The 55,004-nt window shown below is 67.8% G+C and carries 53 protein-coding genes and 1 pseudogene (1 of these 54 cut by a window edge); 16 read left to right on the plus strand and 38 right to left on the minus strand.

Features of this window, described 5'->3' with window-relative positions; all coding sequences use genetic code 11:
* Positions 1–1,491, minus strand: partial view of a trifunctional transcriptional regulator/proline dehydrogenase/L-glutamate gamma-semialdehyde dehydrogenase gene (putA, locus tag RTK35_RS27675; RefSeq protein WP_316909480.1) — the beginning only. Its footprint begins 2,484 nt before the window's first position; the window shows 1,491 of its 3,975 coding nt (coding positions 1–1,491); it begins with the start codon at positions 1,489–1,491; the stop codon falls past the left edge of the window.
* A 216-nt stretch (positions 1,492–1,707) separates the two neighbouring features.
* On the minus strand, positions 1,708–1,956 hold the full coding sequence (locus tag RTK35_RS27680; RefSeq protein ID WP_044412700.1) for a DUF3820 family protein: 249 nt from the start codon (positions 1,954–1,956) through the stop codon (positions 1,708–1,710).
* 147 nt (positions 1,957–2,103) lie between these two features.
* On the opposite strand from RTK35_RS27680, the gene RTK35_RS27685 reads away from it, so the two are divergent.
* On the plus strand, positions 2,104–2,982 hold the full coding sequence (locus tag RTK35_RS27685; RefSeq protein ID WP_044412698.1) for a DMT family transporter: 879 nt from the start codon (positions 2,104–2,106) through the stop codon (positions 2,980–2,982).
* Here the strand turns inward: RTK35_RS27685 and RTK35_RS27690 are convergent.
* A complete protein-coding gene (locus RTK35_RS27690) occupies positions 2,957–3,313 on the minus strand; it encodes a hypothetical protein (protein WP_044412697.1) in 357 nt (118 codons plus the stop codon). The genes RTK35_RS27685 and RTK35_RS27690 overlap by 26 nt on opposite strands.
* Positions 3,314–3,621: 308 nt before the next feature.
* On the opposite strand from RTK35_RS27690, the gene RTK35_RS27695 reads away from it, so the two are divergent.
* Positions 3,622–4,308, plus strand: coding sequence for an endonuclease (locus RTK35_RS27695; protein WP_074969356.1), 687 nt, complete (start codon positions 3,622–3,624; stop codon positions 4,306–4,308).
* A 183-nt stretch (positions 4,309–4,491) separates the two neighbouring features.
* A complete protein-coding gene (locus tag RTK35_RS27700) occupies positions 4,492–6,627 on the plus strand; it encodes a TonB-dependent siderophore receptor (protein ID WP_316909481.1) in 2,136 nt (711 codons plus the stop codon).
* Between the two features lie 45 nt (positions 6,628–6,672).
* Here RTK35_RS27700 and RTK35_RS27705 read toward each other — a convergent pair whose 3' ends face one another.
* Positions 6,673–7,065, minus strand: coding sequence for a GFA family protein (locus RTK35_RS27705; RefSeq protein WP_282887773.1), 393 nt, complete (start codon positions 7,063–7,065; stop codon positions 6,673–6,675).
* A 159-nt stretch (positions 7,066–7,224) separates the two neighbouring features.
* On the opposite strand from RTK35_RS27705, the gene RTK35_RS27710 reads away from it, so the two are divergent.
* The 4 genes from RTK35_RS27710 (at position 7,225) to RTK35_RS27725 (ending at position 10,949) form a co-directional block, all read left to right on the plus strand.
* A complete protein-coding gene (locus tag RTK35_RS27710; RefSeq protein ID WP_316909482.1) occupies positions 7,225–7,716 on the plus strand; it encodes a GNAT family N-acetyltransferase in 492 nt (163 codons plus the stop codon).
* A gap of 169 nt (positions 7,717–7,885) precedes the next feature.
* Positions 7,886–8,251, plus strand: a complete 366-nt coding sequence (locus tag RTK35_RS27715; protein ID WP_044412685.1) for a c-type cytochrome — start codon at positions 7,886–7,888, stop codon at positions 8,249–8,251.
* 76 nt (positions 8,252–8,327) lie between these two features.
* Positions 8,328–9,659 (plus strand): D-arabinono-1,4-lactone oxidase, encoded by a 1,332-nt coding sequence (locus tag RTK35_RS27720; RefSeq protein ID WP_316909533.1) that lies wholly within the window; start codon positions 8,328–8,330, stop codon positions 9,657–9,659.
* 81 nt (positions 9,660–9,740) lie between these two features.
* Positions 9,741–10,949, plus strand: coding sequence for a DSD1 family PLP-dependent enzyme (locus RTK35_RS27725; protein WP_308724765.1), 1,209 nt, complete (start codon positions 9,741–9,743; stop codon positions 10,947–10,949).
* Between the two features lie 119 nt (positions 10,950–11,068).
* Here the strand turns inward: RTK35_RS27725 and RTK35_RS27730 are convergent, their stop codons facing one another.
* Positions 11,069–12,013 carry a transporter gene (locus tag RTK35_RS27730; RefSeq protein ID WP_316909483.1) on the minus strand — a complete coding sequence of 315 codons (945 nt, stop codon included), beginning with the start codon at positions 12,011–12,013 and terminating at the stop codon, positions 11,069–11,071.
* A 243-nt stretch (positions 12,014–12,256) separates the two neighbouring features.
* Here RTK35_RS27730 and RTK35_RS27735 point away from each other — a divergent pair, with 243 nt between their 5' ends.
* Positions 12,257–13,297 (plus strand): AraC family transcriptional regulator, encoded by a 1,041-nt coding sequence (locus RTK35_RS27735; protein ID WP_316909484.1) that lies wholly within the window; start codon positions 12,257–12,259, stop codon positions 13,295–13,297.
* Between the two features lie 18 nt (positions 13,298–13,315).
* Here the strand turns inward: RTK35_RS27735 and RTK35_RS27740 are convergent, their stop codons facing one another.
* The 18 genes and pseudogenes from RTK35_RS27740 to ribBA all read right to left on the minus strand — a co-directional run bounded on the left by RTK35_RS27740 (position 13,316) and on the right by ribBA (position 34,446).
* Positions 13,316–13,816 (minus strand): DUF3916 domain-containing protein, encoded by a 501-nt coding sequence (locus RTK35_RS27740; RefSeq protein ID WP_316909485.1) that lies wholly within the window; start codon positions 13,814–13,816, stop codon positions 13,316–13,318.
* A complete protein-coding gene (locus RTK35_RS27745; protein WP_316909486.1) occupies positions 13,804–16,110 on the minus strand; it encodes an ATP-dependent DNA helicase in 2,307 nt (768 codons plus the stop codon). Before RTK35_RS27745 ends, RTK35_RS27740 begins: the two co-directional genes overlap by 13 nt.
* Positions 16,107–17,765: a VRR-NUC domain-containing protein gene (locus tag RTK35_RS27750; RefSeq protein WP_316909487.1), complete on the minus strand. Its 1,659-nt coding sequence runs from the start codon at positions 17,763–17,765 to the stop codon at positions 16,107–16,109. Before RTK35_RS27750 ends, RTK35_RS27745 begins: the two co-directional genes overlap by 4 nt.
* A 106-nt stretch (positions 17,766–17,871) precedes the next feature.
* A complete protein-coding gene (locus RTK35_RS27755) occupies positions 17,872–18,819 on the minus strand; it encodes a hypothetical protein (RefSeq protein ID WP_316909488.1) in 948 nt (315 codons plus the stop codon).
* A 91-nt stretch (positions 18,820–18,910) separates the two neighbouring features.
* Positions 18,911–20,233 (minus strand): sigma-54 dependent transcriptional regulator, encoded by a 1,323-nt coding sequence (locus tag RTK35_RS27760; RefSeq protein WP_316909489.1) that lies wholly within the window; start codon positions 20,231–20,233, stop codon positions 18,911–18,913.
* Positions 20,230–22,123, minus strand: a pseudogene (locus RTK35_RS27765) (ATP-binding protein). Before RTK35_RS27765 ends, RTK35_RS27760 begins: the two are co-directional and overlap by 4 nt.
* Before the next feature lie 60 nt (positions 22,124–22,183).
* Positions 22,184–23,857, minus strand: a complete 1,674-nt coding sequence (gene ggt, locus RTK35_RS27770; protein WP_316909491.1) for a gamma-glutamyltransferase — start codon at positions 23,855–23,857, stop codon at positions 22,184–22,186.
* Positions 23,858–23,922: 65 nt separating this feature from the next.
* Entirely contained in the window at positions 23,923–24,657 is a 735-nt protein-coding gene (locus RTK35_RS27775; protein ID WP_044412655.1) for an amino acid ABC transporter ATP-binding protein, read from the minus strand.
* A complete protein-coding gene (locus tag RTK35_RS27780; protein WP_164707494.1) occupies positions 24,654–25,322 on the minus strand; it encodes an amino acid ABC transporter permease in 669 nt (222 codons plus the stop codon). Before RTK35_RS27780 ends, RTK35_RS27775 begins: the two co-directional genes overlap by 4 nt.
* Positions 25,319–26,065 carry an amino acid ABC transporter permease gene (locus RTK35_RS27785; protein WP_069565661.1) on the minus strand — a complete coding sequence of 249 codons (747 nt, stop codon included), beginning with the start codon at positions 26,063–26,065 and terminating at the stop codon, positions 25,319–25,321. The genes RTK35_RS27780 and RTK35_RS27785 overlap by 4 nt, the downstream gene beginning before the upstream one ends.
* A 156-nt stretch (positions 26,066–26,221) precedes the next feature.
* Positions 26,222–27,130 carry a glutamate/aspartate ABC transporter substrate-binding protein gene (locus RTK35_RS27790; protein WP_074969385.1) on the minus strand — a complete coding sequence of 303 codons (909 nt, stop codon included), beginning with the start codon at positions 27,128–27,130 and terminating at the stop codon, positions 26,222–26,224.
* Between the two features lie 5 nt (positions 27,131–27,135).
* Positions 27,136–27,396, minus strand: a complete 261-nt coding sequence (locus tag RTK35_RS27795) for a hypothetical protein (protein ID WP_316909492.1) — start codon at positions 27,394–27,396, stop codon at positions 27,136–27,138.
* Positions 27,397–27,822: 426 nt separating this feature from the next.
* Complete coding sequence (locus RTK35_RS27800; RefSeq protein ID WP_316909493.1) at positions 27,823–28,845, minus strand: ABC transporter substrate-binding protein; 1,023 nt, start codon at positions 28,843–28,845, stop codon at positions 27,823–27,825.
* A gap of 280 nt (positions 28,846–29,125) precedes the next feature.
* Complete coding sequence (locus RTK35_RS27805; protein ID WP_316909494.1) at positions 29,126–30,277, minus strand: ABC transporter ATP-binding protein; 1,152 nt, start codon at positions 30,275–30,277, stop codon at positions 29,126–29,128.
* Between the two features lie 18 nt (positions 30,278–30,295).
* Complete coding sequence (locus RTK35_RS27810) at positions 30,296–31,108, minus strand: ABC transporter permease (RefSeq protein ID WP_316909495.1); 813 nt, start codon at positions 31,106–31,108, stop codon at positions 30,296–30,298.
* Between the two features lie 6 nt (positions 31,109–31,114).
* Complete coding sequence (locus RTK35_RS27815; RefSeq protein WP_410478716.1) at positions 31,115–32,053, minus strand: ABC transporter permease; 939 nt, start codon at positions 32,051–32,053, stop codon at positions 31,115–31,117.
* A complete protein-coding gene (locus RTK35_RS27820; RefSeq protein WP_044407977.1) occupies positions 32,038–33,063 on the minus strand; it encodes an ABC transporter substrate-binding protein in 1,026 nt (341 codons plus the stop codon). Before RTK35_RS27820 ends, RTK35_RS27815 begins: the two co-directional genes overlap by 16 nt.
* A gap of 273 nt (positions 33,064–33,336) precedes the next feature.
* A complete protein-coding gene (ribBA, locus tag RTK35_RS27825) occupies positions 33,337–34,446 on the minus strand; it encodes a bifunctional 3,4-dihydroxy-2-butanone-4-phosphate synthase/GTP cyclohydrolase II (RefSeq protein WP_160480983.1) in 1,110 nt (369 codons plus the stop codon).
* A 69-nt stretch (positions 34,447–34,515) separates the two neighbouring features.
* Between ribBA and RTK35_RS27830 the strand changes: the two genes are divergently transcribed.
* Positions 34,516–34,809, plus strand: coding sequence for a DUF1330 domain-containing protein (locus tag RTK35_RS27830; RefSeq protein WP_316909496.1), 294 nt, complete (start codon positions 34,516–34,518; stop codon positions 34,807–34,809).
* A gap of 54 nt (positions 34,810–34,863) precedes the next feature.
* Here the strand turns inward: RTK35_RS27830 and RTK35_RS27835 are convergent, their stop codons facing one another.
* From RTK35_RS27835 to RTK35_RS27895, 13 genes are all read right to left on the minus strand, one after another.
* A complete protein-coding gene (locus RTK35_RS27835) occupies positions 34,864–35,427 on the minus strand; it encodes an NUDIX hydrolase (protein ID WP_044407968.1) in 564 nt (187 codons plus the stop codon).
* Between the two features lie 2 nt (positions 35,428–35,429).
* On the minus strand, positions 35,430–36,182 hold the full coding sequence (locus RTK35_RS27840; RefSeq protein WP_044407964.1) for a GntR family transcriptional regulator: 753 nt from the start codon (positions 36,180–36,182) through the stop codon (positions 35,430–35,432).
* 65 nt (positions 36,183–36,247) lie between these two features.
* Entirely contained in the window at positions 36,248–36,652 is a 405-nt protein-coding gene (locus RTK35_RS27845) for a carboxymuconolactone decarboxylase family protein (protein ID WP_044407962.1), read from the minus strand.
* Between the two features lie 19 nt (positions 36,653–36,671).
* Entirely contained in the window at positions 36,672–38,123 is a 1,452-nt protein-coding gene (locus RTK35_RS27850) for an NAD-dependent succinate-semialdehyde dehydrogenase (protein WP_316909497.1), read from the minus strand.
* Between the two features lie 60 nt (positions 38,124–38,183).
* Entirely contained in the window at positions 38,184–38,669 is a 486-nt protein-coding gene (locus RTK35_RS27855) for a flavin reductase family protein (protein WP_074969399.1), read from the minus strand.
* A 10-nt stretch (positions 38,670–38,679) separates the two neighbouring features.
* Positions 38,680–40,161 (minus strand): aldehyde dehydrogenase, encoded by a 1,482-nt coding sequence (locus tag RTK35_RS27860; protein ID WP_074969401.1) that lies wholly within the window; start codon positions 40,159–40,161, stop codon positions 38,680–38,682.
* Positions 40,158–40,991, minus strand: a complete 834-nt coding sequence (locus tag RTK35_RS27865) for an alpha/beta fold hydrolase (protein ID WP_044407951.1) — start codon at positions 40,989–40,991, stop codon at positions 40,158–40,160. The genes RTK35_RS27860 and RTK35_RS27865 overlap by 4 nt, the downstream gene beginning before the upstream one ends.
* Before the next feature lie 26 nt (positions 40,992–41,017).
* On the minus strand, positions 41,018–41,617 hold the full coding sequence (locus RTK35_RS27870; RefSeq protein ID WP_044407947.1) for an amino acid synthesis family protein: 600 nt from the start codon (positions 41,615–41,617) through the stop codon (positions 41,018–41,020).
* A gap of 254 nt (positions 41,618–41,871) precedes the next feature.
* The gene (locus tag RTK35_RS27875) at positions 41,872–42,138 is read right to left on the minus strand and encodes a hypothetical protein (RefSeq protein ID WP_044407944.1); all 267 of its coding nucleotides are present in this window, start codon (positions 42,136–42,138) and stop codon (positions 41,872–41,874) included.
* Positions 42,135–44,957 (minus strand): DUF4132 domain-containing protein, encoded by a 2,823-nt coding sequence (locus tag RTK35_RS27880; protein ID WP_316909498.1) that lies wholly within the window; start codon positions 44,955–44,957, stop codon positions 42,135–42,137. The genes RTK35_RS27875 and RTK35_RS27880 overlap by 4 nt, the downstream gene beginning before the upstream one ends.
* A 25-nt stretch (positions 44,958–44,982) precedes the next feature.
* A complete protein-coding gene (locus tag RTK35_RS27885) occupies positions 44,983–45,426 on the minus strand; it encodes a hypothetical protein (protein WP_074969405.1) in 444 nt (147 codons plus the stop codon).
* 90 nt (positions 45,427–45,516) lie between these two features.
* Positions 45,517–46,311, minus strand: a complete 795-nt coding sequence (locus RTK35_RS27890) for a cytochrome c (protein ID WP_074969407.1) — start codon at positions 46,309–46,311, stop codon at positions 45,517–45,519.
* Positions 46,311–46,670 (minus strand): rhodanese-like domain-containing protein, encoded by a 360-nt coding sequence (locus RTK35_RS27895; RefSeq protein ID WP_044407931.1) that lies wholly within the window; start codon positions 46,668–46,670, stop codon positions 46,311–46,313. Before RTK35_RS27895 ends, RTK35_RS27890 begins: the two co-directional genes overlap by 1 nt.
* Before the next feature lie 661 nt (positions 46,671–47,331).
* Between RTK35_RS27895 and RTK35_RS27900 the strand changes: the two genes are divergently transcribed.
* The 4 genes from RTK35_RS27900 to RTK35_RS27915 all read left to right on the plus strand — a co-directional run bounded on the left by RTK35_RS27900 (position 47,332) and on the right by RTK35_RS27915 (position 51,947).
* The gene (locus tag RTK35_RS27900) at positions 47,332–48,537 is read left to right on the plus strand and encodes an acetyl-CoA C-acetyltransferase (RefSeq protein WP_074969409.1); all 1,206 of its coding nucleotides are present in this window, start codon (positions 47,332–47,334) and stop codon (positions 48,535–48,537) included.
* Between the two features lie 15 nt (positions 48,538–48,552).
* On the plus strand, positions 48,553–50,697 hold the full coding sequence (locus RTK35_RS27905; protein WP_316909499.1) for a 3-hydroxyacyl-CoA dehydrogenase NAD-binding domain-containing protein: 2,145 nt from the start codon (positions 48,553–48,555) through the stop codon (positions 50,695–50,697).
* 135 nt (positions 50,698–50,832) lie between these two features.
* A complete protein-coding gene (locus RTK35_RS27910) occupies positions 50,833–51,561 on the plus strand; it encodes a DUF599 domain-containing protein (RefSeq protein WP_044407922.1) in 729 nt (242 codons plus the stop codon).
* Positions 51,558–51,947 (plus strand): MAPEG family protein, encoded by a 390-nt coding sequence (locus tag RTK35_RS27915; RefSeq protein ID WP_044407919.1) that lies wholly within the window; start codon positions 51,558–51,560, stop codon positions 51,945–51,947. The genes RTK35_RS27910 and RTK35_RS27915 overlap by 4 nt, the downstream gene beginning before the upstream one ends.
* Positions 51,948–52,040: 93 nt before the next feature.
* On the opposite strand, the gene RTK35_RS27920 is transcribed toward RTK35_RS27915, so the two are convergent.
* Both RTK35_RS27920 and RTK35_RS27925 read right to left on the minus strand, forming a co-directional pair.
* The gene (locus RTK35_RS27920) at positions 52,041–52,259 is read right to left on the minus strand and encodes a hypothetical protein (protein WP_074969416.1); all 219 of its coding nucleotides are present in this window, start codon (positions 52,257–52,259) and stop codon (positions 52,041–52,043) included.
* A 67-nt stretch (positions 52,260–52,326) separates the two neighbouring features.
* Positions 52,327–52,551 carry a hypothetical protein gene (locus RTK35_RS27925; RefSeq protein WP_316909500.1) on the minus strand — a complete coding sequence of 75 codons (225 nt, stop codon included), beginning with the start codon at positions 52,549–52,551 and terminating at the stop codon, positions 52,327–52,329.
* Positions 52,552–52,690: 139 nt separating this feature from the next.
* Here RTK35_RS27925 and RTK35_RS27930 point away from each other — a divergent pair, with 139 nt between their 5' ends.
* The 3 genes from RTK35_RS27930 to RTK35_RS27940 are packed head-to-tail and all read left to right on the plus strand — an operon-like array spanning position 52,691 to position 54,885.
* Complete coding sequence (locus tag RTK35_RS27930) at positions 52,691–53,155, plus strand: PaaI family thioesterase (protein ID WP_044407910.1); 465 nt, start codon at positions 52,691–52,693, stop codon at positions 53,153–53,155.
* Positions 53,152–53,595, plus strand: coding sequence for a PaaI family thioesterase (locus tag RTK35_RS27935; protein ID WP_044407907.1), 444 nt, complete (start codon positions 53,152–53,154; stop codon positions 53,593–53,595). Before RTK35_RS27930 ends, RTK35_RS27935 begins: the two co-directional genes overlap by 4 nt.
* A 48-nt stretch (positions 53,596–53,643) precedes the next feature.
* On the plus strand, positions 53,644–54,885 hold the full coding sequence (locus RTK35_RS27940; protein WP_142010635.1) for an MFS transporter: 1,242 nt from the start codon (positions 53,644–53,646) through the stop codon (positions 54,883–54,885).
* Positions 54,886–55,004: the final 119 nt, after the last annotated feature.

A 55,004-nucleotide genomic window follows, 5' to 3' on the forward strand; every position in this document is an offset into this window, starting at 1 on the left:
GATGGCCGAGAGGGTGTGGGCGTTGTGGGTGGCGAACTGCGGGTAGATGGCGTCCGGCACGGCCAGCAGCTTGCGCGCGCAGGCCACGTAGGACACGTCGGTGTAGACCTTGCGGGTGTAGACCGGGAAGCCTTCCAGGCCGTCGACCTGGGCGCGCTTGATCTCGCTGTCCCAGTAGGCGCCCTTGACCAGGCGGATCATCAGGCGGTGGCGGCTGCGGCGGGCCAGGTCGATGACGTAGTCGATCACGTACGGGCAGCGCTTCTGGTACGCCTGGATGACGAAACCGATGCCGTTCCAGCCCTTCAGGCCCGGCTCGAAGCACATGCGCTCCAGCAGGTCGAGGGAGATTTCCAGGCGGTCGGCTTCCTCGGCGTCGATGTTCAGGCCGATGTCGTACTGCTTGGCCAGCAGGGTCAGGGCCAGCACGCGCGGGTACAGCTCATCCATCACGCGCTCGTACTGGGCGCGGCTGTAGCGCGGGTGCAGGGCGGAGAGCTTGATGGAGATGCCCGGGCCTTCGTAGATGCCGCGACCGTGGGAGGCCTTGCCGATGGAGTGGATGGCCTGCTCGTAGGAGGCGTAGTAGCGCTGGGCGTCCTCTTCGGTCAGCGCGGCTTCGCCGAGCATGTCGTAGGAGTAGCGGAAGCCCTTGGATTCGAACTTGTTGGCGTTGGCCAGGGCCTCGGCGATGGTTTCGCCGGTGACGAACTGCTCGCCCATCAGGCGCATGGCCATGTCCACGCCCTTGCGGATCAGCGGTTCGCCACTCTTGCCGATGATGCGGTTCAGCGAGCTGGAGAGGCCGGCCTCGTTGTGGGTGGACACCAGCTTGCCGGTGATCAGCAGGCCCCAGGAGGCGGCGTTGACGAACATCGACGGGCTTTGGCCCAGGTGCTGCTGCCAGTTGCCGTTGCTGATCTTGTCGCGGATCAGGGCGTCACGGGTGCCCTTGTCCGGGATGCGCAGCAGGGCTTCGGCCAGGCACATCAGCGCCACGCCTTCCTGGGAGGACAGGGAGAACTCCTGCAGCAGGCCCTGCACCAGGCCGGCACGGCCGCCGGCGCTCTTCTGGTTGCGCAGCTTCTCGGCGATGCCGTAGGCGAGCTTGTAGGTGGCTTCGGCCATCTCGGCGGGCAGGCGGGCCTGCTCCAGCAGCATGGGCACCACTTCTTCCTCGGGGCGGCGGTAGGCGGCGGTGATCGCGGCGCGCAGGACCGACTGCGGGAGGATGCTCTCGGCGAATTCGAGGAAGGGCTGGTAGACCGGGTCGAGGAGGGCCTCCACCGCTTCACTGTCGCCCTCGGCCAGGCGCGCGGCGATGCTTTGCAGCTCCGGCAGGGTGGTGCCGCTCTCGAGGGTCTCGAGGTAGCTGTAGATCGCTTGCTTGATCAGCCAGTGGGGCGTGCGGTCGATGCGGCGGGCGGCTTCCTTGAGACGCTCGCGGGTCGCCTCATCGAGTTTCACGCCAAGGGTAGTGGTGGTGGCCATTTCTTGTCCTCGTCAGCTGCCGTGGTCGGCACGGCGGATTGCGGCGCCAAGAGTAGCTGTGCCGAAGTCGGGGTGCAACCAGGTGCAACCTTGATATTTCGCTGTCTCCAGCAAGCCTGGGAAACCCCGCACCGCCTCAGTGCGCGTGGGGTTGCGCGATGCCTTGGGAGGTGCAACCGGTCGTCGGGAAAACGCGGCGAGGGGCGCGTTTCCATACTAGTCCGAGTTGGTTGCACCTGCCTGGGGTCGGCGCCGTTTCTGGCGCAGGGGCTCCAGCAGTGGCTTGAGGCCGTTGTGGTCGATCTCCTGCATCAGGGCCAGCAGGCGGCCGATCTCGCCCTTGGGGAAGCCCTCGCGGGCGAACCAGTTGAGGTAGTGGCCGGGCAGGTCGGCGATCAGGCGGCCCTTGTACTTGCCGTAGGGCATCTCGCGGGTCACCAGCAGCAGGAGGTCTTCGGGGTTCATCGGGCCGGGCGGGGTCTGGGAGGGGCGGCTAGGATAACCCCAGACCGGTCGTGCTGAGTTGAGGCCGGTCGCTCAAGCCGCTATTTTCTGAGCCGCCTCATCATTAGTCTGCTAAACATATCGGCCGCAGACTGCCCGGAACCCCGCATGAGCCCCAGTACCCCATCGCTGCGCCGCGAGGAGCCCTTGAAGGGCATCCTGCTGATCTGCGTGGCGATCTTCCTGTTCTCCAGCCACGACGCCATCTCCAAATACCTGTCGGCCTTCTACCCGATCATCATGGTGGTGTGGGTGCGCTACCTGGTGCACACGCTGCTGTTGGCGGGCTACCTGCTGCCACAGCAGGGCTTGCGGGTGCTGCGGGCGAAGCGCCCCGGGCTGCAGGTGGCGCGGGCGTTGTGCCTGATCGGGGTGAGCCTGCTGTTCACCACCGGGTTGCGCTACATCCCCCTGGCGGAGGCGACCTCGGTGATCTTCCTGGCGCCGCTGCTGGTCACGGCGTTGTCGGTGCCGCTGCTGAAGGAGCGCGTCACCCGCGGGCAGTGGGTAGCGGTCCTGCTGGGGCTGGGTGGGGTGCTGCTGATCGTGCGGCCCGGGGGCGCGCTGTTCACCCCGGCGGTGCTCCTGCCGGTTTCGGCGGCGGTGTGCTTCGCCTTCTACCAGTTGCTGACGCGCATCCTCTCGCGCTACGACAGCCCGGCCACCACCAACTTCATCACCGGCCTCACCAACACCCTGATCATGAGCACCCTGGTGCCGTTCTTCTGGAGCCTGCCCACCACCACCGGCCACGGCCTGCTGATGCTGGCCCTGGGCGCCTGCGGCATGGGCGGGCACATGCTGCTGACCCAGGCGTTCCGGTATGCCTCGCCGGCCTTGCTGGCACCGTTCAGCTACGGGCAGATCGTCTTCGCCGGGCTGCTCGGCTACCTGCTCTTCGACCACGCGCCGGATGCCATCGGCGTGGTCGGCATCGCCATCATCGTCGGCAGCGGCCTGTTCACGGCGTACGCCCAGCGGCGCTGAGCTCGTCGGCGGTGCGTGCCAGTGAGCGGCAGGCCTGGGCGTTCTCCACGTAGTCCTTCAGCCAGCGCAGCACCTCCACCGGCTCCCAGCGGGTCGGGTCGAACAGTGCATACACCAGCCCCTGATAGCCCACCACGTCCAGCGGCCGGTGGTAGCCCGCCCGCTGGAACAGCGCCTCGATCTCCGCCAGGCAGGTGTTGAAGTGCACCCGGGTGAAGGGCGTCTTGCCGTCGGTCACCAGCCCCTCCAGCAGCAGCTCGTCCACCGCCTCGCGTACCTCGGACACCGCCATGCGGTTGACCGTGTACTTCAACTGCATCACGTCGACCATCCCTGTTCTCCTCATCAGTGCAGGCACCGCGCCCCATGGCGGCTTCCAGCCGGCCGGCGTGGTGCAGGGTTGTCCGGACCGCCGGCAACGCGCAGCGGCAGCGGGTGTTTCCGGGAACGGATCATCCCAGGGATTTGTGACAGCGGTTTTGGCAAGGGCATGGGGGCTGAAGGCATCATCGGACGATTCTCATTGAATACTGTATGAATATACATATACTCGTTGAACTCATCCCCTGGCAACAAAACTCCGATGAAGAACCGCTGTCAGTGAGTGCCTCTCCACGCTGTACGGGAATCCCCTGATCCATGATCCGTTTCGTCCTGCTGCTCTCCCTCCTGCTGGCCGGTACCGCCCAGGCCACCGCGCCGCGCACCTTCCAAGAAGCCAAGAAAGCCGCCTGGAAGCTCTACGCTTCCCACCCTGTCGAGTTCTATTGCGGCTGCCGCTACAGCGGCAACAAGGTGGACCTCAAGAGCTGTGGCTACGTCCCGCGGACCAATGCCAAGCGCGCCAGCCGTATCGAGTGGGAGCACATCGTCCCGGCCTGGGTCATCGGCCACCAGCGCAAGTGCTGGCAGAACGGCGGCCGCGAGAACTGCGCCCGTCACGACGACGCCTACCGCCGGGCCGAAGCCGACCTGCACAACCTGGTGCCGAGCATCGGCGAGGTGAACGGCGACCGCAGCAACTACGGTTTCGGCTGGCTGCCCCAGGCGCCCAGCCAGTACGGCGCCTGCCCGATGGTGGTGGACTTCAAGGCGCGCAAGGCCATGCCGCGCCAGCAGATCCGCGGGATGATCGCGCGCACCTACTTCTACATGAGCGAACGCTACGGCCTGCGCCTGTCCAAACAGGACCGCCAGCTCTACACCGCCTGGAACAAGCAGTACCCGGTAGAAGCCTGGGAGCGGAACCGCAACCAGCGCGTGGCCTGCGTGATGGGGCACGGCAACCACTTCGTGGGGGCGGTGAATTTGAAGGCGTGCAAGTGAGGGCGCGCTGGTCTTTGTCAGCGAGCCACCCTTGAAGGGTTGGGCGGCTCGCTGGTAGCGCCCGGGCAAGAAGATTTTGTAGGACAATGTATTGTTTGCGAATGATAAAGCTTGTCATTTGTGATAGCTTGCGGCGCATTCCTACAACTACCTTCACCTCGTCTTGCAAGGAACCGCCTTTCGATGCGCCGTACCCTTCTGTCCCTCTGCCTGCTCCAGGCTGCCGCCCCCGCTTTCAGTGCCGAACCACCACTCTCCGCCGACGACACCGGTTCGCTGGAGCTCAATGCCCTGAACATCGATGCCCAGGCTGAAGCATGGGAGCGCGCGGATGGGCCGGTGAAGGGCTACAAGGCGACCCGGTCAGCCAGCGCCACGCGCACCGACACGACCCTGCACGAAACCCCGCAGTCGGTGACCGTGGTCCCCCGCGACGTGGTCGAGGACACCGGGGCAACGCGCCTGCAGGAGGCGCTGGACTACGCCGGTGGCGTCGGTCGCGCCAATAACTTCGGGGGCCAGGGGCTGACCACCTTTACCGTGCGCGGCTTCACCACCGGCGAGTTCTATCGCAATGGCTTCCCCATCAACCGGGGTTACCCGAATGCGCCGGACGCCAACACCATCGAACGTCTTGAAGTCTTGCGCGGGCCGGCGTCGAGCCTCTACGGCCGTGGCGATCCGGGCGGCACCTTCAACGTGGTGACCAAGCAGCCCCAGGCCGAGCGCAAGACCACGCTCGGCGCGCAGGTCACCGACCAGGGCCTGTACCGCAGCACCCTGGACACCACTGGCGCATTCGACGAGGAAGGCCGCGTGACCTACCGCCTGAACCTGCTGGGGGAGGGGGGCGACAGCTTCCGCGACAACGTCGAGAGCGAGCGCTACGACGTGGCGCCGGTGATCAGCTGGCAGGCCACCGACGACACGCGCATCACCCTCGAAGCCGACCTGATGCGCAACAACCATCCCCTCGACCGGGGCCTGACCCGCTACCCCAACCAGGCCGGTAACCCCTCTCGCGACACCAATGCCTGGGGCTCGCGTAGCGACAACCGGTTGCACAACGACAACGACATGCTGCAACTGCGCTTCGAGCACGCCCTCAACGCCGACTGGACCCTCGCTGGCGGCGTGCAGGACCTCAACGGCACCCTGCAGGGCAACGCCATCGAAGCCAACGGGCTGCAGGCTGACGGGCGCACCCTGGGGCGCAACTTCAACTACCGCAAGCTGGACTGGAGCGACCGCGACTACCAGCTCAACCTCACTGGCCACTTCGACACCTTCGGCCTGGCCCACACCCTGCTGACTGGCGTGGAATACGAGGACTACCACTACAGGTCCATTATCCGCCGCTCCGGCGGTTCGACCGGCGACTACACCGTGGACATCTTCAACCCCGCCACCGGCCAGGCACGTCCGGCACTGACCCGCGTGACCACCCACGACAAGGAAAACCTCACCACCTGGGCGGCGTTCGTCCAGGATCAGGTCGCGCTCACCGAACGCTTCAAGGTGCTGGCGGGCGTACGTGTGGAGCGCTACGAGCACGATTACGACAACCGTCTGCCCGGCAGCCGCGACTGGAGCACGGCGGACACCGCCACCACCCCGCGCCTGGGGGTGATCTACGACCTCACCGATAGCCTGGCGCTGTATGCCAATGCGTCGAAATCCTTCAAGCCCAACACCGGTGCGAGCCGCCAGGGCGATGGCTTCAATCCTGAGGAAGGCAAGGCCTACGAGGTGGGCCTGAAGTGGGAGTCGCCGGACCAGCAGTTCAGCGTCGACGCGGCCGTCTACCACATCGTCAAGCAGAACGTGCTCACCCTCGATCCCCTGGATTCCGCCTTCAGTGTTGCCGCCGGCGAAGTACGCAGCCGTGGCTTCGACCTCAACATCGCCGGCAACCTCACCCCTGAGTGGCGTATGACCGGCGGCTACGCCTTTGTCGATGCCGAGGTGACCCGCGACAACAGCCTGAAGAAGGGTACCCGCCTGGCCAATATCCCGCGCAACAGCTTCAGCCTGCTCAACGTCTACGAGTTCCAGGACGGCGCCGCCAAGGGCCTGGGCCTGGGTGCCGGCGTGCGCTACGTGGACGACCGCGCCGGGCAGACCTCCTCCAGCACCTATGCGATGAAGGGCTATACCGTCGTCGACCTGCTCAGCTTCTACCAACTGACGCCGCAGGTACGTCTGAACCTGGACGTGAAGAACCTGCTCAACGAGGAGTATGAGGAGGGCGCCTTCAACCTCTATGCCTACCCCGGCGCGCCGCGCACCGTACAGGCCGGCATCGCCTACACCTTCTAGCCGCTGCCGTACGCCAGCCGTGCGGAGATGTGGTGGTGCGCGCCGTCAGTCCTCGTAGCGGCTGGTCGGGTCGCGATCCCGGGAGTAGTGCCTGGCCAGTGGGAAGGCCGGTAGCCAGGACTCGCGTCGGATCACCCAGCTCTCGTAGGTCGGCACCAACTGGTTGGGCGCGTCCAACGCCCCCAGGTTGACCTCCACCTCATCGCCCGAACGGTTGAACACCGATGACCCGCACCGTGGGCAGAAATGCCGGCCTGCGTAGGCGTGGGCGGTCCCTTCGAGGGTCACCGCCGCCTCGGGGAAGATCGCCGAGGCATGGAACAGCCCTCCGTGATGCTTGCGGCAGTCCAGGCAATGGCACAGCCCGACCCGGTACGGCCGACCCTCCGCCACCAGGCGCAGGTCGCCACACAGGCAGCCTCCGGTGAATCGTTCCATCTCCTACCCTCCTGTTTCATCAGTCCACCTGGGTTCGCCCCGTCCTTGTCCCCGGCAGGTTCCTCCCGTCGGGTGTATGGCCTTTCCCACCTCGATCTGTGCCTATCCCATGGCACGCGATGCTCCTAGGATCGGCGCTCAACCAGGGAGGATAGGGCGATGGAAGAGGGTGTCGAGGCAATCGATTTCGGTGGGCTGCAGGTGCGGCAGCTGGTACTGCACGACCTGGAGCTGATCTGCAGGCACCGCGAGGCAATGTTCCTTGAAGCCGGAGGTGATCCGGCTGCGCTGCGGGTGATGACCGAGCACTTCCGCCCCTGGCTGCGGGTGCGCCTGGAGGACGGCCGCTATTACGGCTTCATGGTGATGGACGAGGGCAGTCCGGCGGCCGGCATCGGCCTGATGAGCATCGACTGGCCACCGCACCCGGCTCACCCGACCCAGGACCAGCGCGGCTACGTGCTCAACGTGTACGTCGAGCCGGCCTACCGGCGTCGGGGGCTGGCGACGGCGCTGATGAAGCTGGCGGAAGCCGAGTTCGCCCGGCGCGGCCTGGGCTTCGCCGTGCTGCACGCCACCGAGGTCGGCCGCCCGGTGTACCAGGCCCTCGGCTGGGCAGCCACCCGCGAGATGACCAAGACTCTCGGCTGAGGCGCCGCCCCACCCTGTGGTTTCCGGCGCGGTCATCGCGCTGTCCTGCCAAGCCCCCTCGCTGTCCGCCAATGCCCTCAGCGCCCGGAGGCGCCTGGCGTAACGTGGCGCGCTACCCACCACAACAAGCGCCGTGCCCCGCCGGGGCGCGGTAGAAGAGGGGAGTGCGATGCCGAAACCCGCGAACCTGCTGATTCCCGCCCTGCTGGCCCTGGCCGGGCTGCTCGGCGGCTGTGGCGAGGAGGCCAAGCCGGCCGCGCCGCAGAACGCCGCTACCCTGGCGCCGGCCGACCCGGCCCTGGCCAAGGTCTACGACACCAGCTGCAAGCTGTGCCACGCCAACCCCGCCTCCGGGGCGCCGCAGAGCGGTGACGCCGCCGCCTGGGCGCCGCGTGTCGCTCAGGGCACCGACAGCCTGCTGGACCACAGCATCAATGGCTTCAAGGGCATGCCGCCGATGGGCATGTGCATGCAGTGCTCGGAAGAACAGTTCCTCGCGCTGATTTCCTTCATGTCCGGTCAGCACCTCGAATAAGGCGTCCTCCATGGCTATGAACCTCACCCGACGCCAGCTGCTGCAGCGGGCCGGCGTCACCGGCGCCTTCACCGCGCTGGCCTGCACCCCGGCGCTGGCGGAACTGGCCCGTGCGCCCCGGCTGATCCCCTGGCGCAACTGGTCCGGCGGGCAGAGCTGCCTGCCCCAGGCACGCCTCGCCCCGCAGAGCCTGGACGAGCTGGTCCAGCTCATCCGCCAGGCCGAAGGCAAGGTCCGCCCGGTGGGCTCGGCCCACTCCTTCAGCGCCCTGGTGCCCACTGACGGCACCCTGGTGTCGCTGGCCTACTTCAACGGCCTGCTCGCCCACGACCCGGCCACCCTGCAGGCGGAGTTCGCCGCCGGCACGCCGATGTCCCTCATGGGGCCGGCGCTGCAGGCGGTTGGCCAGGCGTTGCCGAACATGGCCGACATCGACTACCAGACCCTGGCCGGGGCAATCGCCACCTCTACCCACGGCACCGGCGTCGGCTTCGGCTCCTATTCCTCACAGGTCACCGGCCTGCAACTGGTGACCGCCAGCGGCGAGGTGCTGGACTGCGACGCCCAGCGCCACCCCGAGGTGTTCAACGCCGCGCGGGTGTCCCTGGGTGCCCTGGGCGTGGCGACGCGGGTGCGCCTGCAGAACCGCGAGGCCTATCGCCTGCGCGAGAGGCAGTGGATCGCCAGCACCGAGGAACTGCTGGAGGACGTGGGCAACCTCACCCGCGACAACCAGCACTGGGAGATGCTGGTGATCACCCATTCCGACTACGCGCTGTCCGTCGCCCTCAACGAGACCACCGACCCGGCGACGCCGCCGCTGGACCCGGAGGAGGAGGGTGGCAACGGCTTCGTGAAGATCATCGAGAACCTCGACAAGTACGGCAGCGACTTCCCCGCCGCGCGCCGCGCGCTGCTCAACAGCCTGCGCCACATCGCCAGCTTCGACGACCGGGTCGGCGACTCCCACGAGATCTACGCCAACGTGCGCAACGTGCGCTTCAACGAGATGGAGTACTCGGTGCCCGCCGAGCATGGCCCGGCCTGCCTGCGGGAGATCCTCGCGCTGATCCGCGACAAGGACCTGCGCACCTGGTTCCCCATCGAGTACCGCTACGTGAAGGCCGACGACATCCCCCTGAGCATGTTCGAGGGCCGCGACAGCTGCTCCATCTCCGTGCACCAGCACTACAGCATGGACCACCACAACTTCTTCGCCGCCGTCGAACCGATCTTCTGGAAGTACGCCGGCCGGCCGCATTGGGGCAAGCTGCACACGCTCAACGCGCGCACCCTGCAGGCGCTCTACCCGCGCTGGAAGGAATTCACCGAGGTGCGCCAGGCGCTGGACCCGAGCGGCAAGTTCCTCAATGCGCACCTGTCCTCAATCCTCGGCGTGGCCGGATAACAAGGAGAAGCCATGAACCGTCGCAAATTCCTCGTCGGCACGGCCGGTGCCGGCGTACTACTCGCCGGTGTCGGCGCCTGGCTGCGGCCGGCCGACAAGGGCGCCCCGTACAGCGATTACTTCGCCCGCCTGAACCGCGAGCTGAAGGCCCAGGGGCCGATGCACCCGGTGATGCTGATCGACCTCGACCGGCTGGACCACAACATCGACGTGGTGATGCAGTCGGTGCGCCGTGCCGGCAAGTCGCTTCGACTGGTGGAGAAGTCCCTGCCGTCGCCACAACTGCTGGACTACATCGCCAAGCGTGCCGGCACCCAGCGGCTGATGTCGTTCCACCAGCCCTTCCTCAACCACGACGCCGAACGCTTCCCCGAGTCGGACATCCTGCTCGGCAAGCCCCTGCCGGTGCGTGCGGCGCAGCTGTTCTACGAGGCCCATCGCGGTCCGTTCGACCCGGCCCGGCAGCTGCAGTGGCTGCTCGACACCCCCGAGCGACTGGCGCAGTACCTGGCGCTGGCCAAGGCCCTGAACATCCGCATGCGCATCAACATCGAACTGGACGTGGGGCTGCACCGGGGCGGCGTGCAGGACACGGCCGGCCTCGGGCGGATGCTCGAGCTGGTCGGCGCCAACCCGCAGCACCTGGAGTTCGCCGGCTTCATGGGCTACGACCCCTTCGTCGGCATGGGCGTGCCCGGCATCCTCGGCTCGCCCGAGGCGCTCTTCGCCAAGGTGATGACGCTGTACGACGGCTTCGTCGACTACGCCCGCACCCGGCACCCCACGCTGTGGCGCCCGGACCTGACCCTGAACACCGCCGGCAGCCCCAGCTACCGCATGCACGAGCGCGAGCGCACCAGCAGCGAGGTCTCGGTGGGCTCGGCACTGCTCAAGCCCACCCACTACGACCTGCCCTCCCTGGAGGAGCACCAGCCGGCGGCCTACATCGCCACCCCGGTGCTCAAGAGTACCGGCGCGGTGCGCATCCCGGCGCTGGACGGCAAGTCGGCGCTGTTCTCCTGGTGGGACCCGAACCAGCGCGAGACCTTCTTCATCTACGGCGGCAACTGGATGGCCGAGCCGGAGTCGCCCAAGGGCCTGCAGTTCAACGGCCTCTACGGGCGCAGCTCCAACCAGGAAATGATCAACGGCTCCCATGCTGTCGGCCTGTCCGTGGATGACCAGGTGTTCCTGCGGCCGACCCAGTCCGAATCCATCCTCCTGCAGTTCGGCGACCTGCTGGCGGTGCGTGACGGGCGCATCGTCGAGCAGTGGCCGGTGTACAGCTGAGCGCGGGGTCAGCCACCCCTGGGTGAAGCGCTTTGCGAGCAGCGCTCGCTCCTGCGGTCGGCGCCAACTGACTGAGAGAACCCCAGGCCATTGCCTGGGGTTCTGCGTTCCGGGAAGGTTCAGAGGCTGAACGGCAGATTCAGTTTGGCCCAGAGCATCTCGCCTTCCGGGCGGTTCTCCACGGCGAACTCCTTGGCCCAGCGCATCTCCACGCTGGCGTACTTGAGGAAGGTCAGGTGCACCGCCGGGCCGATGGCGAAGACCTGCCCGCGCACGCCGTCGTCCACGTCCTCGCCCATGAATGTCACCGTACGGCCGAACTGCTTGTCGTCGGTGGTCTGCTTCACGTAGTAGCCGTTCAGGCCCAGGCGCAGGTTGTCGGTCACCCGGTAGCTGGTGGAGTAGTCGAAGTGGAACAGCTGGCCGGACTGGTAGTCGGTGTCCGGGTTCTCCTTGTTGAAGCTGTAGGTGGCCTTGACCGACAGCTCGGTGCGCTCGCTGGGCTGCCAGGTGGCCGAGAGCAGCGGCTTGTAGGTGACGAAGTTGTTGCCGGTGTTGGCCGGCCGCGCGGCGTCGTAGCTGCCGGTGGGCAGGGTGATCTCCAGGGCGGCGCCCAGGGTCAGGTCCTTGCCCATGTCCCAGAGAATCAGCGGCGCGATGGTGGTGTCGCCCTGGGCTTCGCGGCGGCTCTCTTGGCCGAACAGCGCCACCTGCTGGCGCATGTACGGCTGCGCCACGTAGCCACCGACCCGGCCGCCCAGCAGCCGCAGCGGGCTGAGGTAGTCCAGGCGCGGGATGATCGCGTCGGAGGTGATCTTCACCTCCGGCACCTTGCCGCCCAGGGAGCTGATGTCCAGCTTCTTCGACTCGTAGTGGTTGTAGTAGAGGTTGAAGGCGAACATGTGGTCCGGAAGGCTGTTCACGTCCAGCGGCAGGACGAAGAAGCCATCGGTGCCGGGGCCGATGTTGTCGACACCGTTCTCGGTGGCCTTGGCGGCCAGTGGCAGGGCGATGGCGAGGGCGGCTGCAGGGGGAAGCAGCCAGGTGGCACGGTTCGGGTTCATGGGGGTGCTCATTGTTATTGTGTGTGGACGCCGCCGGAGGGCCCCTCGGGCGGCGCCATAGGAATAAGCGCTGGCGGCCTGGCGGAGCAGGGCATTGCCGGACAGGCAGGGGGCATTGAAGGCCAGGCTGCAATACGCTGTTACAACCCCTCTTGGGTCGATACCGAACGCGTTATGATGGCCACCCTGCGCGCCTGGCCCCACAACAAGAACCCTCAGGCGCCGGCTTCGGATGTGCCTGCCATGACCCTCACGCCCCTCGACGCCCAGTACGACCTGGCCCAGGTTTCACCCTTCCTGCTGCAGACCCTGGCAGAGGTGGTGAGCGACCGGGGCATCAGCAGCGAACGCCTGTGCCGTGGCCTGGGCTTCACCCCCGATGACCTCCAGGACCCGGCCCAGCGCATCTCCTACCGCCAGGCGGCGACCCTGATCCAGCGCGCCCTCGCGGCCTTCCCGGAAGGGGGGCTGGGGCTGTGGGTGGGGCACCGCAACGTGCTCGGTACTCTCGGCCTGCTCGGCCACGTGCTGTCGCTGTGCAAGACCCTGCGCGACGCCTTCGAGGTGGGCCTGCGCTTCCAGCACACCGCTGGCAGCATGGCCGTCTACAGCCTGCACGAGGGGGCCGCCGAGAGCTTCGTGGAGGTGGCATGCCAACTGCCCTTTGCCGATGTGCAGGTGTTCGCGGTGGAAGAGTTCTTCGCCAGCCTGATGGTCTACAACCGCGCCCTGGCCAGCGCCGAGTTCCAGCCCCTGCGCTTCGAGTTCACCCATGGCGCGCCGCCCTACGTCGAGCAGTACCAGCGTCTGTTGGGGCCGAACCTGCACTTCGGTTGCCTGCACAACCGCATGGTGTTCGCCAGCCACTGGCTGGACAGGACGCTGCCCGGCCACCAGCCGGTGGCCCTGCGCCAGGCCCTGCAATTGCTGGAGCTGGAAAGCGCCCAGGTGCAGCAGAAGGCCAGCCTCCTGCAGACCGTGGAGCGCGCCATCGCCCGCGACCTGCCCCAGGGCAGCCCCATCGACGCCGTGGCCCACGGGCTGAACATGAGCAGCCGGACCCTGCGCCGGCGCCTGAGTGAGCACGGCATCACCTTCGAAACCCTGCTGGAACAGGTGCGCCGGGCGCGGGCCATGAGCCTGTTGAGCAACCCGGATATGTCCATCGAGCGCATCGCCGAAGCGCTGGGCTACAGCGACGTGCGCGGCTTTCGCCGGGCCTTCAAGCGCTGGACCGGGCAGAGCCCCTCGGCCAGCCGTGACGAGGCGATGGCCGCGCCGTGAGGCGGCCCCGCCGCTCCGCTAGGCGGGCTCGCCGAGGCACCACCAGTGCACGGCTTCTTCGTCATCGGGTTGGGTCACGTCCTGCCCGTGTTCGATGAAGCCTTCGGGCAGCACCAGGGCCAGCCGATCACTGAGGCGCTGCGGCGCCAGGGCGTTGGCCTGCCCGAGGAAACCCAGGTAGTAGTCGCGGTCGTAGAACACCGTCACCTCGCTCTGGTGCAGCCAGGGCCAGACCAGAATGCAGGCGACCCGGCAGTAGCCCTGGCTGCGGTCCGCCGCGCGCGACAGGTGGGCAGCCGCTTCCAGCAACTGCTGGGCGCAGAAGGCCTGGTGCTCGATGTGCGCCTGCGGGCCCTGGACCAGGGCACCCGGCACCGGGATCTTCCAGTGCTGGTAGTGCTCCATGTCCGGACTGCGAGGGTGCATTTGGCCGCTGAAGCCTGCGGCCCAGCGCTCCAGGGCGCGGAGGCGGCGGGGAATGCCGCGCAGTTTCTTGTTGCCCGTGGTCAGCCGTCGCAAGCCGATCCCTCCCGTTGTCCCGCGTCCGTGGCGTCGTGCAGCTCCACCCGCCACCAGCTGGGTAGCAGCCGGCGGATCTCGGGTTGGGCGAAGCGCTCGTCCATCAGGTGCACCACGCCCCGATCACCCTGGGTGCGGATCACCCGGCCGGCGGCCTGCACCACTTTCTGCAGACCCGGGTAGAGGTAGGTGTAGTCGTAGCCGGCCTGGAAGATTGCGCTCATGCGCTGCTTCAACTGCTCGTTCACCGGGTTCACCTGGGGCAGGCCGAGGGTGGCGATGAAGGCGCCGATGAGGCGTTCGCCGGGCAGGTCGATGCCTTCGCCGAAGGCCCCGCCGAGCACGGCGAAGCCGATGCCGCGCCCGCCCTCGGTGAAGCGTTCGAGAAAGGCCAGGCGCTCGGCCTCGCCCATGCTCCGCGACTGGCTCCAGGCCGGGATGAAGGGGTGGCGCTCGGCGAACAGCGTGGCCACCTGTTCCAGGTACTGGTAGCTGCTGAAGAACGCCAGGTAATGGCCGGGACGCTGGTAGAACTGATCGGCCATCAGTTCGACGATGGGCTCCAGGGATTGCGCCCGGTGCTGGTAGCGGGTGGAGAGGCGCTGGGCCACCCGCACCTGCAGCTGCTCGGCGGTGAAGGGGGATTGCACCTCCAGCCACGGCGTGTTGCCTGGCACCCCCAGCAGGTCGCTGTAGTAGCGGCGCGGGTTGAGGGTGGCGGAGAACAGCACGGTGGAGCGACTGGCTTCCAGGCGCGGGCCGATGAAGGGGGCCGGCACCAGGTTGCGCAGGCACAGGGTGGACTGGCGGTTGCGGCCGCTGCCGTAGGTGTTCAGGTCGAACAGCGAATGGGTGTCGAAGAGTTCGGCCATGCGGGTGAAGTGCAGGGCGTCGAAGTAGAACGTCATCAGCGCCGGGTCCAGCGGCGCGCCGGGTTGTTCCGCCAGGTGGTCGGTGATGGCGGTGACCGCGTTCTGCAGCGCGCTCAGCAGCTTCTGCGGGGGGGCGTCGTAGGCCTGGTAATCCGTCAACTGGGCCTTGTTCAGCTCGCTCCAGCTGCGCTGCACCCGCTCCAGGGGCTTCCTCAGCGGGCCGGGCACGCTGCGGACCAGGGCCTTCAGCGCGCCCTGGCGCAACTCGGCGCTGTACATGGCGCGGGCGCGCTCCACCAGGTTGTGGGCTTCGTCCACCAGCACGCCCACCTGCCACTGGTTGAGCTGGGCAAGGCCGAAGAGCAGGGCGCCGAGGTCGAAGTAGTAGTTGTAGTCCCCCACCACGACGTCGCTCCAGCGCGCCATCTCCTGGCCCAGGTAATAGGGACAGACGTTGTGGGCCAGGGCCACCTCGCGCAGGACGGCGCGGTCCAGCCAGCGCCGTTCCGCAGCCGCCTCGCGGGCAGCCGGCAGGCGGTCGTAGAAGCCCCGTGCCAGGGGGCAGGCGTCGCCGTGGCAGGCGCTGCCGGGGTGTTCGCAGGCTTTGTCGCGGGCGGTCAGCTCCAGCACCCGCACGGGCAACGTGTCCACGCTGTCGCGCAGGGTCGCCAGGCTGTGCAGGGCCAGTTGCCGGCCGGGGGTCTTGGCGGCGAGGAAGAACAGGCGCTCCAGGCGCCCGCCGCCCAGGGCCTTGAGCTGCGGAAACAGGGTGGCCAGGGTCTTGCCGATGCCGGTGGGGGCCTGGGCCATCAGGCAGCAACCGGTGCTGGCGGCCTTGTACACCGCCTCGGCCAGTTCCCGCTGGCCGAGGCGGAAGCTGGCATGGGGAAAGCGCAGGGCCTGCAGGGCATCGTCGCGCCGGGCCTGGTGGGCCAGCTCCTGTTCGGCCCAGGCGAGGAAGGCCTGGCACTGGGTCTCGAAGAAGGCCCGCAGTTCGGCGGCGCTGGCGCGGGTGGTGAAGGTGGTTTCCTTCTGGCTGGCGACATCGAGGTAGACCAGGGCCAGCTCCACCTCGTCCAGTCCGCGTTCGGCGCACAGCAGCCAGCCGTAGACGCGCACCTGGGCCCAGTGCAGGTGACGGTGGTTGTCGGGCTGGCGGGCCAGGTCGCCGCGGTGGGTCTTCACTTCTTCCAGGCGGTTGCCTGCCGGGTCGTAGCCGTCGGCGCGGCCGCGCACCTGCAGCGGGCCGAACGCGCCGGCCAGGGGCACTTCGCGCTGGTAGCCGTTGCCCCGCCGGGCCGCCACCAGGGCGTGGCCGGCGATGCCTTCCTGGGCTGTGGGGGAGGGGGTGAAGCGCAGGTCGAGGTCGCCGCGCTTGGCGGTGAACTCGCACAGGGCCCGCACCGCCACGCGGTAGCTCATGCCGGGAGGGCCTCGGTGTCGGCCCATTGCACGTAGCACACGCTCACCGGCATGCCGTGCTCGGCGCAGAAGTCCAGCCAGCGCAGCTGGTTGTCCTGCAGGCGGTCGCCGGGGCCCTTCACTTCGATCATCTGGTAGCGCCCCTGGCCGGGCCAGAAGCGGATCAGGTCCGGCAACCCGGCACGGTTGGCTTTGATGTTCTGCAGCAGGCGGCGGAACCAGTGCTTCAGGTGGTCGGCCGGCAGGCAATGCAGGGCCTGCTCCAGCAGGGGCTCGTCCAGCATGCCCCAGTAGACGAAGGGCGATTGCAGGCCGTACTTGGTGCGGTAGGTGTGGCGCATGGCGTCGCGCCAGCTGCCGTCGTCCAGCCGGGCCAGGCAGGCGGCGAAGCGCTCGGCGCGCCGGGCATGGAAGTCCGGGGCCAGCAGGTCGGCCGGGCCGGCATGGAAGGGGTGGAAGAAGGCCCCGGGCAGCGGGTGGAAGATGGCCTCCCAGCACAGCAGGCCGAACAGCGAGTTGATCAGCGTGTTCTCGACGTAGTGCACTGGCCCGTCGTCGTCGCTGAGGTGGGCCAGCACGCTGTGCTCCACCGAGACGAACGGCTCGGGGCGCGGCAGGTGCAGGTCCAGCCGCTCCACCGGTGCCGGCTTGCGGGCGCCGGCGCGGGGCAGGCCGAGCTTGCGCTGCAGGCGCGGGAGGATGCGCGCCAGGTGTTGGCGCTCTTCCTCGTCGCCGGGGGCGTCGGCCAGGGCCAGGGCGAGCGTATGGGCCTGCTCGAAGGCTTCCAGGCGCTCCAGTACCCGCAGCTGGCGGATGCGTGCGCCGGGCCAGGGGCAGTCGCGGTAGACGGCCAGGGCCAGGTCCAGCTCGCCAAGGCGTTCGCAGTGCTGGCCGAGCTGGAACAGCAGCCGCGCGCGCCGGCCTTGCAGCCAGGGGTTGTCGTTGGCCGGGGGGATGTCCGCCAGCAGCGTGGTCGGGCAGGCGTCGCCGGCTTCCAGCCGCTCGCGGCACTGGTGCAGGCGCAGGTACAGGTCCACGTCGTCGCGGTGGCGGAAGCCGCGGGCATCGGCTTCCAGCGCCACCTGCTCGTACTGGTGGATGCCCAGGTCGGCGAGCACGAACTCGGACCAGTCCTGGGTCAGGTTGCCGAAGAACATCAGCCGCAGCCGGTCGCACAGGGGCATCAGGCGCAGCGCGTAGACGCGGTCGTCCAGCGTCGGGCACCAGGCATCGAAGGGGCGCGGTTCGGGGTACAGGGGCTGCAGCCGCGCCAGTTGCTCGGCCTTGCGTGCGTCACCCCGGCCCAGCTCGGCGCCGAAGCAGGCGGCGATCTCCGGTTTGCGCAGCAGGGCGAACAGCTGTTCCAGGTCCAGCGCGGGCGCTGCATCCACCCAGCCCAGCGCCAGCAGCGGGCGCACCGCTTCGCGGGTGGGGCCGATCTCGGCGTACACCAGCTTGCTCTCGCGGAAGCGCTCGCCCTTGCGCATCACCATGCGCACCAGCAGCGCCTGGGCTTCGCGCGGCAGCCCGGCGAAGGCGGCGAGGAAGGCGCGTTCCTCGTCCAGCAGCAGGTCGTCGTAGCGCGAGCCGATCCAGTCGAGCACGGTGCGGAAGTTGTTCAGGTAATAGAACGGGTCGTCGAGGGCGCTGGGCATGGCGGAACAGGGTGGGCGAATGGCTGGCTATTTATACAGCTATCCGCGCCGGCGCCCAACCGGATTTCGATCAGTGGGGTGGCCCGTGCCGCCACCCCGCCATGCCTCAGTAGAAGACCACCGAAGCCAGCCGATCCAGCGAGTCGCCCAGCTTGTAGCTGAAGGGGCGGCCAAGGGCGCCGGCCAGGTGCTCGCATTTCACCGCCAGGTCGGTGTGGGAATAGAAATCCACCTTGGCGTTCTCGTGATTGACGGTGCCGACGGGGCCGATGATGAACTCGAACTGCTTCAGGCCGCGTTTGTTGCGGAAGGGGGTCGAGCGGTCGGTAATGGCCGAGGTGACCTGCACCTTCTGCTGGCTCACCAGGGCCTGCAGGTCCGGGTCGGCGAAACGCACCTCCACCGGGATCTCGTCGTAGGAGTAAGCGCTGGCGAGGTCCTTCACCATCAGGGTGCGGTAGGGGCCTTCCTCTTCCGGCACCTTCATGCCGATGAAGGGCAGGGCGGGTTCGAACTGCGCGGTGACGTTGCACATCACCTCGCTCTGCATGTTCAGCGAGCCCTTCAGGGCTGCGTTGACCAGGTCGGTCATGCCGAACGCCACGCTGAGGGACACCGCGTCGAGGGTGAAGTGGGCGTCGTACTCGCGGGGTAGTTCGAGGGCTTTTTCCCGTGCGCGGGGAAGGCTCGGGGGCATGTCGTCGGGGTGCAGGGTCAGGTGCATGTCCAGCGGTGCTTGGCGGGCATCGACGATGGCCATGAGGGCGGCCTGCAGGGCGGTCTTCTGGGCCGGTTCCAGGCCGCCAAAGATCGGTTCGCTGAGCACCAGCTCCGTGCCCAGGCTGTTCTTGATGCGTGGGGTGATGCGGGTCGGGTCGATGCCTTGTGCCTGCATCAGCGCCTCCAGCTGCTCGCGGTAGACCGGCAGGAGTTCGTCGCCGAACGGGGCCTTGCGCACCGAGCGCTCGAAGGTGAGGGTGGCGAAATCACTGTCGCAGCCACCCAGCAGGAGCGTGGTGGCGAGCAGGGGCAGGGCGAGTATCCGTGTGGTCATCGTGCGTCCTTGTCTGACGAGGGGCGGCATTGGACCACAAAACGGTTCGGCCCTGCCGCCATCGGGTTCACACCCGACCCGCCCGGCGGATTCAGAGGCCGTACTTCTTGACCTTGTCGAACAGGGTGGTCTTGGCCATGCCGAGGCTGAGGGCGGCCTGGCTGATGTTGCCGGCGTGGCGCTCCAGGGCCTGGCCGATGAGGTTGCGCTCGAAGACTTCCACCGCTTCGGCGAAGGACGGGGCATTGCCGTCGGGCGCCTGGCCGCTCTTCTTCAGCGCGGGCAGGCCGAGGGCGTAGCGCTCGGCGACGTTGCGCAGCTCGCGCACGTTGCCCGGCCAGTCGTGGGCCATGAGGCTGGAGGCGGTGGCGTTGTCCAGGGGCGGGGCGGGGCGGTCGAAGCGCAGGGAAGCGAGCTGCAGGAAGTGCTCGAAGAGAATGAGGATGTCTTCGCGCCGTTCGCGCAGCGGCGGCAGCTCCAGGGTCACCACGTTGAGTCGGTAGTAGAGGTCGCTGCGGAAGCTGCCGGCCTTGCCGGCTGCGTCCAGGTCGCTCTTGGTGGCGGCGATCACCCGGCAGTCCACCGCAATCGGCTGGTTCGAGCCCAGGCGCTCCAGGCTCTGCTCTTGCAGCACACGGAGGAACTTGATCTGCAGGTTGATGGGCATGCTCTCGATCTCGTCGAGGAACAGGGTGCCCTGGTTGGCGTGCTCGATCTTGCCGATGCGGCGCTTGCCGGCGCCGGTGAAGGCGTGGGCCTCGTGGCCGAAGATCTCGCTGTCGAACAGGTTTTCCGGCAGGCCGCCGCAGTTGAGGGCGACGAACTCGTGGTCGCGGCGGCGGCTGTAGTCGTGCAGGCAGCGGGCGACCAGCTCCTTGCCGGTGCCGGTCTCGCCTTCGATCAGCACGTTGGCGGCGGTGTCGGCGACGTTGGCGATCAGTTCGCGCAGTGCCTGGATCGCCGGGGAGCGGCCGATGATGCGCTGCTCCAGGGACTGGCGCCCGGCCAGTTGGCGGCGCAGGGCGCTGACCTCGCGGTCGAGGCTGCGTTTCTCCAGGGCGCGGCGGGCGACCTCCACCAGGCGTTCGGGGGAGAAGGGCTTCTCCATGAAGTCGTAGGCGCCGTCGCGCATGGCGTTGACCGCCATGCTGATGTCGCCGTGGCCGGTGATCAGCACCACCGGCAGGCTGCGGTCGCGGGCCTTGAGGCGGCTGAGCAGCTCCAGACCGTCGATGCCCGGCAGGCGGATGTCGGTGATGACGATGCCGGCGAAGTCGGCGCCGACCTGGGCCAGCGCGTCCTCGGCACTGCCGACGCCGATGCAGGGGATGTCCTCGAGGATCAGCGCCTGCTGGCAGCCCAGCAGCACGTGGGGGTCGTCTTCGACGATGAGGACGGTGAGGGGCTCGGTCATGTCGGGGTCCTCGGCGCGGGCTCGCGGTGAGCGGCGTAGGGCAGGAGCAGTTCGAAGGCGGTGCCGCCGGCTTCCGGGTGGCGCACGCCGAGGCTGCCGCCGGCGGCGGTGGCCAGGCTGGCGGAGAGGGTCAGCCCCAGGCCCAGGCCGTGCTCGCCGGGCTTGGTGGTGAAGAAGGGCTCGAACAGGTGCACGCGGGCGTCGGGGGCGATGCCGGGGCCGTTGTCGCGCACTTCCAGGCGGTAGCGGCCCTGTTCGTCGCGGCCTTCCAGCCAGATCTGGCCGTCGCCGTGGCCGGCGAGGGCGTCCAGGGCGTTGGCGATGAGGTTGACCAGGATTTGCTCCAGGCGCGTCTGGTCGATGGCCAGTTCGGCTTCGGCGCAGGCGCGGTACAGGGTGATGGGGCTCTTCTCCAGGCGGGTGTGGAGGATGAACAGGGCGGCGTCCACGGCCTTGCCGAGGGAGGCCTGGCCATGGTCGTCGGCGCGGCGGGCGAAGGCGCGCAGGCTGGCGGTGATGCGGCCCATGCGGTCCACCAGTTCGTTGATGGCGGTGAGGTTGGTGCTGGCCACGTCGAGGGCGCCCCGGGCGAGGAAGCGCACGGTGTTGCCGGAGAGGGTGCGCAGGGCGGCGAGGGGCTGGTTGAGTTCGTGGGCGATGCTGGTGGACATCTGCCCGATGACCGCCAGCTTGCCGGCCTGCACCAGGCCGTCCTGGGCCTTGCGCAGGTTTTCCTCGGTCTGCTTGCGCTCGCGGATCTCGTCCATCAGGCGCTGGTTGCTGGCGATGAGGTCCTGGGTGCGCTCGCCGATCTTGCGTTCCAGTTCGTTGTTGGCGGCCAGCAGGGCTTCGCGGGCGGCGAGGCGGGTGGCGAGGACCTTGCGCCGTTCGTTCCAGGCGATGCCGAGGAAGGCCAGCAGGGCCAGCCCGGCAGCGGCGAGCAGGCCGTGGATCACCGCTTCGCGGCGCAGGTCGGCCAGGGGCGAGAGCAGGGTGAAGTGCCAGCGGGTGTCGTTGAGCAGGCGCGCCTGCGAGAGGTAGGCGACGCTGCCGGTGCCTTCGCCGTTGGGGAAGCTGATGATCTCCAGGCCTTCGCCCAGGTCCTGGCGGGCGCTGGGCTGCCATTCGTCGAGGGCCGACCAGTGGTATTGCAGGCTGCGGGCCAGGCGTTCCCGGTCGTCGGCGGAAAGCGGGCGGACCGCCTTCATGCGCAGGGCCGGGTCGCTGGAGAGGATGATGATGCCGTTCTCGTCGCTGACGAAGGCGTGCAGGCGGGCCTTTTCCCAGCGCTCCTGCAGGGCCTCCAGCTTCACCTTGACCACGGCGACGCCGATGATCCGCTGCTGGTAGCGCAGGCCGTGGGCCAGGTAGTAGCCGGCTTCGCCGGTGGTGCTACCGATGCCGTAGAAGCGGCCCGGCAGGCCTTTCATGGCGTCCTGGTAGTAGGCGCGGAAGGCCAGGTCTTCTCCGAGGAAGCTGTCGGCATCGCGCCAGTTGCTGGTGGCCAGCACGCGGCCTTCGGTGTCGAGCAGGAAGGTGGCGCGGCTGCCGCTGCGGCGGTTGAGCCCTTCGAGGTAGTCGTTGACCAGGTTGCGCCGGTAGGGCGTGGGGTTGAGCAGCAGGTGGCTGACGCTGGACTCCAGCTCCAGCAGGCTGGGCAGGTAGGTGTAGCGGTTGATCTCGCTCTCCACGGCGCGGGCGTGGAGTTCCAGCTGGCGTTCGCCGTTGCTGGCCAGGGCGCGGATGCCGGCCTGTTCGCTGAGGTGATAGACCACCCAGCCGGCACCCAGCATGGCCAGGAGCAGCAGGAGGGTCAGCGAGAGGTGGCGGAGCAGGCGCGGCTTCACGGTGAGGGCGGGCGGGACGGCACGGAGGCTGGTGGTGGGGCATTGCATCATAGTCATCCGGGCCGTGCCAGCCCGCCGCCCGGTCGGCGGCGGGCCGCCTGGGTCAGTGTTTCACCACCCGGCCGACACCACGGCCGCGGGGGTCGGAAGCGGTTTCCAGGGTGCTGCCATCGACGCGGATGGCCTGGATGTCGCCCATGTTCCAGCCCTGGTCCTCCAGGGTGTAGCCCATGGCCTTGAGCTGCTCGGCCACCGGCCCGGTGAGCGGGGCGTGGGCGTCGTAGTAGATCGTGTCCTTGGGCAGCAGCTGGTGATGCACGCGCTGGGCGGCCACGGCCCTCTCCAGGGGCAGCTTGAAGTCGTAGACGTTGTTCAGCACCTGGAAGATCGAGGTGAAGATGCGCGAGCCGCCGGGGGTGCCGAGCACCAGGCTGACCTTGCCATCGCGGGTGACGATGCTCGGGCTCATGGAGGAGAGCATGCGCTTGCCGGGTTCGATGGCGTTGGCGTCGCTGCCGACCACGCCAAAGGCGTTGGCCACGCCGGGCTTGGCGCTGAAGTCGTCCATCTCGTCGTTGAGCAGGAAGCCGGCGCCCTTGACCACCACGCCGCTGCCGAAGTCCCAGTTGAGGGTGTAGGTGTTGCTGACGGCGTTGCCCTGGGCATCGACGATGGAGAAGTGGGTGGTCTGGTGCGGTTCCAGGCCGGGGCGGACCTTCTCGGTGGCGGAGATGGCGCCGGGGTTCACCTCGCGGGCGCGCTGGGCGATGTAGGCCGGGTCGGTCAGTTGCTGCACCGGCACCTTGGAGAAGTCCGGGTCGCCCAGGTAGTCCGCGCGGTCGGCGAACACGCGCTTCTCGATCTCGGCGAGCAGGTGGATGTAGCGCGCGGAGTTCAGCTCGACGCCCTTGAAGTCGGCGGCGCGGGCTTCCTTGATGCCGATCAGCTGGGCCAGGGCGATGCCGCCGGAGCTGGGCAGCGGGGCGGTGTAGAGGGTGTTGCCCTGCCAGTCGATGCGCATGGGTTCGCGCCACTTGGCACGGTAGCCGGCCAGGTCTTCGGCGCTGATCAGGCCGTTGTCCTGTTTCATCTGGGCGACCAGCAGCTGGGCGGTCTTGCCCTTGTAGAACTCGTCCGGACCGTTGGCGGCGATGCGTTCGAGGGTGCTGGCCAGCTCCGGCTGCTTGAAGGTCTGGCCGGGCTTGAGGGTGCCGAAGTAGTCGTTGAAGTTGGTCTTGCCGTTGAACAGGGCGAGGGCGTCCTCGCGGTACTGGTACTGCTGCTGGGCGACCTTGAAGCCGTTGCGGGCGTAGCCGATGGCGGGGGTGATCAGCTCGCTCCAGGGCTTGCTGCCGAAGCGCTGGTGGGCCTCCCACAGGCCCATCACGGTGCCGGGTACGCCGGCGGCACGGGCGCCGACCAGGCTGAGGTTCTCGATCACTTCGCCCTTGTCGTCCAGGTACATGGTCTTGCTGGCGGCCTTGGGGGCGATCTCGCGGTAGTCGAGGAAGTAGGGTTTGCCGTCCATGTACAGCGTCATGAAGCCGCCGCCGCCGATGTTGCCGGCCTCGGGGTAGGTGACGGCCAGGGTGAAGGCGGTGGCGACGGCGGCGTCCACGGCGTTGCCGCCGGCCTTGAGGACGTCGGCGGCGACCTGGGCGCCGTAGCTGTCCGGTGCGGCGACGGCGCCGCCTTCAAGGGGTGCGGCGAGGACGCTGCCGTGGGCGGCGGCCAGGAGCAGGCCGAGGGCGAGGGGGCTGAGGCGCTTCGAGTGCATGACGGGTTCCCTGTTGTTGTTGTGAAGAGGGGAAAGGCCCCCGGCAGGCCGGGGGCGGTGAGGCGTCAGTGTTGCAGGATCTTGGCGAGGAACTGCTGGGCGCGGTCGGAACGCTGGCTGACGTCGCCGAAGAACTCGTCCTTGGCGCAGTCTTCGACGATCTGCCCGCGGTCCATGAAGATGACCCGGTCGGCAACCTTGCGGGCGAAGCCCATCTCGTGGGTCACGCACATCATGGTCATGCCTTCCTGGGCCAGCTCGACCATCACGTCGAGCACTTCGTTGACCATCTCCGGGTCCAGCGCGGAGGTGGGTTCGTCGAACAGCATCACCACCGGGTCCATGGCCAGGGCGCGGGCGATGGCGACGCGCTGCTGCTGGCCGCCGGAGAGCTGGCCGGGGTGCTTGTGGGCGTGGGCCTTGAGGCCGACGCGGTCGAGCAGCTTGAGGCCCTTGTCCAGCGCTTCGGCCTTGCCCCGGCCGAGGACCTTGACCTGGGCAATGGTGAGGTTCTCGGTGATGGACAGGTGCGGGAACAGCTCGAAGTGCTGGAACACCATGCCGACGCGGGAGCGCAGCTTGGGCAGGTCGGTGTTCTTGTCGGCGATGGAGGTACCGTCGACGATGATGTCGCCCTTCTGGAAGGGTTCCAGGGCGTTGACGCACTTGATCAGGGTGGACTTGCCGGAGCCGGACGGGCCGCAGACCACGACCACTTCGCCCTTCTTCACCTCGGTGCTGCAGTCGGTCAGCACCTGGAAGTCCCCGTACCACTTGTTGACGTTCTTGATGGAAATCATACGGCTAACCTTTTCTGCAGGAGTTTGACCAGCTGGGAGGCGATGAAGCTGATGCTGAAGTAGACCAGGCCGGCGAAGATGAGGAACTCATGGGGCTGGCCGATGATGTCGCCACGGGAGCGGGCGGCATTGAGGAAGTCCATCAGGCCGACGGTGTACACCAGCGAGGTGTCCTGGAACAGGATGATGCTCTGCTGCAGCAGCAGCGGGGTCATCTTGCGGAAGGCCTGGGGCAGGATGATCAGGCGCATGCACTGGCCGTAGGTCATGCCCAGGGCCTGTGCCGCGCCCATCTGGCCCTTGGGGATGGCCTGGATGCCGGCACGGACGATCTCGCAGAAGTAGGCGGCCTCGAACATCATGAAGGCCACCAGGCACGAGGTGAACGCGCCGACCGGGGTGTCCTCGCCGGTGATCCAGCGCAGGATGAAGGGCACCGCGAAGTAGAACCAGGTGATCACCAGCAGCAGCGGGATCGAGCGGAAGTAGTTCACGTACAGCCCGGCGATCTTCGACAGCAGCGGGTTGTGGGACAGGCGCATCAGGGCCAGCAGGGTGCCCAGGGCGACGCCGCCCAGCACGCCCAGCACCATCAGCTGCAGGGTCATCAGCAGCCCGTCGGCGAGGCCGGGAAGGGCGGGGATGATCGCGGAGAAATCCATCATTTACCCCCTACGGCGATCAGGCCGGGCACGGCGACCTTCCGCTCCACCAGACGCATGAGCAGCATCAGGCTCATGTTCAGGGTGAAGTAGATGAGGGTGGCCAGGGTGAAGGCTTCGAACAGGTTGGCGGAGAACTCGGCGGTCTGCTTGGTCTGCGCCAGCAGCTCCATCAGGCCGATCAGCGAGGCCACCGAAGAGTTCTTGAAGATGTTGAGGAACTCGCTGGTCAGCGGCGGAATGATGATGCGGAAGGCCTGTGGCAGCAGCACGTAGCGGTAGATGGCCGGCAGGCCGAAACCCAGGGCACGGGCGGCGCCGAGCTGGCCCTTGGGCAGGGCCTGGATGCCGGTGCGCACCTGCTCGCAGACGCGGGCGGCGGTGAACAGGCCGAGGCACACGACCACGCTGAGGTAGGCGGAGGTGGCCGGGTTGAGGTCCTGCTTGAACCAGATTTCCAGCGGTTCGGGCAGAAGGTCCGGTACCAGGAAGTACCAGAGGAACAGCTGCACCAGCAGCGGTACGTTGCGGAAGATCTCCACGTAGGTGGTGGCAATGCCGGACACCAGGCGGTTCGGCACGGTGCGCATCACGCCGAGCAGCGAGCCCAGCAGCAAGGCGACGATCCAGGCCACCAGGGCGATGGCGATGGTCCAGCCCAGGCCGGTGACGAACCAGTCCAGGTAGATTTCATCGCCGATGCCGGTGGACTTGAAGAATACGCCCCAGTCCCAGTTGTAATTCATCAGGGTGGTCCCCTCAGGGTCTTTGTCGGTCTGCGGTTGACGGCAGCGGAAGGGGGCGCCCCCTGCCGCTGGCAGGGGGACGGGACGAAGGCGGCGTGGTACGCCCGTTCGCCCTCACGCCCGGCCCGCCTCCTTGTGGGAGGCGGGCGCAACAGGTCAGATTTCTTCGGCCGACTTGTCGGTGGGGGTGGCGATCAGCTTCTTCAGCTCGTCGCTCATGGGGAAGTTCAGGTTCAGGTTCTTCGGCGGGATGGGCTGGGTGAACCACTTGTCGTAGATGCCGTTGATCTCGCCGGAGGCGAAGACGTCGGCGATGGCCTTGTCGACCACCTTCTTGAAGGCTTCGTCGCCCTTGCGAACCATGCAGCCGTAGATCTCGTAGGACTGCGGCTGGCCGGTGACGACCCAGTCGTCGGGCTTCTTGGCCTTGGCCATCTCACCGTAGAGCAGGGCGTCGTCCATCATGAATGCGACGGCGCGGCCGGACTCGAGCATCAGGAAGGACTCGCCGTGGTCCTTGGCGGAGATGATGTTCATGCCCATCTGCTTCTCGGCATTCATGGACTTGAGCAGGCGCTCGGAGGTGGTGCCGGCGGTGGTCACCACGTTCTTGCCCTTGAGGTCGGCGAAGTCGTTGATGCCGGCGGTCTTCTTGGACAGCAGACGGGTGCCGACTTCGAAGATGCCGACGGAGAAGTCGACCTGCTTCTGGCGCTCGAGGTTGTTGGTGGTGGAGCCGCACTCGATGTCCACGGTGCCGTTCTGCACCAGCGGGATGCGGGTCTGGGAGGTGACCAGGTTGTAGCGGACCTTCAGGTCCGGCAGGGCCAGCTCCTTCTTCACGGCTTCGACGACCTTCAGTTGCAGGTCATGGGAGTAGCCGATGGGCTTGCCCGGCTCGGTGCCGAGGTAGGAGAACGGGATGGAGGCGTCACGGTGACCGAGGACGATGGTGCCGCTGTCCTTGATCTTCTTCAGGGTGCCGGTCAGTTCGTCGGCGATGGCGGGAGCGGAAATCAGGGTCGCAGCGATGGCGGCGGCCAGAACCTTGGGAAGGGTACGCATGTGTTTCAGTCCTCGACTTTGTTTGTTCTTATCGGCGCGATGCGGTTTTCGGCGCCGTCGGGGATCTGTAATGGCAGGATGCGTGCCATCTGTATGGTGTTGGGATTTGTTTGTAAGTAATTGAATTTATTGATTTTTATTTTGATGGCTGGTTGGGCTCGGAAGGGTTTTGTTCGGTGGTTCGGATATTGGAGGTAAAGGCGTTCGGTTATCCGAACGTAGAGGGTGGTGTTTTCAGGGCCACATTTCGAGAACAAGCTGATCATCGAGTTCTGCTGGTGTTTTCTGTTTCGCCCTCCCGGGCGAGTCCCTTTTCCAGTCGTTGAAAAGGAACCAAAAAACTCGCCCCTGCATCCGGCCCGACTGCGTCGGGTCCCCTCCCTCCATCGTCATTCCAGGGGCCCGCGCTGACGGGCCATCCCTGGCCCGGCAGCGCTCTCGCGACATCCATGTCGCTCAGCCCCCTACATGACGATTCCGCTCGGCCTCCTGAAGGGGCACTGGCCCCGCCCCGCCATTGGGAGTCAGGCAGCAGCGCAGCGTGCGCTCATGACGTGCTAATCGCAGGGAGGAGGGACTGCGGTAGCCAGGCACCTTCACCTTGTGGGAGGGCTGTATCAGAAGCCGGGGTTGCAGCTAGCGGAAGTGCGGCGCTCGCAGCCCGCCCTGACGGCGGGCTGCGGGGAGGGGGGTCAGTGAGCCTGCCAGGCGTTCCAGCGCTGGGCGATGGTTTCGCCGTGGTCGCGCCAGTATTTGAAGTTGAGGGTGATCTGGCCGTCGCGGTGGGCGCTGGGCAGGTCGGCGGCGAGGTCGGCGGGGATCTGCGGGAGGCTCTGCAGGTTCACCGGGGTGTAGCCGGTGGCGACGGCGAAGTCGGCCTGCGGCTTGATGCCGGTGGCGAAGCCGAGGAAGCGCTTGGCGGCGTCGAGGTGCTTGGCGCCACGGGGGATGACGAGGAAGTCCCCGGTCACCAGGTTCTGCTCCCAGCCGATGGCCACCGGTGAGCCGGAGCGCTTGAGGGCGGTGACGCGGCCGTTCCAGAACATGCCGAGGCTGGCCTGGCCGGAGCTGAGCAGCTTCTGCGATTCGTCGCCGTTACCCCACCAGACGATGTCCTGCTTGATGGTGTCGAGCTTCTTGAAGGCGCGGTCCAGGTCCAGCGGGTAGAGCTTGTCGGCGGGTACGCCGTCGGCCAGCAGGGCCATTTCCAGCACGCCGGGGCTCGGCCATTTGTAGAGGGCACGCTTGCCGGGGTAGGCCTGGGTATCGAAGAGGCTGGCCCAGCCCTGCGGGGCCTTGGCGTGGCGTTCGGTGTTGTAGCCGAGGATGAAGGAGAAGTAGAACGAGCCCACGCCGTAGATGGTGACGAAGCGCGGGTCGATGTTGCGCTGGGCGATCTGCTTGAGGTCCAGGGGTTCCAGCAGGCCTTCGCGGCCCAGGCGCAGGGCCTGGTCGGCCTCGACGTCGATCACGTCCCAGGTGACGTCGCCGGCCTTGATCATCTGCCGCAGCTTGTCGTAGTCGGTGGGGCCGGCCTGGTTCACGCGGATGCCGGTTTCCTGCTCGAAGGGCTTGGCCCAGGCGGCTTCCTGGGCGGCCTGGGTGGTGCCACCCCAGCTGGTGAAGGTGAGCGTCTGTTCGGCGCTGTGCGGGGTGAGGCCGGGGAGGGCGGCCAGGAGGAGGGAGAGCGCCAGTGCGGTGTTTTTCTTGTTCATGATCCTGTCCCAGGATGGGTTTCCATGGTCGACTCGCGGCGCCAGGGGCGCGGAGGCAAGGCTGGCCAGGATGAACCCGGGGCTGGATCTCTTCCGGGAGATCATGATGGCCGGCGCCACTATCGCACTCCGCGAAGGGCTCTAGAAGGGGCGCGGGAGCCTCTTTGTCCGACAATTGAAGCAGTTCGCGATTGGTGACGCCGAGCGCACTTTTCGCGCCGTTCCTGGCGGCCACGATGGGCCTGGAACGGACCGGGGCGGCCATGCCGCCCCGGTGTGTTCAGTGACTGCCAGCGGCCTTGTTCAGGTCGCTTTCGTTCCACTCGGTGTAGACGCAGGCATCGGCGGTGGCCCAGCGCACGCACACGGCATCGCCGGGCTTGAGCGGCATGCCGGCGGCGGAGAGCGCCTTGACGGTGAGTGCGGTGCCGCCGTCGGTGACCACGCTGCAGGTCTGGCTTTCGCCGAGGAACAGCACTTCGCTGACGCGGGCGCGGATCTGGTTCCAGCCGGCGGCCAGGGGCTCCTGCTCGGCCTGCTGGAGGCTCAGGGCCTGGGCCTTCTCCGGGCGCACCATCAGCAGCACGTCCTGGTCCTGGGTGAGGCTGGCGGTGAGGCGGATGGCCAGCGGCTGGTTCTCGAAGCTGGCCACGGCGTTGCCCCGGGCCTTGAGCCGCAGGAAGTTGGAGTTGCCGAGGAAGGAGGCGACGAAGGCATTCGGCGGGTTCTGGTAGAGGTCGTAGCCGCTGCCCAGCCCGACGATGCGGCCGTGGCTGAAGATGGCGATGCGCTGGGACAGGCGCATGGCCTCTTCCTGGTCGTGGGTGACGTAGACGATGGTGATGCCGAGGCGGCGATGCAGCTGGCGCAGCTCGTCCTGCAGGTCTTCACGCAGCTTCTTGTCGAGGGCACCGAGGGGTTCGTCCATCAGCAGGATGCGCGGTTCGTAGACCAGTGCACGGGCGATGGCGACACGCTGCTGCTGGCCGCCGGAGAGCTGGGCGGGGCGGCGGTGGGCGAAGGTGTCCAGCTGCACCAGCTTGAGCATGGCGTCGACGCGGCGTTCACGCTCGGCGCGGGGCATCTTGCGGATGTCCAGGGGGAAGCCGATGTTGTCGCGCACCGAGAGGTGCGGGAACAGCGAGTAGCGCTGGAACACCATGCCGATGTCGCGCTTGTGCGGCGGCACGTTCACCAGGGACTGGTCGTCGACGAGGATTTCACCGCTGCTCGGGGTCTCGAAGCCGGCGAGCATGGACAGGGTGGTGCTCTTGCCGGAGCCGCTGGAGCCGAGGAAGGTGAGGAACTCGCCGTCCTTGATGTCCAGGTTGATGCTGTCCACGGCGGTGAAGTCGCCGTAGTGCTTGTTCAGGTTGCGCAGGCTGACCAGGGTCTTGTCGGCCTGGTGAGCGGGATCTTTGACTGCACTCATGGGGTACTCCTGGGCGCCTCAGGCGGCGCGAATCTCGTTGCGCCGACGCAGTACGGCGGCGATCACCATGACCAGTACGGAGAGGCCGATCAGCAGCGTCGAAGCGACGGCGATCACGGGCGTCAGGTCCTGGCGGAGGGTGGTCCACATCTTGACGGGCAGGGTCTGCAGGGTCGGGCTGGCCATCATCACGCTCAGCACCACTTCGTCCCAGGACACCAGGAAGGCGAACAGGGCGCCGGCGACCATGCCGGGGCGGATCGCCGGGAAGGTGACCCTGAACACCGCCTGCAGGCGCGAGGCGCCGCAGATCACCGCTGCATCCTCGATGGACTGATCGAACAGCTTCAGCGAGTTGATGATGGAGATGATGGTGAAGGGCAGGGCGACGATCACATGGCTCACCACGAAGGCGAACAGGGTGCCGGTGAAGCCGAGCTTGAGGAACAGCGCGTAGACGGCCACGGCGATGATCACCAGCGGCACGATCATCGGCAGGGTGAACAGCCCGTAGAGCATCTCGCGGCCGGGGAAGCGCCCGCGCACCAGGGCGAAGGCGGTCGGCAGGCCGAGGGCGACGGCGCAGACGGTGGTCAGCACGGCGACCTTGAGGCTGGCCAGGGCGGCGTTCATCCAGTCGGGGTTGGAGAAGAACTGGCCGTACCACTTCAGCGTCCAGCCCGGCGGTGGGAACACCAGCCACTGGGACGAGCCGAACGACAGCAGGACGATGAACAGGATCGGCAGCAGCAGGAACAGGGCGATCACGCTGGTGACGCCGTAGAGGCCCAGGCGCATGCGCAGGCTCATGGCGGAGGGGGTCAGGAGCATGTCGACTTACCTCGCGTTGCTGGCACCCACCGGGGATTCCGGCTGGAGCTTCAGGTAGACGTAGAACAGCACCAGGGTGATCAGCACCAGCAACGCGGCGGCGGCACTGGCCAGGCCCCAGTTCAGGAACGACTGCACCTGCTGGATGATGAATTCCGGGAGCATCATGTTCTGCGCACCGCCGAGCAGGGCCGGGGTGACGTAGTAGCCCAGGGACATGACGAAGACCATCAGGCCGCCGGAGAACAGGCCGGGACGGCACAGCGGCAGGAACACCCGGAAGAAGTTGGTCCAGGGGCTGGCGCCGCAGACCGAGCCGGCCTGCAGGATCATCGGGTCGATGGCCTGCATGGTGGCCTGCAGGGGCAGGACGATGAACGGGATCATGATGTAGGTCATGCCGATCACCACGCCGGTCAGGTTGTGCACCATCTCCAGCGGCTGGTCGATCACGCCCAGTGCCATCAACACCTTGTTGATCACCCCGGAGGCTTGCAGCAACACCAGCCAGGAGTAGGTGCGGGCCAGCAGGCTGGTCCACATCGACAGCAGCACGATGTTCAGCATCCAGCGGCCCCAGCCGCGTGGCACCAGGGTGATGGCCCAGGCCAGGGGGAAGCCCAGCAGCAGGCTGAACAGGGTCACCAGGCCCGCCACCGAGAAGGTGTTGATCAGCACCCGGGAGTAGGCCGAGTTGGCGAACAGCTGGGCGTAGTTGCCGAGGCCGGGCTCCGGCTCCAGCACGCCGCGCAGCAGCAGGCCGATCAGCGGGGCGAGGAAGAACAGGCCGAGGAACACCAGGGCCGGGCCGAGGTTGCCGAAGCCCTTCCAGCGTTGTGCGAGGCTCGGGCCTTGGTGGGCGGCCGCGCCACCGGTAGCGCGGGCTGCGCTACCGGTGGTGGGCTGACGGGGCATGCTCGCCGTCATTTTCATTTGACCAGCCATTCGTTCCACCGTGTGGCGATGGCCGGACCGTTCTTGGCCCAGTAGGCGAAGTCCAGGGTGACCTGGTCGCTGGCGTAGGCGGTCGGCAGGTTGGGGGCCAGTACGGAGTCGAGGCGCTGGACGCTGTCGACGTTGACCGGGGCGTAGGCGGTGAGGTTGGAGAAGTCGGCCTGGCCCTTGGCGCTGCTGGCGTTGGCCAGGAACTTCATGGCCGCGTCCTTGTTCTTGGCGCCCTTGGGGATGACCAGGAAGTCGGCCATGACCAGGTTCTGCTTCCAGCTCACGCCCACCGGGGCGCCGTCTTCCTGGAGGGCGTAGATGCGGCCGTTCCAGAACTGGCCGAGGGTGGCTTCACCGGAGGCCAGCAGTTGCTGGGACTGGGCGCCGCCGCCCCACCAGACGATGTCCTTCTTGATGGTGTCGAGCTTCTTGAAGGCGCGGTCCAGGTCCAGCGGGTAGAGCTTGTCGGCGGGCACGCCGTCGGCCAGCAGGGCCAGTTCGAGCACGCCGGGGCTCGGCCATTTGTAGAGGGCACGCTTGCCGGGGTAGGTCTTGGTGTCGAACAGGGCGCTCCAGTCCACCGGCTTGTTGGCGCCGAGCTTGCCCTCGTTGTAGCCGAGCACGAAGGAGAAGAAGAAGGAGCCGACGCCGTGGTCGGAGACGAAGCGGGGGTCGATCTTGTCGCGCTGGATCTGGGTGAAGTCCAGGGGCTCCAGCAGGCCTTCGGCGGCAGCACGCAGGGCGAAGTCGGCTTCCACGTCGACCACGTCCCACTGGACGTTGCCGCTCTCGACCATGGCTTTCAGCTTGCCGTAGTCGGTGGGGCCGTCCTGCACGACGGTGATGCCGCTGGCCTTGCTGAACGGGTCGGCCCAGGCCTGCTTCTGCGCATCCTGGGTGGTACCGCCCCAGCTGACGAAGTTCACGCTCTCGGCCGCCATGGCCAGGGTGCTGGCGGTTCCCAGCAGGCCGGCGATCAGTGCGGCAGATACACCTTTTTTCAACACCATTGTGACGCCCTCATTTGTTGTGTTTGTGAGCGGGCTGCTACGCCCGCTTTTCGGGAGCAGTGGGGTCCATCGGAGCCTGTGTGGCGACCGTGCCAGGGGCCTGTTATCACGCTGTCCGTGACGGGTTCGCCTGGCTGAAACTGTTCGGTCTACGGAATATCATATTATGGTATTCCAAACTTTGTGCAAGCACTTTGCCGTGCCGGTCGTCCTGCTGAAGCGCGATTCCCGAGGGGGTTGGCGGGCCACGGGATGCGCGGCCCGCTGCCGACTTCAGCCGGTGAAGGGAATGCTTTCCACCACCTCCAGGTCGTAGCCGGTCAGGCCGGCGTATTTCAACGGCGGGCCGAGGTGGCGCAGCTTGCCCACGCCCAGGTCCTGGAGGATCTGGGCACCGGTGCCCACCTCGGAATAGATGCGTGACTGCGAGCGGGTGTACTGGCGCGGTGGCAGGGTGAGCTGCGGTACGCGCTCCAGCAGCGCCTGGGAGGACTCGTGGTTGGCCAGCACCACCACCACGCCGTGGCCTTCCTCGGCGACGCGCTGCAGGGCGGCCCAGAGGGTCCAGTTGGCCGGGCCGTGGTACTCGGCGCCGACCAGGTCGCGCAGCGGGTCGATGACGTGGACACGGGCCAGGGTGGGGTGGTTGCGGTCGATCTCGCCCATCACCATGGCCATGTGCACGCCGCCTTCGATGCGGTCCTCGTAGGTGAACAGGCGGAAGGTGCCGTGCACGGTGGGCAGCTCGCGCTCGCCGATGCGCGCCACGGTGTGCTCATGGCTGAGGCGGTAGTGGATGAGGTCGGCGATGGTGCCGATCTTGATGCCGTGCTTCTCGGCGAAGCGCTCCAGGTCCGGGCGACGGGCCATGCTGCCGTCGTCGTTCATTACTTCGACGATCACCGAGGCGGGGCTGAAGCCGGCCAGGCGCGCCAGGTCGCAGCCGGCCTCGGTGTGGCCGGCACGGGTCAGTACGCCACCTTCGCGGGCGCGCAGGGGGAAGATGTGGCCGGGCTGCACCAGGTCTTCCGGCACGGCGTCCGCCGCCACGGCAGCGGCCACGGTGCGGGCGCGGTCGGCAGCGGAGATGCCGGTGGTGACGCCGGTGGCGGCTTCGATGGAGACGGTGAAGGCGGTGCTGAAGGCGCTGCCGTTGCTCGGCACCATCTGCTCCAGGCCGAGGCGCTGGCAGTGCTCGTCGGTCAGGGTCAGGCAGATCAGGCCGCGGGCTTCCCGGGCCATGAAATTGATGGCCTCGGGGGTGCAGCGTTCGGCGGCCAGCAGCAGGTCGCCTTCGTTCTCGCGGTCTTCGTCATCCACCAGCAGCACCATCTTGCCCTGGCGGTAATCGGCGATGAGTTCTTCGATGGGGTGGAAGGCCATGGGCTTCTCTCTGTGGGGTGTAAGACGTAATGTGGTATACCATAATACGAATTAACGCGAGAGGTCATCATGAAGGCTTACTGGATTGCTCATGTAGACGTAGAGGACGCCGATCAATACAGCCAGTACACCCAGCGCGCGCCGGCGGCATTCGCCCGCTACGGTGCGCGCTTCCTGGCTCGGGGCGGGCGCAGCGAGGCGCTGGAGGGGCGTGACACGCCGCAGCGCAGCGTGGTGATCGAATTCGACTCCTACGAGCAGGCGCTGGCCTGCTACCACTCGCCGGAATACCAGGCGGCCCGCCGCCACCGCGAAGGTGTGGCACGGGCCGAGGTGATCATCGTCGAGGGCATGGCGCCCTGAGCCGGGCGGCTTGCGTTCCGCACGCGCCCCTGAGGGGCGACACCGTGACGACGGCTAGCGGATGAAGTGCACCTTGCCGCTGTCGTCGTTGCCCATGTAGATGCCGTAGACCCCCGCCTGGCGTTCCTCGATATAGCGTTCGAGGATCTGCCGGATCGCGGGGTAGTAGATGGCGTCCCAGGGGATCTCGTCGGGGGCGAAGAAGCGGCAGTCCTGGGTTTCCGGGCCGTACTGGCCGGTGTCTTCCAGGACGATGGCGCGGAAGATGATGTAGACCTCGCTGATGCGCGGCACGCTGAAGATGGAGTAGGGCGAAAGGATCTCGGCGCGCACGCCGCTCTCTTCCCACACCTCGCGCAGGGCCGCCTGCTCGGTGGTCTCGTTGCCTTCCATGAAGCCCGCCGGCAGGGTCCAGGTGCCCGGGCGCGGCGGGATGGCGCGCTGGCAGAGCAGGTACTTGCCGTCCCGCTCGATGATGCAGCCGGCGATGATCTTCGGGTTGACGTAGTGGATGTAGCCGCAGGCGCGGCACATCAGGCGTTCATGGGTGTCGCCCGCCGGCCGCTGGAGGCCGAGGTCCTGGCTGCCGCACTGGGCGCAGAAGTTCGGGCGACTCATGTTCAGCGGCCTATGCGCGGCTCTTTGAGGGCGATGGGGGCGGTGATCTCGGGCAGGTCGCCGCTCTCGTCCTGCTTGCGCTTGAGGTACTCCAGCGCCACCTTCGCGGCCGCGCGGACGTGGTCCACCGAGGCCTGGTGGGCGGCCAGCGGGTCGCCGCTCTTGATGGCCTCGACGATGCGCTCCATCTCCTGGTTGCTGGCGCCGCGACGGTTCTCCTGGGACACCGAGGTGGCGCGCAGGTAGCTGATGCGGGCCTGCAGCTGGCGCAGCTGGGTGGCGGCGATGTGGTTGCCGGAGCCTTCCAGCAGCACGTCGTAGAAGCCCTGGACGGAGTCGAGCACCTGTTGCAGCTCGCCGTCCTTGAGGGCCTTGCGGTTCTCTTCCAGGGCCTTTTCCAGCGCCTTGATGTCCTTGGCCTTGGCCCGCAGGGTGAACAGCTGGACGATCAGGCCTTCGAGCACGCAGCGCAGCTCGTAGATGTCGACGGCGTCTTCCAGGGTGATGATGGCCACGCGCGGGCCCTTGGCATCGGCGAATTCCACCAGCCCTTCGGATTCCAGGTGGCGCAGGGCCTCGCGCACCGAGGTACGGCTCACGCCCAGGCGGTCGCAGAGGTCGCGTTCCACGAGGCGGTCACCGGGCAGGAGCTGGAAGTTCATGATGGCGCTTCGCAGCTTGTCCAGCACGATTTCACGGAGCGTGACGGGGTTGCGATTGACCTTGAAGCTGTCGTCGAGTGGCAGGCGTTTCATGGGGTCCGCTCTTTATGGGCTGTCCATGCGAAACGAGCACGATGCGCAGTGATCGTGCTCGTCATCTAAACAGCCGGGGTTTGACTGGAGGCTTCGGCGTCGGCTTCGGCGAAGGCTTCCCGGGCGAGCCGGAAACTGTCCACGGCTGCGGGAACGCCGCAATAGATACCGACCTGAAGCAGGATTTCGCGTATTTGTTCACGACTCAGACCGTTGCGCAAGGCGCCCCGCACGTGCAGCTTGAGCTCGTGCGGCCGGTTCAGGGCCGAAATCATGGCCAAGTTTATCATGCTGCGTTCCTGGGGCGACAAACCCTCACGGCCCCAGACATGGCCCCAGCAGTACTCGGTGACCATCTCCTGCAGCGGGCGGGTGAAGTCGTCGGCGTTCTCGATGGAGCGCTTCACGTAGGCCTCGCCCAGCACGCGGGTGCGGATCTCCAGGCCCTTCTCGTATTTCTCGTTGCTCATGCGTCCAGCTCCCGGCGGCTCACAGGCCGCCCATGAGGGTGTATTTGATTTCCAGGTAGTCCTCGATGCCGTAGTGCGAGCCTTCGCGGCCCAGGCCCGAGGCCTTGATGCCGCCGAACGGCGCGACTTCGGTGGAGATCAGCCCTTCGTTGATGCCGACCATCCCGTACTCCAGCGCCTCGCTCATGCGCCAGGCGCGGCCCAGGTCGCGGGTGTAGCAGTAGGCCGCGAGGCCGAACTCGGTGTCATTGGCCAGGCGCACGGCCTCGGCTTCGTCATGGAAGCGGAACACCGCTGCCAGCGGGCCGAAGGTTTCCTCGCGGGCCACCTTCATGCCGGTGTTGACCTCGGCCAGCACCGTGGGCGGGTAGAAGCCGTGGCCCAGCGGGTGGCGCTCGCCGCCGCAGAGCAGGCGGGCGCCCTGGGCGAGGGCGTCGCGCACGTGGTCTTCCACCTTGGCCACGGCGCGCTCGTTGATCAGCGGGCCCTGGGTGACGCCCTCGTCGAAGCCGCTGCCGACCTTCAGTTGCGCCACGCGCTCGGCCAGGCGGGCGACGAAGGCATCGTGGATGCCGTCCTGCACCAGGAAGCGGTTGACGCACACGCAGGTCTGCCCGGCGTTGCGGAACTTGGCCACCAGGGCGCCTTCCACGGCGCGCTCCAGGTCGGCGTCGTCGAAGACGATGAAGGGCGCATTGCCGCCCAGCTCCAGGGACACCTTCTTCAGGGTCGGCGCGCACTGGGCCATCAGCAGCTTGCCGATGGCGGTGGAGCCGGTGAAGGAGAGCTTGCGCACGGCCGGGCTGGCGGTCAGCTCGCCGCCGATGGCCACGGCGTCGCCGGTGATGACGTTGAACACCCCGGCCGGAATGCCCGCCTGCTTGGCCAGGGCCGCCAGGGCCAGGGCGGAGAAGGGCGTCTCCGGTGCCGGCTTGACGATGCACGGGCAGCCGGCGGCCAGGGCCGGGCCGGCCTTGCGGGTGATCATCGCGGCGGGGAAGTTCCACGGGGTGATGGCGGCGACCACGCCGATGGGCTCCTTGGTCACCACGATGCGTGCATCGCCCTTGTGGCTGGGGATGGTGTCGCCGTAGATGCGCTTGGCCTCCTCGGCGAACCACTCGATGAAGCTGGCGGCATAGACGATCTCGCCGCGCGCCTCGGCCAGGGGCTTGCCCTGTTCCAGGGTGAGGATCTGCGCCAGGGGCTCGGTGTGCTCGATCATCAGCGCATGCCAACGCTTCAGGCGTGCACTGCGCTCCTTGGCGGTCAGTGCGCGCCAGGCCGGCCAGGCGCGTTCGGCGGCCGCGATGGCCTGCCGGGCCTCTGCGGCGCCGAGGTTCGGCACCTGGCCGATGCAGGCACCGGTGGCGGGGTTGAAGATGTCCTGTCGCGCGCCGTCGGCGGCGTCCAGCCACTGGCCGTCGATGTAGGCCTGCTGGCGGAAGAGGGGGGAAGCGGTCGGGTTCATGCCCACTCCAGAAAGAAAAAAGAGGCCGTGGGGTGACAGATCACGGCCCCATAAAGGGGATCAGGCGAGGGGCGGCACCGCACCCAGCTTGCCCTTGTGATAGAGCATCGGGATGACCGGCTCCTCGGGCAGGATCAGGTTCTTCACCGCGCCGACGATGATGGCGTGGTCGCCACCGTCGTACTCGCGCCACAGCTCGCACTCGATGATCGCCGTGGCCTTGGCCAGCAGCGGGTTGCCCAGCTCGCTCAGGTGCCAGTCGATGCCCTTGGCCTTGTCCTTGCCCTTGCCGGCGAAGGCATAGGCCTCGGTGGTCTGCTCGGCGGCCAGCAGGTGGATGGCGAAGCGCTTGCTGTCCCGCAGCACCGGGTAGGTGTCGGAGGCGTAGTTGGGGCAGAACAGCACCAGGGCCGGGTCGATCGACAGGGCGCTGAAGGCGCTGGCGGTGATGCCGACGATCTGGCCGTCCGCGTCGAGGGTGGTGACCACGGTCACGCCCGACGGGAAGCGGCTCATCACGTCTTTGTAGATACCGGGTTCGATCATGGCGTGCCTCTCAGCGCATCACGAAGGGGTCAGGCATCGGCGCCTGGGACAGGTTGATCCACACCGTCTTCTGCTCGGTGTAGGCGATCACCGACTCGATGCCGCTCTCGCGGCCATAGCCGCTGTTCTTGAAGCCGCCGATGGGCGCCATGGCGGACACCGCGCGGTAGGTGTTGACCCAGACGATGCCCGAGCGGATGTCCCGGGCCAGGCGATGGGCGCGGCCCAGGTCGCGGGTCCAGATGCCGGCGGCGAGGCCGAACTGCGAGTCGTTGGCGATCGCCAGGGCTTCGGCCTCGTCCTTGAAGCGGATCACCGAGGCCACCGGGCCGAACACCTCTTCCTGCATGATCTTCATCGAGTTGCGGTCGCACTCGAACAGCGTCGGCTCGTAGAACCAGCCCTGTTCCAGGTGCGCCGGGCGCTTGCCGCCCAGGCGCAGGCGTGCGCCCTCGGCCAGGGCGTCGGCCACCAGGCCCTCGACCACGGCGAGCTGCTGCGCGGTGGCCATGGGGCCCATCTCGCTGGCGTCGTCCTGCGGGTTGCCGATACGGATGCGCTGGGCGCGTTCGATCAGGCGGCTGACGAATTCGTCGTAGATGCTGTCCTGCACCAGCAGGCGCGAGCCGGACACGCAGCTCTGCCCGGAGGCGGCGTAGATGCCGGCCACGGCGCCGTTGATGGCGCTGTCCAGGTCGGCGTCGGCGAAGATGATGTTCGGCGACTTGCCGCCCAGCTCCAGGGACAGCTTGGCGAAGTTCTCCGCGCTGCTGCGCACCACGTGGCGGGCGGTGGCGGCGCCGCCGGTGAAGGCGATCTTGCGCACCAGCGGGTGGCGGGTGAGAGCAGCGCCGGTGCTCGGGCCGTAGCCGGTCACCACGTTGACCACGCCCGCCGGGAAGCCGGCTTCGAGGGCCAGGCGCGCCAGTTCGAGGATGGTTGCCGAGGCGTGCTCGGACGGCTTGAGCACGATGGTGTTGCCGGCGGCCAGGGCCGGGGCCAGCTTGATCGCCGTCAGGTACAGCGGGCTGTTCCAGGGAATGATCCCGGCCACCACGCCCAGCGGCTCGTGCACGGTGTAGGCGAACATGTCCGGCTTGTCGATCGGCAGGGTGCCGCCTTCCAGCTTGTCCGCCAGGCCGGCGGTGTAGTGGAAGAACTCCGGCAGGTAGCCGACCTGGCCGCGGGTCTCGCGGATCAGCTTGCCGTTGTCACGGCTTTCCAGCTGGGCCAGGTGCTCTTTGTTCTCGGCGATCAGGTCGCCCAGGCGGCGCAGCAGCTTGCCCCGCGCGGTGGCGGTGAGGCTGCGCCAGGCCGGCGCTTCGAAGGCGGCCTGGGCGGCCTGGACGGCGCGCTCGACGTCGGCTTCGTCCGCGTCGGGCAGCTCGGCCCAGGGTTCGGCCAGGGCCGGGTTGAGGCTCTGGAAGGTCTTGCCGGACAGGGCGTCGACCCATGCCCCGCCGATGCACATCTGGAAGCGTGCGAGTGTCATGCAACGATCCCCTTGATTGGATTGGGTCGGGCCTGTGCCGTGGCCAGGAAGTCCAGCAACAGCTGGTTGACCAGGCGCGGCGACTCGACCGGCATCATATGCCGTTGTTCGGCCAGTACGGCGGCCCGCGCACCGGGAATGCGCTGGGCGAGCTGCTCGGCCATCTCCGGCGTCGAGCCCGGGTCCAGTTCGCCGGTGGCGATCAGGGTCGGCACGCGGATGTTGCCCAGGTCGTCGGCGCGGTACATGTCCTGGGTGGCGAACAGCTCATAGGTGGTCAGGTAGCCCTGCGGGTCGTTGCTCGCCAGGGTCTGGCGGATCGCCGCGATCTGCGCCGGGTTGGCAGCCTGGTACTCACGGCTGAACCAGCGCGACAGCGCCGCCTCGGCGTTGGCGTCCGGCCCGTGCTGGGCGGCCTGGGCAGTGCGGGCGATGACGCCGGCACGCTGCTCCGGCGTGCGGTTGAACACGCTGTTGAGCACCACCAGGCCCTGCAGGTACTGGGGGTAGTGCAGGGCGAAGGCGCGGGCCACCAGCCCGCCCATGGAGAAGCCGATCACCGTGACCTGGGTCAGGCCCAGGTGATCGAGCAACTCGCGCAACTGGTCGGCGTAACCGAGCAGCTCGGTGCCGGGCTCCGGGCGTGGGCTGTCGCCATGACCCAGCATGTCGTAGGCGATCACGCGGTACTGCGTGGCCAGGCCGACGACCTGGCCGCCCCACATTTCTTTGTTGAGGCCCACACCGTGGATCAGCACCACGGGTTGGCCTTGTCCGGTCGCCAGGTAGCTGGTGCCGGCGGGGGTACGTTCAGCGGTGAGCCGAATCATGGAGCGCTCCTGCACTTCTTGTTGGATCAGCGGTTCTGCTCGGCTTTCTCGGCAGCCAGCTCTTCCAGATCGATGTAGCGGTTGCCGATGCGCGGGTGCAGGCGGCCACCGTCGGCGGCGCCGAGCACGACGATGATCTCGTCGGCACGCGGGGCGTCCTCGATCTGCATTTCCAGGGTGATGTAGTGGGAGCGCAGGCCTTCGTCGTCCTTGTGCATCATCGGGATCTGGATGGAGGTGCCGGGGCCACCGCGCTTGTTGGTGAAGCTCAGGTAGCTCTTGGCGTCCACCGCCTGGCGGTAGTGGTTGCCGAAGCGCAGGGTGTGGATCACCGCCGAGGCGTGCTCGATCTCACCGTCTGCACCGACCACGGCCGCCTTGCCGTAGGCCTCGATCTTGTCGGCACCGCCGACCAGGGCCACCAGGCGCTCGACCATCAGGGCGCCGAGGTCGGAGCAGTTGGCCTTGATCTCGGGCTTGAGGTCTTCCACGAAACCGCGGCCCAGCCAGGGGTTCTTGATCACGACAGCCAGCCCGGCCATGGTCACGGGCTTCTCGGCGGCCTTGCCGCCTTCGATGAAGGTTTCTTCGACGTAGCTGACGATCTTGCGGATTTCAAAACTCATGAATGGCTCCAGTCAGGTGGGCGGAAGTGTCTGTGCGTATGATGGTATACCATAATATCAGCAGTGCAAGTATCAGCTGTGACTTTCTGAAGGGGTGCAGATGGCCGGCGCCGTGTAGCCACATGCCGAGACGGTTGCAGGAAGGTGGAGGAGACCGGCGTGGCGTGCTGCCGAAGGGCCGGTTAACAGGCGGGACAACGGGCGCGCGTACCCGGGCGCGGCCGGGTACGCGTCAGCCCGCTATGGAAGAGCGGCTATTCGTAAAGACTGCCGCACAGCAGAAAGGTGGCGGCACAGCGCCAGGGGTTGGCGCCTGCCAGGCCCTGGCGGGCACCGAAGTCGCTGTCGTCGGCCCAGGCCAGGGCGCCGTCGAGGAAGTCCTCGATGGTGTCGTGGGCCCAGGCGCCGGTCTCCGGGGCGGCGAGGGCGCGCAGGCGGTCTTCGCGCAGGGCGCGGACGAAGGCGAGGAAGCTGGCGGCGTCCTCCACCTGCTCCAGCCGCTCGTTCAGCGTGGCGCTCATGCCGGCGCCTCGCTGCGGCGGATCTGTTCGAGGATGCTCGGGTCGTCGATCGCGCCGTCGTCCAGCAGCAGGAACAGCTTGCTGATGATCTCGCTGGTGCGCGCGTCGCTGTCGGCGAAGGGCAGGTAGAGGTCATCTGCCGGCTTGCCGGCCGGGACGATGCACAGGTAGTTGCCCGGCTCGATATGGATGACGCCGCTGCCCAGGTGCAGCCGGTAGCGCGCGCGGCTGCCGGTGATGTGGGCGTGGTGGCCCTCGCAGCGCACGTTGGCCAGCCCCAGGTTGCCCACCAGGGCCTGCACCAGTTCGGCGCGGCGCTGGATGACCTCGGCGCTGCCGGCGTGGGTGCCGGTCTCACCGGTGAAGGCCACGGAGACGATCAGGTCGGCGTCGCGCAGGGTTTCGGAGAACACCAGCGGCGGGACCTCCTCCAGGGGCAGGCGCGCGCGGTCGCGGACGAATTCGATGGCCTGCAGGGTGATGGTCTCGGTCAGCGGCAGGTAGCGCTGCGCATCGGGGAAGTCGACGAAGGCGTACAGGCCCTGGCCCCAGTTGCGGAATACCTCCTCGCCGTCGTGGGTGGTCCAGCCCCGGGCCCGCAGCAGGCGGGCGGCCACGGCGCTGCGCAGCACGTGACCGGCGAAGCGCATGGACTTCAGGCCGTTCTCCCGTTCGGCCGGGGTCAGCAGGTACAGCTCGCGGAACACCTGCTTGAAGGGCTGCACCCGGCGCTGGGCCACCAGGGCCTGCTGCCAGGCGGAGAGCGCGCCGGCCTGGTACAGGTGCAGCGGGTGGGCGATCAGCAGCGGGCCTTCGATGGGGCGCGCCGGTCCGGTCAGCGGGCGCAGGGCGAAGGCGTCGCCGTCCAGCCAGCCCAGCAGGCCGTCGCCATCGCGCAGTACCAGGTGGTCCAGCAGCAGGCGCGCCGCCGGCATGCGCAGCAGCTGGCGCAGTTGCGCCGGCTCCAGGGCTTCGCCCCGGGCCATCATGGTTTCCAGGGTCAGGCGGAAGCGGCGGATCTGGTCCTTCATGCGGCCCTGCAGGGCCTTCAGCTCCGCGTGGCCGTCGTGCTTGCGCAGGGCGGCGGGCACCGACTTCAGGCGCTTGCCGCCCTTGCTGGCGACCATGACCGGGTTGAGGCCCTGCAACTCCAGCCACAGGTCGTAGCCGTCCAGGTGCAGGCGGTCCGGGGTCTGTTCGGCGATCTCCGCTTCCATCGCCCATTCCAGGCGGGTGGCGTCGCCGTAGCCGGCGGTGCGGGCGAGGTTCTCCAGGCCGGCCTGGATGGAGGCCTGGGAGTTGGCCTGGCGTTCGGCACCGTAGCGCTCGACTTCGCGGTGGTAGCGCTTGAGGGCCAGGTAGCGCTCGCGGGTTTCGTCCGTGCCGCTTGTGGGCAGCAGGCCGTAGGCGCGCAGGGCGGCCTGGGCGTGGCGTTGCAGCTTCTTCTCCAGGGCCTTGCGCTCCAGGCCGCGGAAGGCGTCCAGCAGCAGGCGGGTGTTGGGGAAGGCCCAGGGGGTGCCTTCCAGCGCGGTGAAGTAGTCGGCCAGGTGCCCGGCGTCGGCCTGGTCCAGGGCGGCTTGCAGGGCGTCGCGGTCCACCACGCCCAGCTCCGGGTCGTCGCTGCTCTGCAGGTCTTCCACCAGGTGCCCGCTGTGGTCGACGGCCAGCGCCAGGTCGAGGTAGAGGCGCTGCAGGGGCTTCAGGTCGCTCCAGCCGAGGGCGTCCAGCACCGCTTCGCTGGCTGCACCGCTGAAGGGCAGGGCGGTGAGCAGGCTGGCGCGGGGGAAGCCGGCGAGCTGTTCGGCCAGTGCGGCCTCTTCGTCCTTTTCCAGGTGGCCGACGTCGAGCAGGGCGGTCAGTACGCGGCCCTGATGGTTTTCGTAGTGCCTTTCGAGGGCTTCTGGCTCCAGGCCGAGGCGTGCCAGCTCGCGCACGCCGGCCAGCAACCAGTGGGCGGTGGAGGTGCCGCGCTCGCCGATCAGGCTGCACAGCTGCTCGGCGCTTTCCGGCAGTTGGGCCAACGAGCGCTGGACGAAGTCGGCGTTGAGCGCGTCCAGCCGTTGTTCGCCTGGGCTGCCGCCTGCTGCGAGCGGCGGCAGGGTGCACAGGCTCTCGGCCCAGGTGCGCACGGCGTGCTCGTGCCGGGCGGCATCCAGGCGGCCGGCGTCGGCCAGGCCCACGGCGAAGCGCCGGATGGCGTCCTCGGCCCTGCCCTGGTAGCTCCCGGCCAGCCGTGGGTGATAGGCGTCTTCGAGGGGGTTGCGGCGGTCCCAGTCGCCGCTGAGCAGCCACTGGGCAACGTCCAGCCAGGCATTGTCGACGGGGTGTTCGGCCAGCAGCTCCAGGCAGTCTGCCAGGTTGGGGGTGGTCCAGGCGTTGGCGGGGTCGTGCCAGTAATAGCGGGCCACGTAGCCAGGGCGGAGGGCGTGGTCGCTGTCTTCGAAGGCGTGGGCCAGTATGTGCCGCACGCGCCGCTCCAGGGCCTGGAAGCTGCGGGTGCTCGGGTAGGCGGCGACACCGGCGCTGCTGGTGATCTGCAGCAGGCGTTGGCGGGTGTAGAGGTGTTCGGTTTCGTCGTGGCCCAAGCTGCGCGGGAAGACCAGGGCGTCCACCAGGGCCTGCTGGCCGTCGGGGCCGGCTTCGGCGAGGAAGGCGTTGGCCAGGGCCAGGCCGTCCACCTCATCCCAGAACGGGTGATGGTGGCCGTCTTCGGCCAGCAGCGCGTCGCGTTCGGGCAGGGCATCCAGGGTGCGGTCGAGGAAGGCTTCGAGCAGGGCGATGCGGGCCTGCTGATGGGCATCGGCTTGGTAGTGCTGCATGGGGGGTGTCCGTTCGTGTTGGGGGTCAGCCGCCGACCAGGGGCACCAGGCGCAGGAAGGTGAGCCGGGCCTGGGCGGGCAGGTCGAGGGAATGGTCGAGGTCGTTGAGCATCTGGCCGTCGAGAAGGATGCGGTAGCGGCGCTGGCGAAAGCCCTCCAGGGCGCGCTGCACTTCGGCTTCGGCGTCGATCCGGGGGGCATCGGGGCGCTCGGCGTGCGGCTTGATGGCGCCTCGCGCGGCCTGGCGGCGGATCTCGTCGTCGCTGAGGTAGTCGCCAGGGGGGCTGGCCTGGAGGCGGTCCAGCCAGCCGGCGACCGTCCGTTCGGCCACCTGGTGCAGCACCACCCGGCGGATCAGCTCGCCCAGGGTGAGCCGGGAGTCCGCCAGGTGCAGGTTGAGGTCGGGGGTGAAGGCTTCGTTGCGGGCCCCGCGAAGGACCAGGCTCTCGACGTGCAGCTCGGTGCTCATGCTGGCCCTCCAGGCCGGCGATTCAGGTGAGCGAGCGTAGCGCTGGCGAGGCCGGCAGGAAAGGCCGGCTGCGCGGGTTCGTGGCGGCGGTCACGGCGTCTTGCGGCCGCTCATGTGGCGCAGGTAGGCGACCAGTTGTTCCAGCTGCGCGTCATCGATGACCTGGGCGGGGAAGGCCGGCATGCGCGCTTCCGGCCAGCGGCGCAGGCTCTGCGGGTCGCGGATGTAGCGTTGCAGGAAGCCCTCGGCGAAGTATTCGGTGGGGTTGTAGGGCAGGTTCAGGTCGGGGCCGAACTGGGCGTCCCCGGCGCCGTTGAGGCGGTGGCAGGCCAGGCAGTTCTTCTGGAACAGGGCGAAGCCGGCCTGGACGTCGGCGCCGGCATCCGAGGCTGGCAGCAGCGCAGGGAAGCGCTCAGCGACGGAGGCCAGGGCGCGGATCTTCACCACCTGGAAGGGCCATTGCTCGGGGCTGATGCCGCCGGCTTCGGGGGCGGTCCACACCAGGTAGAAGGGGCCGGCGCTGGGCTTGTCCTTGGCCAGGCCCGGCCAGGGCTTGGCCGGGTCTTCCACGGCCAGCCAGGCGCGGGCGCCCTCGCGGGCCAGCAGCGGGGCGGCGCTGAGTTCGGCGGCGAAGCCGTCGGCCGCCACGGCCTGCAGGTGCTGCTCCGGTGCCACCCCGGGCAGCAGGGCCGCCAAGGGCACGGCCCGGTAGGTCATGGCGCGCTTGTAGGCGACGTCCTGGGGGATGCGCACCTCCTGGGCCTGGGGATGGGCGAGCAGCTCGGCGGTACTCAGGGTGCGGGTACCGCCGGGCAGTTCCAGGGTCAGGTCGGCGGCGCGGGCCAGGCCGGTGGCAAGCAGCAGGGCAAGGAGCAGGTGGCGCATCAGGGGGCGTTCTCCAACAGGGGCTTGAGCCGGGTGTAGCCGCCGGCATTCTGCACGTTGGTATAGCCCCGGGCGAGCAGGTCGTCCTGGGCGATGCCGGAGCGCCGGCCGCTGCGGCAGTACAGGACGATGGGGGTGGACTTGTCCGGGGCGACCTCGGCGATGCGCTCGCCGATGTCTTCGAAGCCGATGTAGCGGGCACCGGGGAGCGCACCTTCCTGGATCTCCTCCGGCGTACGCACATCGATAAGCACGGCGCCCTCCTGCTTCAGGGCCTCCAGGGCGGCGGCCTGGTCGACGTCGCCGGCGACCGCGTGGAGGCTGAGGGAGAGGGCGAGCGGGGTGATCAGATAGCGCATGGGTTCAGTTCCTTCCAAACAGTGACCGGTTGGACCCTAGCACACTCCAAAAAGGCTGTCCGACCGCTTTGGAACGCGGGTTCCAGCCCTGTGGGGGATGTCGTTTTGATGGCGTGCGGACGCTCCTTGCCCGCGCTGCGCCGCATTGAGCGGGGCGTAGCGCAGGCAGGCGGTGGTCAACCGACCAGGCGAGTCAGATTGGGAAGGATCAGGATGAGCGTGGTGGCAAAGACGATAAGGCTCGCCTGCCGCATCTTCGGCTGTTTGAACATGGCCAACTGCCTTTCTTCTTGTTGGGGCGCGGCGTCGGGCCCTTACGGCCTGGCCTGGTGCTGGCGCCCCGTGGCGTTGCTGATCGACCGCTCCGGCATGACCCGGCAACGGCCCCTTGCCCGTTGAACACTAGGTGCGGCCCGCCCGGCGGCTTAGAACGCTTGGGATCAAGCCGCCGGCCTTTACCCTCGGCTTTGCCATAGCGGCAGGGGCGAGCCTTGGGCCAGAGCCTCGCGTTGACCCCGGGGTCAGCCGACCGTTCGTCTGAGCGCCGTGGTCAATGGCGCTGAGCAGTTCGGTCATTGAGCCGGCGGGCGTCGCCGTTAAGGTAGACCCACCGCGGTCGGCCCCGGGTCGGCCCGTCTGCCTAACGACAAGAGAGAACGCCATGACCGAAGCATTTATCTACGACGCGGTGCGCACGCCCCGCGGCAAGGGCAAGAAGGACGGGGCGCTGCACAGCGTCAAGCCGGTCAACCTGATCGCCGGGCTGCTCAGGGCCCTGGAGGCGCGCAACAAGTTGGATACCAGCCAGGTGGACGACATCGTCCTCGGCTGCGTGACCCCGGTGGGCGACCAGGGCGCCGACATCGCCAAGACCGCCGCGCTGGTGGCCGACTGGGACGAGACCGTCTCGGGCCAGCAGATCAACCGCTTCTGCGCGTCGGGCCTGGAGGCCGTGAACCTCGCCGCGATGAAGGTGCGCTCCGGTTTCGAGGACCTGGTGGTGGCCGGCGGCGTGGAATCCATGTCGCGCATCCCCATGGGCTCTGACGGTGGCGCCTGGGCCATGGACCCGGAAACCAACCTGCACACCAACTTCGTGCCCCAGGGCATCGGCGCCGACCTGATCGCCACCCTGGAAGGCTTCAGCCGCCAGGACGTGGACGCCTTCGCCCTGCGCTCCCAGCAGAAGGCCGCCCGCGCCAGCGCCGACGGCTCGTTCAGCAAATCCCTGGTGCCGGTCACCGACCAGAACGGCATCGTGCTGCTGGACCACGACGAGTTCATCCGGGGCGAATCCACCCTCGAAGGCCTCGGCGCGCTCAAGCCGAGCTTCGAGATGATGGGCCAGATGGGCTTCGACGCCACCGCGCTGCGCAAGTACAGCCAAGTCGAACGCATCCACCACGTGCACACCCCGGGCAACAGTTCCGGCATCGTCGACGGCGCCGCCGCGATGCTCATCGGCTCCGCAGCCAAGGGCAAGGAACTGGGCCTCAAGCCCCGCGCACGCATCGTCGCCACGGCGGTGACCAGCACCGACCCGACCATCATGCTCACCGGCCCGGCGCCGGCCACCCGCAAGGCCCTGGCCAAGGCCGGGCTGTCGGTGGCGGACATCGACCTGTTCGAGGTCAACGAAGCCTTCGCCTCGGTGGTGATGAAGTTCATGAAGGACATGGGCGTGCCGGAGGAGAAGGTCAACGTCAACGGCGGTTCCATCGCCATGGGCCACCCCCTGGGCGCCACCGGTTGCGCCATCCTCGGCACCCTGCTCGACGAGCTGGAGAAGCGCCAGCTGCGCTACGGCCTCGCCACCCTGTGTGTCGGCGGCGGCATGGGTATCGCAACGATCATTGAGCGCGTTTGAGGCCGGAGAACAGAAATGACTGACGCCATCCGTTACGAAAAAGGCCCGGACAATATCGTCGTCCTGACCATCGACATGCCCGGCCAGAGCGCCAACACCATGAACGCGGTGTACCGCGAGGCCATGGGCGCCACCGTGGACCGCCTGGAAGCCGAGAAGGATTCCATCGCCGGGGTCATCGTCACCTCCGCCAAGAAGACCTTCTTCGCCGGCGGCGACCTCAACGAGCTGATCAAGGTCACCCAGGCCGACGCCAACGGCTTCTACCAGATGATCCTCAAGATCAAGGGCCAGCTGCGCCGCCTGGAGAGCCTAGGCAAGCCCGTGGTCGCCGCCATCAACGGTGCGGCCCTGGGCGGCGGCTGGGAAATCTGCCTGGCCTGTCACCACCGCATCGCCCTTGACGAGAGCCACGTCCAGCTCGGCTTGCCGGAAGTCACCCTGGGCCTGCTGCCCGGTGGCGGCGGCGTGGTGCGCATGGTGCGCCTGCTGGGTATCGAGAAGGCGCTGCCGTACCTCGCCGAAGGCAAGAAGGTGCGCCCGGACCAGGCCCTCAAGGCCGGCCTGATCCACGACATCGCCAAGGACCGCGACGAGCTGCTGGCCAAGGCCCGCGCCTTCATCGCCGCCAACCCCACGGCCGTGCAGCCCTGGGACGTGAAGGGCTACAAGATCCCCGGCGGCACCCCGTCGACCCCGGCCGTGGCGCAGATGCTGGCCATCGCCCCGAGCGTGCTGCGGGACAAGACCAAGGGCTGCTTCCCGGCGCCGGAGAAGATCATGTGCGCCGCCGTCGAAGGCGCCCAGGTGGACTTCGACACCGCCCAGCTGATCGAGGCGCGCTACTTCACCGAGCTGACCACCGGCCAGGTGGCGAAGAACATGATCGGCACCTTCTGGTTCCAGCTGAACGAGATCAACGCCGGCAGCTCCCGGCCCAAGGGTCCGGCCCGCCATGAAACGAAGAAGGTCGGCGTGCTCGGCGCCGGCATGATGGGCGCGGGCATCGCCTACGTCTCCGCCGCCGCCGGCATCGAGGTGGTGCTCAAGGACGTGTCCATCGAGGCCGCCGAGAAGGGCAAGGCCTACTCCGCCGGCCTGCTGGACAAGAAGGTCGCCCGTGGCCACATGAGCGCGGAGAAGCGCGACGCCTTCCTCGCCCGCATCAAGCCGACCGTGGATGACACCGACTTCGACGGCTGCGACCTGATCATCGAGGCGGTGTTCGAGAACCGCGAGCTGAAGGGCAAGGTCACCGCTGCCGCCGAGGCGGCGGCCCTGCCGGATGCGGTGATCGCCTCCAACACCTCCACGCTGCCCATCACCGGGCTGGCCACCGCCGTGGCCAAGCCGGAGAAGTTCATCGGCCTGCACTTCTTCAGCCCGGTCGACAAGATGCCGCTGGTGGAGATCATCCGGGGCGAGAAGACCTCGGACGAGACCCTGGCCCGTGGCTTCGACTACGTGCTGCAGATCAAGAAGACCCCCATCGTGGTCAACGACAGCCGGGGCTTCTTCACCTCGCGGGTGTTCGGCACCTTCACCAACGAAGGCATCGCCATGCTCGGCGAGGGCGTGTCGGCGGCGATGATCGAGAACGAGACCCGCAAGGCCGGCATGCCGGTGGGCCCGCTGGCGATCTCCGACGAGGTCTCCATGAGCCTGATGACCCACATCCGCAACCAGACCGCCGCCGACCTCAAGGCCGAAGGCAAGGCGATGCCGCAGCACCCGGCCTTCGCCGTGATCGACCTGATGGTCAACGAGTTCAAGCGCCCCGGCAAAGCGGCCGGCGGCGGCTTCTACGAGTACCCGGCAGGCGGCAAGAAGCACCTGTGGCCGGAGCTGAAGGCGCGCTTCGAGAAGGCCGACCGGCAGATCCCGCAGGAAGACGTGCGCGACCGCATCCTCTTCATCCAGGCCATCGAGACCGTGCGCTGCGTGGAGGAGGGCGTGCTGCTGTCCACCGCCGACGCCAACATCGGCTCGATCTTCGGCATCGGCTTCGCCGCCTGGACCGGCGGGGCGCTGCAGTTCATCAACCAGTACGGCCTGGACGACTTCGTCGCCCGTGCCCGCTACCTGGCCGAGCAGTACGGCGAGCGCTTCGAGCCGCCGGCGCTGCTGCTGGAGAAGGCGGCGAAAGGGGAAACCTTCTGAGCCACGCGCGGGTCTGTCACCACAGGCCCGCACCCTGCTGAAAAACGTGCGGATAGCGACCTGCAGGGCGCTGTCCGCACGCGCTCGGGCGACTGCCGGCCGTTATAATGCGCGGCATTCTGCCTAGGAGCCTTCATGTCGAGCCACGCCCTGCACAACGTCATCGCAATCATCTGGTTCATCGTCTGCTGGGTCGGCTACACCCGCTACGCCATCTGGAAGGGCCGCGACACCCCCTGCCTCGCCTCGGTCATGCACCTCTACCGCGAGGACTGGATGCGCCGGCTGCTGATGCGCGACAACCGCATCGCCGATGCCAGCGTGATCGCCAACCTGGAGCGCAACGCGTCGTTCTTCGCCTCCAGCACCCTCATCATCCTCGCCGGCGTGCTCACCGTGCTGGGTTCCACCGAGCGCGCGGTGTCGATCCTCGCCGACCTGCCGTTCGTGCAGTCGGCCACCCGGGGCATCTCCGAGGTCAAGCTGCTGTCCATCGCGGTGGTGTTCGTCTACTCCTTCTTCACCTTCAGCTGGTGCATGCGCCAGTACAACTTCGCCGCCGTGCTGGTGGGGTCGGCGCCGCTGATCGGTGAGCGCAACGTGGGCGACCAGGAGCGCAAGGACTTCGCCGAGCGCACCGCGCGGGTCATCTCCCTGGCGGCCAACCAGTTCAACCTGGGCCTGCGCAGCTACTACTTCGGCCTGGCCATGCTGGCCTGGTTCATCAACCCCTGGTTCTTCATGATCGTGACGGCGGGCGTGGTGCTGGTGCTGTACCGCCGCGAGTTCCATTCCGCCGTTCTGGACGTGATGGTCTACACCCCGACCCGGGCGCCCGAGCCGCCCAAGGAGAAAGAGGAATGAGTCTGCCGTTCTGGTGTGTGCTTCTCGCTGTGCTGTTGACCTACATCCCACGGATTTTCGTGGGCAAGGCAATGAAGGAGGAGGGCAGTGGTTACGACAACCACAACCCCCGGATCCAGCAGGCGCGCCTCACCGGGCTCGGGGCGCGGGCGCTGGCGGCGCACCTCAACAGCATCGAGATGTTCCCGCTGTTCCTCGCCGGGGTGCTGATGGCCCACACCACCGACACCCGTGGTTGGCTGGTGGACGGCCTGGCGCTGACCTTCATCGCGGCGCGGCTGGTGTTCCTGTTCTGCTACTTGCGCGACCTGTCGACGCTTCGCAGCCTGGCCTGGTTCGTCAGCCTGCTGTGCTGCCTGGTGCTGATGCTCAGCCCGGCACTCTGATCCCATGGCCCCGGCCAGGCCGGGGCACCCTCCTGCCGAGCGCTGCCTTGCTGGCAGTGCCCGGCCTTTCAAGGCATTCCCGCTCGTACAACCTCACCCATCACGGGCGGCGGAAGGCTGCCCGGCGGAGGCATCCCGGGTGGCCGGGCGGGCCGGTTCGGCCTGGGGCGGCTGGCTGGCCGCGAGCAATGAATCCAGCGCCTGGGAGGCGGACTCCTCGGCAGCGGCGAGGCGGTCTTCGGTGGTGGGTTCGCAGGCACTGAGCGCCAGCGTGAGGACGAGGCAGAGGGGCAGGGCGAGGCGTTTGCGCACGGTGGTCCTCCTGGACAAGGCGGACGGTAGGGCATGAGGCCGCCAGCCGGGGCTGGCGGCCTGCAGGTTACTGCTGGGTGCCGCCTTGCGGGGCGGCCGGCGAAGTGGTTTCGCCCGGTGCAGTGCTGGGTGCGGCAGGGGCGGGTGCCGGCTGGGTCGGCGGAGTCGCTTCCGGTTGCGTGGTGGCCGGCGGGGTCGCCGGTTGGGCGACTTTCTCATCCGAGGGCTTGTCGCAGGCGGCCAGGCCCAGGGCAGAGGCGAGCAACAGGCTGTAGGCGAGAGGCTTTTTCATGTAGGTCTCCTTGGTCCGATGAATGTCGAGACCCCCTTTCGAACCCCATGGTCGGCCGGAAGTTCAGTCGGGCCTGCCCGGCGGTTGGCCGGCGGCGGTATCATGCGCGCCTTACCGCCAACGCCATGGGAAGTACCGGATGAGCGAAAACCCGATCTTCGACAACGCCCAGCGATTCCTCGCTGTGCTGCGTCACTGCCAGGTCCTCGGGATGCGCGTGCACAGCGCCGACCGCCAGGGCCTGACCCTCTGCCTGCCGTACAGCGAGCAGATCATCGGCAACCCGGAGACCGGCGTGATCCATGGCGGCGCCATCACCACATTGATGGACACCACCTGCGGCATTTCCACCGTGTGCGTGCTGCCGTCCTTCGAGATCTGCCCGACCCTGGACCTGCGCATCGACTACATGCACCCGGCCGAGCCGAACAAGGACGTCTATGGGTTCGCCGAGTGCTACCGCGTCACCCCGAACGTGATCTTCACCCGTGGCTACGCCTACCAGGACGACCCCGAGCAGCCCATCGCCCACGTGGTCGGCGCCTTCATGCGCATGGGCAAGGCCATCGGCGGGAAGACCGGGAAATCCGGAGGTGCGGCATGAGCCTGGACCTGAGCGCCCTGGTGCGCGAAGCCCACGAGAAGAACGACTACGACGCCCTGGTGCGTGCCATTCCCTATGCGCGCCTGCTGGGCATCGAATGCCTGCGCTTGGGCGACGACATGGTCTTCCGCCTGCCCGCCAGCAAGGACAGCATCGGCAACCCGACCTTGCCGGCGATCCACGGCGGGGTGATCGCGGGGTTCATGGAACACGCCGCGATGCTGCACCTGCTGACCTTCATGGGCACGCCACATTTGCCCAAAATCATCGACTTCTCGATAGATTACCTGCGCGCCGGGCACTATCGTGACACCTACGCCCACTGCCAGGTCTGGCGACAGGGGCGGCGCGTCGCCAACGTCGCCATCACCGCCTGGCAAACCACTCAGACCGAGCCCATCGCCACCGCTCGAGCCCACTTCAAGGTCGACGAACCCTGACCCGTGGCCGGGCGCGATGCGCCCGGTCCATGCAACAAGGAATCCTGGATGGATGCGCTCCTGATCCTCGGCGGCCTGCTGTCGATCCTCTTCAGCCTGGTCTGGCTGGTCATGCTGGCTTTCGGTACCAGCCTGCTGTGGGGCTTCGGCAGCCTGCTGCTGCCGCCGATCACCCTGGCCTACATCGCGGCGCACTGGCGCACCGCGCGCAAGGCCGTGATGCTCCTCGCGCTGGGCATCATCCCGCTGGTGGTGGGCCTGACCATGCTGGCCTACCGCGACCCCGAGCGCCTGCACGCGCTGCTCAGCCTCGACTGGGCCAAGCCGGAGAAGCAGGCCCCGGGCGAACTGGCCATCCACCTGCGGGGCGAGCTCAACGGCGAGCCTTTCCTGCCTCAACAGGCCGAGCTGATCGACGGCGTGCTGAGCCTGCGCGAAGGGCAGGACTTCTTCGCACGGCGCGAGGTGAGCATCCGCCTGCCCAGCCAGCCCGAAGGCGACGTGCGCCTGGACATCCTCCCGGAAGACCCGGGCAGCAAGCCCGAAGTGGAGATCAGCTGGCTGCTCCCCGAGCAGGAGCTGCCGGAGGCCCGCCGCCTGAGCAAGGGCTACACCCTGCACCTGGACCTCAAGCGCACCGGCCCCAACACGCTGGCCGGCGGCTTCCACCTGGTGCTGCCGCCGCAACTGCGCACCACCCTGAGCGGCGACCTGGAGCTGTTCACCGACCGCCTGCGCTACGCCAACGGCCAGGTCGATCTGCGCCACGACTCCCAGGACACCCTCGCCTACGTCGCCCGTGACTACCTGCAGCGTCGTTTCGCCACCCGCGAGGTGCAGGTCACCCACCTGCCGCCGGTAAGCCTGCCGGCCCGCGACCTGGACCTGGACGTGGAGGCCCGCATCGACGGCGTGGCCCAGCGCCTGCCGCTGCAGTTCTTCAAGAGCGACCTGCGTGGCTGGGGCATCCGTGGCGATGCCTTCCCGCCGCTGCCAGCCGTGGAGGCCAAGCCCGCCACCGCCGAGGCCGAGCCCGAAGAGGCGCGCCCCAGCCGTCCGGTGGACCGCCGCCAGCGCTTCTCCCTGGAGCGCCTGCTGACCAACCCCAACCGCTACCAGAACCTCACCGTACGGGTGCAGACCGCCCGAGGCAGCCAGGTGGAAGGGCGTTTCACCGGGATCAACCCCGATGGCCAGGTGGTGATCCAGCGCAACGTCTCCGGCGCCGGTTCCGCCAGCTTCGTGCTGCGTCCCGAGGAAATCGCCCGGATCGAATTGCTGGAGCCCTGAGCCCGCTTCCACCCCGCCAGGCGTGCGCTCCCGCGCATCCTGGCGACGCCGCTCGTAGCGTCGTGTGAAAAAAGCCCTTGAAATTCCACAGCATGGCCCCATCTCGGCTGACATCCGCC

Origin of the sequence: Pseudomonas sp. zfem003 (assembly GCF_032621675.1) — a bacterium.
In the GTDB taxonomy this organism is placed as follows: Bacteria; Pseudomonadota; Gammaproteobacteria; order Pseudomonadales; family Pseudomonadaceae; genus Metapseudomonas; species Metapseudomonas otitidis.

Bases quoted from the DNA above. Each gene is read 5' to 3' on its own strand.
- RTK35_RS27680 (WP_044412700.1), bottom strand. From the start codon at position 1,956: ATGAACCCCGAAGACCTCCTGCTGCTGGTGACCCGCGAGATGCCCTAC.
- RTK35_RS27685 (WP_044412698.1), top strand. From the start codon at position 2,104: ATGAGCCCCAGTACCCCATCGCTGCGCCGCGAGGAGCCCTTGAAGGGC.
- RTK35_RS27690 (WP_044412697.1), bottom strand. From the start codon at position 3,313: ATGGTCGACGTGATGCAGTTGAAGTACACGGTCAACCGCATGGCGGTG.
- RTK35_RS27695 (WP_074969356.1), top strand. From the start codon at position 3,622: ATGATCCGTTTCGTCCTGCTGCTCTCCCTCCTGCTGGCCGGTACCGCC.
- RTK35_RS27700 (WP_316909481.1), top strand. From the start codon at position 4,492: ATGCGCCGTACCCTTCTGTCCCTCTGCCTGCTCCAGGCTGCCGCCCCC.
- RTK35_RS27705 (WP_282887773.1), bottom strand. From the start codon at position 7,065: ATGGAACGATTCACCGGAGGCTGCCTGTGTGGCGACCTGCGCCTGGTG.
- RTK35_RS27710 (WP_316909482.1), top strand. From the start codon at position 7,225: ATGGAAGAGGGTGTCGAGGCAATCGATTTCGGTGGGCTGCAGGTGCGG.
- RTK35_RS27715 (WP_044412685.1), top strand. From the start codon at position 7,886: ATGCCGAAACCCGCGAACCTGCTGATTCCCGCCCTGCTGGCCCTGGCC.
- RTK35_RS27730 (WP_316909483.1), bottom strand. From the start codon at position 12,013: ATGAACCCGAACCGTGCCACCTGGCTGCTTCCCCCTGCAGCCGCCCTC.
- RTK35_RS27735 (WP_316909484.1), top strand. From the start codon at position 12,257: ATGACCCTCACGCCCCTCGACGCCCAGTACGACCTGGCCCAGGTTTCA.
- RTK35_RS27745 (WP_316909486.1), bottom strand. From the start codon at position 16,110: ATGAGCTACCGCGTGGCGGTGCGGGCCCTGTGCGAGTTCACCGCCAAG.
- RTK35_RS27750 (WP_316909487.1), bottom strand. From the start codon at position 17,765: ATGCCCAGCGCCCTCGACGACCCGTTCTATTACCTGAACAACTTCCGC.
- RTK35_RS27755 (WP_316909488.1), bottom strand. From the start codon at position 18,819: ATGACCACACGGATACTCGCCCTGCCCCTGCTCGCCACCACGCTCCTG.
- RTK35_RS27760 (WP_316909489.1), bottom strand. From the start codon at position 20,233: ATGACCGAGCCCCTCACCGTCCTCATCGTCGAAGACGACCCCCACGTG.
- ggt (WP_316909491.1), bottom strand. From the start codon at position 23,857: ATGCACTCGAAGCGCCTCAGCCCCCTCGCCCTCGGCCTGCTCCTGGCC.
- RTK35_RS27775 (WP_044412655.1), bottom strand. From the start codon at position 24,657: ATGATTTCCATCAAGAACGTCAACAAGTGGTACGGGGACTTCCAGGTG.
- RTK35_RS27780 (WP_164707494.1), bottom strand. From the start codon at position 25,322: ATGATGGATTTCTCCGCGATCATCCCCGCCCTTCCCGGCCTCGCCGAC.
- RTK35_RS27785 (WP_069565661.1), bottom strand. From the start codon at position 26,065: ATGAATTACAACTGGGACTGGGGCGTATTCTTCAAGTCCACCGGCATC.
- RTK35_RS27790 (WP_074969385.1), bottom strand. From the start codon at position 27,130: ATGCGTACCCTTCCCAAGGTTCTGGCCGCCGCCATCGCTGCGACCCTG.
- RTK35_RS27795 (WP_316909492.1), bottom strand. From the start codon at position 27,396: ATGATCAGCTTGTTCTCGAAATGTGGCCCTGAAAACACCACCCTCTAC.
- RTK35_RS27800 (WP_316909493.1), bottom strand. From the start codon at position 28,845: ATGAACAAGAAAAACACCGCACTGGCGCTCTCCCTCCTCCTGGCCGCC.
- RTK35_RS27805 (WP_316909494.1), bottom strand. From the start codon at position 30,277: ATGAGTGCAGTCAAAGATCCCGCTCACCAGGCCGACAAGACCCTGGTC.
- RTK35_RS27810 (WP_316909495.1), bottom strand. From the start codon at position 31,108: ATGCTCCTGACCCCCTCCGCCATGAGCCTGCGCATGCGCCTGGGCCTC.
- RTK35_RS27815 (WP_410478716.1), bottom strand. From the start codon at position 32,053: ATGGCTGGTCAAATGAAAATGACGGCGAGCATGCCCCGTCAGCCCACC.
- RTK35_RS27820 (WP_044407977.1), bottom strand. From the start codon at position 33,063: ATGGTGTTGAAAAAAGGTGTATCTGCCGCACTGATCGCCGGCCTGCTG.
- ribBA (WP_160480983.1), bottom strand. From the start codon at position 34,446: ATGGCCTTCCACCCCATCGAAGAACTCATCGCCGATTACCGCCAGGGC.
- RTK35_RS27830 (WP_316909496.1), top strand. From the start codon at position 34,516: ATGAAGGCTTACTGGATTGCTCATGTAGACGTAGAGGACGCCGATCAA.
- RTK35_RS27835 (WP_044407968.1), bottom strand. From the start codon at position 35,427: ATGAGTCGCCCGAACTTCTGCGCCCAGTGCGGCAGCCAGGACCTCGGC.
- RTK35_RS27840 (WP_044407964.1), bottom strand. From the start codon at position 36,182: ATGAAACGCCTGCCACTCGACGACAGCTTCAAGGTCAATCGCAACCCC.
- RTK35_RS27845 (WP_044407962.1), bottom strand. From the start codon at position 36,652: ATGAGCAACGAGAAATACGAGAAGGGCCTGGAGATCCGCACCCGCGTG.
- RTK35_RS27850 (WP_316909497.1), bottom strand. From the start codon at position 38,123: ATGAACCCGACCGCTTCCCCCCTCTTCCGCCAGCAGGCCTACATCGAC.
- RTK35_RS27855 (WP_074969399.1), bottom strand. From the start codon at position 38,669: ATGATCGAACCCGGTATCTACAAAGACGTGATGAGCCGCTTCCCGTCG.
- RTK35_RS27860 (WP_074969401.1), bottom strand. From the start codon at position 40,161: ATGACACTCGCACGCTTCCAGATGTGCATCGGCGGGGCATGGGTCGAC.
- RTK35_RS27865 (WP_044407951.1), bottom strand. From the start codon at position 40,991: ATGATTCGGCTCACCGCTGAACGTACCCCCGCCGGCACCAGCTACCTG.
- RTK35_RS27870 (WP_044407947.1), bottom strand. From the start codon at position 41,617: ATGAGTTTTGAAATCCGCAAGATCGTCAGCTACGTCGAAGAAACCTTC.
- RTK35_RS27875 (WP_044407944.1), bottom strand. From the start codon at position 42,138: ATGAGCGCCACGCTGAACGAGCGGCTGGAGCAGGTGGAGGACGCCGCC.
- RTK35_RS27880 (WP_316909498.1), bottom strand. From the start codon at position 44,957: ATGCAGCACTACCAAGCCGATGCCCATCAGCAGGCCCGCATCGCCCTG.
- RTK35_RS27885 (WP_074969405.1), bottom strand. From the start codon at position 45,426: ATGAGCACCGAGCTGCACGTCGAGAGCCTGGTCCTTCGCGGGGCCCGC.
- RTK35_RS27890 (WP_074969407.1), bottom strand. From the start codon at position 46,311: ATGCGCCACCTGCTCCTTGCCCTGCTGCTTGCCACCGGCCTGGCCCGC.
- RTK35_RS27895 (WP_044407931.1), bottom strand. From the start codon at position 46,670: ATGCGCTATCTGATCACCCCGCTCGCCCTCTCCCTCAGCCTCCACGCG.
- RTK35_RS27900 (WP_074969409.1), top strand. From the start codon at position 47,332: ATGACCGAAGCATTTATCTACGACGCGGTGCGCACGCCCCGCGGCAAG.
- RTK35_RS27905 (WP_316909499.1), top strand. From the start codon at position 48,553: ATGACTGACGCCATCCGTTACGAAAAAGGCCCGGACAATATCGTCGTC.
- RTK35_RS27910 (WP_044407922.1), top strand. From the start codon at position 50,833: ATGTCGAGCCACGCCCTGCACAACGTCATCGCAATCATCTGGTTCATC.
- RTK35_RS27915 (WP_044407919.1), top strand. From the start codon at position 51,558: ATGAGTCTGCCGTTCTGGTGTGTGCTTCTCGCTGTGCTGTTGACCTAC.
- RTK35_RS27925 (WP_316909500.1), bottom strand. From the start codon at position 52,551: ATGAAAAAGCCTCTCGCCTACAGCCTGTTGCTCGCCTCTGCCCTGGGC.
- RTK35_RS27930 (WP_044407910.1), top strand. From the start codon at position 52,691: ATGAGCGAAAACCCGATCTTCGACAACGCCCAGCGATTCCTCGCTGTG.
- RTK35_RS27935 (WP_044407907.1), top strand. From the start codon at position 53,152: ATGAGCCTGGACCTGAGCGCCCTGGTGCGCGAAGCCCACGAGAAGAAC.
- RTK35_RS27940 (WP_142010635.1), top strand. From the start codon at position 53,644: ATGGATGCGCTCCTGATCCTCGGCGGCCTGCTGTCGATCCTCTTCAGC.